Origin of the sequence: Streptomyces sp. T12 (genome assembly GCF_028736035.1) — a bacterium.
Taxonomy (GTDB): Bacteria; Actinomycetota; Actinomycetes; order Streptomycetales; family Streptomycetaceae; genus Streptomyces.
In genome coordinates this window covers 8,607,058-8,664,728 of the sequence record NZ_CP117866.1, presented here as the reverse complement: position 1 = coordinate 8,664,728, position 57,671 = coordinate 8,607,058, and the positions used below count along the sequence as shown (strand labels likewise).

44 protein-coding genes and 4 pseudogenes (2 of these 48 only partly in view) are annotated in these 57,671 nt (G+C 71.8%); 32 read left to right on the top strand and 16 right to left on the bottom strand.

Features of this window, described 5'->3' with window-relative positions; genetic code table 11:
* A protein-coding gene (locus PBV52_RS38805; RefSeq protein ID WP_274245173.1) for a fatty acyl-AMP ligase crosses the window boundary here: on the top strand, positions 1 to 1,758 show its 3' portion. It extends 81 nt beyond the left edge of the window; the window shows 1,758 of its 1,839 coding nt (coding positions 82-1,839); its start codon lies beyond the left edge, outside the window; it ends in the stop codon at positions 1,756 to 1,758.
* A 46-nt stretch (positions 1,759 to 1,804) separates the two neighbouring features.
* Here the strand turns inward: PBV52_RS38805 and PBV52_RS38800 are convergent.
* Positions 1,805 to 1,986, bottom strand: a pseudogene (locus PBV52_RS38800) (IclR family transcriptional regulator C-terminal domain-containing protein); the annotation flags it as partial.
* A gap of 21 nt (positions 1,987 to 2,007) precedes the next feature.
* A pseudogene (locus PBV52_RS51910) lies at positions 2,008 to 2,323 on the bottom strand (hypothetical protein); the annotation flags it as partial.
* A gap of 28 nt (positions 2,324 to 2,351) precedes the next feature.
* Between PBV52_RS51910 and PBV52_RS38795 the strand changes: the two are divergent.
* A pseudogene (locus tag PBV52_RS38795) lies at positions 2,352 to 2,674 on the top strand (TetR/AcrR family transcriptional regulator); the annotation flags it as partial.
* A gap of 62 nt (positions 2,675 to 2,736) precedes the next feature.
* Here the strand turns inward: PBV52_RS38795 and PBV52_RS38790 are convergent.
* Positions 2,737 to 3,417: a TetR family transcriptional regulator gene (locus PBV52_RS38790; protein ID WP_274245170.1), complete on the bottom strand. Its 681-nt coding sequence runs from the start codon at positions 3,415 to 3,417 to the stop codon at positions 2,737 to 2,739.
* A gap of 1,121 nt (positions 3,418 to 4,538) precedes the next feature.
* Here PBV52_RS38790 and PBV52_RS38785 point away from each other — a divergent pair.
* The 3 genes from PBV52_RS38785 (at position 4,539) to PBV52_RS38775 (ending at position 8,343) form a co-directional block, all read left to right on the top strand.
* Positions 4,539 to 6,128: a hypothetical protein gene (locus tag PBV52_RS38785; protein ID WP_274245168.1), complete on the top strand. Its 1,590-nt coding sequence runs from the start codon at positions 4,539 to 4,541 to the stop codon at positions 6,126 to 6,128.
* Positions 6,129 to 6,637: 509 nt separating this feature from the next.
* Positions 6,638 to 6,775, top strand: coding sequence for a hypothetical protein (locus tag PBV52_RS38780; RefSeq protein WP_274245166.1), 138 nt, complete (start codon positions 6,638 to 6,640; stop codon positions 6,773 to 6,775).
* A 278-nt stretch (positions 6,776 to 7,053) separates the two neighbouring features.
* Positions 7,054 to 8,343, top strand: a complete 1,290-nt coding sequence (locus PBV52_RS38775) for an MFS transporter (protein ID WP_274245164.1) — start codon at positions 7,054 to 7,056, stop codon at positions 8,341 to 8,343.
* 31 nt (positions 8,344 to 8,374) lie between these two features.
* Here the strand turns inward: PBV52_RS38775 and PBV52_RS38770 are convergent, their stop codons facing one another.
* Complete coding sequence (locus PBV52_RS38770) at positions 8,375 to 9,328, bottom strand: LysR family transcriptional regulator (RefSeq protein ID WP_274245162.1); 954 nt, start codon at positions 9,326 to 9,328, stop codon at positions 8,375 to 8,377.
* A gap of 120 nt (positions 9,329 to 9,448) precedes the next feature.
* Between PBV52_RS38770 and PBV52_RS38765 the strand changes: the two genes are divergently transcribed.
* From PBV52_RS38765 to PBV52_RS38715, 11 genes are all read left to right on the top strand, one after another.
* Complete coding sequence (locus tag PBV52_RS38765) at positions 9,449 to 10,429, top strand: fumarylacetoacetate hydrolase family protein (protein WP_274245160.1); 981 nt, start codon at positions 9,449 to 9,451, stop codon at positions 10,427 to 10,429.
* The gene (locus PBV52_RS38760) at positions 10,426 to 11,388 is read left to right on the top strand and encodes a cyclase family protein (protein WP_274245158.1); all 963 of its coding nucleotides are present in this window, start codon (positions 10,426 to 10,428) and stop codon (positions 11,386 to 11,388) included. Before PBV52_RS38765 ends, PBV52_RS38760 begins: the two co-directional genes overlap by 4 nt.
* A 175-nt stretch (positions 11,389 to 11,563) precedes the next feature.
* Positions 11,564 to 12,700: an FAD-dependent oxidoreductase gene (locus PBV52_RS38755; RefSeq protein ID WP_274245156.1), complete on the top strand. Its 1,137-nt coding sequence runs from the start codon at positions 11,564 to 11,566 to the stop codon at positions 12,698 to 12,700.
* Positions 12,697 to 13,725: an amidohydrolase family protein gene (locus PBV52_RS38750; protein WP_274245154.1), complete on the top strand. Its 1,029-nt coding sequence runs from the start codon at positions 12,697 to 12,699 to the stop codon at positions 13,723 to 13,725. The genes PBV52_RS38755 and PBV52_RS38750 overlap by 4 nt, the downstream gene beginning before the upstream one ends.
* 13 nt (positions 13,726 to 13,738) lie before the next feature.
* Positions 13,739 to 14,677: a VOC family protein gene (locus tag PBV52_RS38745; protein ID WP_274245152.1), complete on the top strand. Its 939-nt coding sequence runs from the start codon at positions 13,739 to 13,741 to the stop codon at positions 14,675 to 14,677.
* A gap of 13 nt (positions 14,678 to 14,690) precedes the next feature.
* Positions 14,691 to 15,617: a fumarylacetoacetate hydrolase family protein gene (locus PBV52_RS38740; protein ID WP_274245150.1), complete on the top strand. Its 927-nt coding sequence runs from the start codon at positions 14,691 to 14,693 to the stop codon at positions 15,615 to 15,617.
* A complete protein-coding gene (locus PBV52_RS38735; RefSeq protein ID WP_274245148.1) occupies positions 15,614 to 16,357 on the top strand; it encodes an SDR family NAD(P)-dependent oxidoreductase in 744 nt (247 codons plus the stop codon). Before PBV52_RS38740 ends, PBV52_RS38735 begins: the two co-directional genes overlap by 4 nt.
* A gap of 25 nt (positions 16,358 to 16,382) precedes the next feature.
* A complete protein-coding gene (locus PBV52_RS38730; RefSeq protein WP_274245146.1) occupies positions 16,383 to 17,138 on the top strand; it encodes a CoA transferase subunit A in 756 nt (251 codons plus the stop codon).
* Complete coding sequence (locus PBV52_RS38725) at positions 17,138 to 17,788, top strand: CoA transferase subunit B (RefSeq protein WP_274245143.1); 651 nt, start codon at positions 17,138 to 17,140, stop codon at positions 17,786 to 17,788. The genes PBV52_RS38730 and PBV52_RS38725 overlap by 1 nt, the downstream gene beginning before the upstream one ends.
* Positions 17,789 to 17,871: 83 nt before the next feature.
* A complete protein-coding gene (locus PBV52_RS38720; protein WP_274245142.1) occupies positions 17,872 to 18,345 on the top strand; it encodes a MarR family winged helix-turn-helix transcriptional regulator in 474 nt (157 codons plus the stop codon).
* Positions 18,346 to 18,391: 46 nt separating this feature from the next.
* Positions 18,392 to 19,984 carry an MFS transporter gene (locus PBV52_RS38715; protein ID WP_274245140.1) on the top strand — a complete coding sequence of 531 codons (1,593 nt, stop codon included), beginning with the start codon at positions 18,392 to 18,394 and terminating at the stop codon, positions 19,982 to 19,984.
* A 12-nt stretch (positions 19,985 to 19,996) separates the two neighbouring features.
* Here the strand turns inward: PBV52_RS38715 and PBV52_RS38710 are convergent, their stop codons facing one another.
* Positions 19,997 to 22,468 carry a SpoIIE family protein phosphatase gene (locus PBV52_RS38710; RefSeq protein ID WP_274245138.1) on the bottom strand — a complete coding sequence of 824 codons (2,472 nt, stop codon included), beginning with the start codon at positions 22,466 to 22,468 and terminating at the stop codon, positions 19,997 to 19,999.
* 234 nt (positions 22,469 to 22,702) lie between these two features.
* Here PBV52_RS38710 and PBV52_RS38705 point away from each other — a divergent pair, with 234 nt between their 5' ends.
* From PBV52_RS38705 to PBV52_RS38690, 4 genes are all read left to right on the top strand, one after another.
* The gene (locus PBV52_RS38705; RefSeq protein WP_274245136.1) at positions 22,703 to 24,769 is read left to right on the top strand and encodes a SpoIIE family protein phosphatase; all 2,067 of its coding nucleotides are present in this window, start codon (positions 22,703 to 22,705) and stop codon (positions 24,767 to 24,769) included.
* A gap of 68 nt (positions 24,770 to 24,837) precedes the next feature.
* Positions 24,838 to 25,596 carry an IclR family transcriptional regulator gene (locus tag PBV52_RS38700; RefSeq protein ID WP_274245134.1) on the top strand — a complete coding sequence of 253 codons (759 nt, stop codon included), beginning with the start codon at positions 24,838 to 24,840 and terminating at the stop codon, positions 25,594 to 25,596.
* Between the two features lie 102 nt (positions 25,597 to 25,698).
* Positions 25,699 to 26,835, top strand: coding sequence for a PP2C family protein-serine/threonine phosphatase (locus PBV52_RS38695; protein WP_274245133.1), 1,137 nt, complete (start codon positions 25,699 to 25,701; stop codon positions 26,833 to 26,835).
* A 68-nt stretch (positions 26,836 to 26,903) separates the two neighbouring features.
* On the top strand, positions 26,904 to 29,582 hold the full coding sequence (locus tag PBV52_RS38690) for a SpoIIE family protein phosphatase (RefSeq protein ID WP_274245132.1): 2,679 nt from the start codon (positions 26,904 to 26,906) through the stop codon (positions 29,580 to 29,582).
* A gap of 12 nt (positions 29,583 to 29,594) precedes the next feature.
* Here PBV52_RS38690 and PBV52_RS38685 read toward each other — a convergent pair.
* Positions 29,595 to 31,501: pseudogene (locus PBV52_RS38685) on the bottom strand (flavin monoamine oxidase family protein).
* Positions 31,502 to 31,739: 238 nt separating this feature from the next.
* Between PBV52_RS38685 and PBV52_RS38680 the strand changes: the two are divergent.
* The 5 genes from PBV52_RS38680 to PBV52_RS38660 all read left to right on the top strand — a co-directional run bounded on the left by PBV52_RS38680 (position 31,740) and on the right by PBV52_RS38660 (position 37,293).
* Entirely contained in the window at positions 31,740 to 33,239 is a 1,500-nt protein-coding gene (locus PBV52_RS38680; RefSeq protein ID WP_274245130.1) for a family 43 glycosylhydrolase, read from the top strand.
* Between the two features lie 74 nt (positions 33,240 to 33,313).
* A complete protein-coding gene (locus PBV52_RS38675) occupies positions 33,314 to 34,762 on the top strand; it encodes a family 43 glycosylhydrolase (protein WP_274245128.1) in 1,449 nt (482 codons plus the stop codon).
* Positions 34,763 to 34,933: 171 nt separating this feature from the next.
* A complete protein-coding gene (locus tag PBV52_RS38670) occupies positions 34,934 to 35,374 on the top strand; it encodes an SRPBCC family protein (protein WP_274245126.1) in 441 nt (146 codons plus the stop codon).
* Positions 35,371 to 35,949: a bifunctional 2-polyprenyl-6-hydroxyphenol methylase/3-demethylubiquinol 3-O-methyltransferase UbiG gene (locus PBV52_RS38665; protein ID WP_274245123.1), complete on the top strand. Its 579-nt coding sequence runs from the start codon at positions 35,371 to 35,373 to the stop codon at positions 35,947 to 35,949. The genes PBV52_RS38670 and PBV52_RS38665 overlap by 4 nt, the downstream gene beginning before the upstream one ends.
* A 57-nt stretch (positions 35,950 to 36,006) precedes the next feature.
* Positions 36,007 to 37,293: a lanthionine synthetase LanC family protein gene (locus PBV52_RS38660; protein ID WP_274245121.1), complete on the top strand. Its 1,287-nt coding sequence runs from the start codon at positions 36,007 to 36,009 to the stop codon at positions 37,291 to 37,293.
* Here PBV52_RS38660 and PBV52_RS38655 read toward each other — a convergent pair.
* The 5 genes from PBV52_RS38655 to PBV52_RS38635 all read right to left on the bottom strand — a co-directional run bounded on the left by PBV52_RS38655 (position 37,239) and on the right by PBV52_RS38635 (position 44,005).
* Positions 37,239 to 38,420, bottom strand: coding sequence for an XdhC family protein (locus tag PBV52_RS38655; protein WP_274245119.1), 1,182 nt, complete (start codon positions 38,418 to 38,420; stop codon positions 37,239 to 37,241). The two genes, PBV52_RS38660 and PBV52_RS38655, sit on opposite strands and share 55 nt — an antisense overlap.
* Before the next feature lie 49 nt (positions 38,421 to 38,469).
* On the bottom strand, positions 38,470 to 39,927 hold the full coding sequence (locus tag PBV52_RS38650) for an NCS2 family permease (protein ID WP_274245118.1): 1,458 nt from the start codon (positions 39,925 to 39,927) through the stop codon (positions 38,470 to 38,472).
* Positions 39,928 to 40,113: 186 nt separating this feature from the next.
* Complete coding sequence (locus PBV52_RS38645; RefSeq protein WP_274245116.1) at positions 40,114 to 42,498, bottom strand: xanthine dehydrogenase family protein molybdopterin-binding subunit; 2,385 nt, start codon at positions 42,496 to 42,498, stop codon at positions 40,114 to 40,116.
* A gap of 5 nt (positions 42,499 to 42,503) precedes the next feature.
* Positions 42,504 to 43,115 carry a (2Fe-2S)-binding protein gene (locus tag PBV52_RS38640; protein ID WP_274245115.1) on the bottom strand — a complete coding sequence of 204 codons (612 nt, stop codon included), beginning with the start codon at positions 43,113 to 43,115 and terminating at the stop codon, positions 42,504 to 42,506.
* Positions 43,115 to 44,005, bottom strand: coding sequence for a xanthine dehydrogenase family protein subunit M (locus PBV52_RS38635; protein ID WP_274245113.1), 891 nt, complete (start codon positions 44,003 to 44,005; stop codon positions 43,115 to 43,117). Before PBV52_RS38635 ends, PBV52_RS38640 begins: the two co-directional genes overlap by 1 nt.
* A 377-nt stretch (positions 44,006 to 44,382) precedes the next feature.
* On the opposite strand from PBV52_RS38635, the gene PBV52_RS38630 reads away from it, so the two are divergent.
* Positions 44,383 to 46,056, top strand: a complete 1,674-nt coding sequence (locus tag PBV52_RS38630; protein WP_274245111.1) for a PucR family transcriptional regulator — start codon at positions 44,383 to 44,385, stop codon at positions 46,054 to 46,056.
* Between the two features lie 163 nt (positions 46,057 to 46,219).
* Positions 46,220 to 47,008, top strand: coding sequence for a hypothetical protein (locus PBV52_RS38625; protein WP_274245109.1), 789 nt, complete (start codon positions 46,220 to 46,222; stop codon positions 47,006 to 47,008).
* 223 nt (positions 47,009 to 47,231) lie between these two features.
* Here PBV52_RS38625 and PBV52_RS38620 read toward each other — a convergent pair whose 3' ends face one another.
* On the bottom strand, positions 47,232 to 48,080 hold the full coding sequence (locus PBV52_RS38620) for a GntR family transcriptional regulator (RefSeq protein ID WP_274245107.1): 849 nt from the start codon (positions 48,078 to 48,080) through the stop codon (positions 47,232 to 47,234).
* 154 nt (positions 48,081 to 48,234) lie between these two features.
* Between PBV52_RS38620 and PBV52_RS38615 the strand changes: the two genes are divergently transcribed.
* A complete protein-coding gene (locus tag PBV52_RS38615; protein ID WP_274245105.1) occupies positions 48,235 to 49,086 on the top strand; it encodes a (2Fe-2S)-binding protein in 852 nt (283 codons plus the stop codon).
* Between the two features lie 304 nt (positions 49,087 to 49,390).
* Positions 49,391 to 50,434, top strand: a complete 1,044-nt coding sequence (locus PBV52_RS38610) for a DUF2637 domain-containing protein (protein WP_274245103.1) — start codon at positions 49,391 to 49,393, stop codon at positions 50,432 to 50,434.
* A gap of 79 nt (positions 50,435 to 50,513) precedes the next feature.
* On the opposite strand, the gene PBV52_RS38605 is transcribed toward PBV52_RS38610, so the two are convergent.
* Together PBV52_RS38605 and PBV52_RS38600 are read right to left on the bottom strand one after the other, a co-directional pair.
* The gene (locus PBV52_RS38605; protein ID WP_274245101.1) at positions 50,514 to 50,936 is read right to left on the bottom strand and encodes an ATP-binding protein; all 423 of its coding nucleotides are present in this window, start codon (positions 50,934 to 50,936) and stop codon (positions 50,514 to 50,516) included.
* Positions 50,937 to 51,620: 684 nt separating this feature from the next.
* Complete coding sequence (locus PBV52_RS38600; protein WP_274245099.1) at positions 51,621 to 52,238, bottom strand: hypothetical protein; 618 nt, start codon at positions 52,236 to 52,238, stop codon at positions 51,621 to 51,623.
* Positions 52,239 to 52,491: 253 nt separating this feature from the next.
* Between PBV52_RS38600 and PBV52_RS38595 the strand changes: the two genes are divergently transcribed.
* Entirely contained in the window at positions 52,492 to 53,790 is a 1,299-nt protein-coding gene (locus PBV52_RS38595) for a helix-turn-helix transcriptional regulator (RefSeq protein ID WP_274245098.1), read from the top strand.
* Between the two features lie 21 nt (positions 53,791 to 53,811).
* Here PBV52_RS38595 and PBV52_RS38590 read toward each other — a convergent pair whose 3' ends face one another.
* Positions 53,812 to 55,197, bottom strand: a complete 1,386-nt coding sequence (locus PBV52_RS38590; protein WP_274245096.1) for a protein phosphatase 2C domain-containing protein — start codon at positions 55,195 to 55,197, stop codon at positions 53,812 to 53,814.
* 500 nt (positions 55,198 to 55,697) lie between these two features.
* On the opposite strand from PBV52_RS38590, the gene PBV52_RS38585 reads away from it, so the two are divergent.
* Together PBV52_RS38585 and PBV52_RS38580 are read left to right on the top strand one after the other, a co-directional pair.
* Complete coding sequence (locus PBV52_RS38585) at positions 55,698 to 56,687, top strand: LuxR family transcriptional regulator (RefSeq protein ID WP_274245094.1); 990 nt, start codon at positions 55,698 to 55,700, stop codon at positions 56,685 to 56,687.
* Positions 56,688 to 56,752: 65 nt separating this feature from the next.
* The gene (locus tag PBV52_RS38580) at positions 56,753 to 57,235 is read left to right on the top strand and encodes a DUF456 domain-containing protein (protein WP_274245093.1); all 483 of its coding nucleotides are present in this window, start codon (positions 56,753 to 56,755) and stop codon (positions 57,233 to 57,235) included.
* Between the two features lie 299 nt (positions 57,236 to 57,534).
* Here PBV52_RS38580 and PBV52_RS38575 read toward each other — a convergent pair whose 3' ends face one another.
* Positions 57,535 to 57,671, bottom strand: the 3' end of a protein-coding gene (locus PBV52_RS38575) for an IS481 family transposase (protein WP_274245091.1). The gene runs 820 nt beyond the window's last position; the window shows 137 of its 957 coding nt (coding positions 821-957); its start codon lies beyond the right edge, outside the window; it ends in the stop codon at positions 57,535 to 57,537.

Genomic DNA, 57,671 nt, shown 5'->3' with positions numbered 1-57,671 from the left:
CGGGACGATCTCGTCGAGGTGGAACGTCTCGGGTACGCCCAACTCGACGCGCGGGCCCGAGCGGTGGGGGCATGGCTGGCCGACAGGACAGCGCCCGGCGCGCGTGTCCTGCTGATGTACCCGGCGGGCCTGGAGTTCTTCGCGGTCTTCCTCGGCTGCCTGTACTCCGGGCGGGTCGCCATCCCCGCCCCGCTGCCGGCCACGGACCGGCGGGCCCTGGAACGCGCCGAGGGCATCATCCGCGACGCGGACGTCGGGCTGGTCCTCAGCGATGCCGCTCACCAACCGAGGCTCGGCTCCTGGCTGGCAGGCCTGGGCCTCACCTCGCGGACGGAGTGCGTCGCGACCGACGGGACTGACAGGACCGCCGGGACCGACGGGACCGGTCTGCCGGACCCCGGCCCCTGGTCCCCCGTCGCCCTGGAGCTCTCCGCGACCGCCTACATCCAGTACACCTCCGGGTCGACGAGCGAGCCGCGCGGTGTCGTCATCACCCACCGGAACCTGCTGCACAACCTGCTGTCGATCAGGGAGAACCTCCTCCCCGGGGACGTCCTGGACGAACTGCGCCACGACCCGTCGCAGTCCGGCGCCGGATGGCTCCCGCACTACCACGACATGGGCCTGGTCGGCATGCTGCTCAGCCCGCTCGCGAGCTGCGGCAACCTCGTCTTCTGCTCCCCGGTGTCCTTCATCGCCCACCCGCTGCTCTGGCTCCAGATGATCAGCAGGTACCGGGCCTTCTACACCTTCGCCCCGAATTTCGGCTACGACTGGCTGCTGAGGAGCCTCAAGGACGGCCAACTAACCGACCTGGACCCTGACTTGAACCTGGACTGCCTGCGCTTCGCACTGAGCGGCGCCGAGCCCGTCCACGCCGACGTCCTGAACGCGGTCGCCCGCCGACTCGCCCCCATCGGCTTCCGTCCGGACATCTGGGCGCCCAGCTACGGCCTGGCCGAGGCCACTCTCATGGTGACCGGCACGTCCTGCGGCAGCGGGCCGACCGTGGGGCGTTTCGACCGGGACGCGCTGGAGGCCGGCCGGGCTGTGCCCGCCTCGCACGGCGTCGACCTGGTCGGCTGCGGCCGTCCCGCCGGCACCGATGTCCGGATCGTCGACTCCGCGACCTCATGCCCCTTGCAGGACGGGCGGGTCGGCGAGATCTGGGTACGCGGCGACAGCGTCGCCGACGGCTACCTCAACGACCCACAAGGCACCGCCGAGCACTTCGGCGCTGTCACCGCAGACGGGGACGGGGACGGCGACAGCGATGGAGACGGCCACGGGGGTGACGGCCCGTACCTGCGCACCGGAGACCTCGGCTTCCTCCAGGAGGGCGAGCTCTACGTCACCGGTCGCGCCAAGGACCTGATCATCGCCAACGGGCGCAACATCCACCCCCAGGACATCGAGCGCATCAGCGAAACAGCCGACCCCGCGACCGGCCCCTGCGCCGCCTTCACCCTGCCCGACGGCTCCGGCCGCGAGCGGATCGTGCTGGTCCAGGAAATCCGCCCGCTCCACCTCAACGGCCGCACTCCCGCGGCCCTCGCCGACCTCATCAGAAGGCGCCTGGCCCACGAACTGCGGCTGGCCGTCCAAGTCGTCATCGTCGGGCCGATGAGCGTGCCCCGGACCACCAGCGGCAAGATCCAGCGCTCACGAACCCGCGAGGAGCTCCGCTCGACGGGCCTCGACCCCTTGCACTCCGACCTCCTCACCCCGGCCGAGCCGATCCCTCGGCCGAGCTCCTGACGCGCGGCACGGACCGCCCCGGGGGCCCCGAAGGGGGGCGCCCCTGTCAGCCGCCGCCCCGCAGCACCCGCGACAGCCCCAGTGCCGCGGTGCGCACAGCGGGGCCAGTTGGGCGGGGCGGAAACGTGAGCGGGGTGCGGCCACGGAGAGGGCGGCCACCGCGGTGCCGCCGGCGAAGACGGGGGCCGCGATGCAGCTCACGCCCGGCGCGGCTTCCTGTTCCTCGGGTGAGACTCGGCAGCGGGGTACCAGCCGCCGTACGAAGTCGTCGGCGGTGCCGACCACCGTGAGTTCCACCCCGTCGGCGTCCTGGCGCAGCCGCAGGCACTCGTGCCGCAGCAGCACCTCCACGTTCGGGTAGCGGTCGGCCCCTTCGCGCAGGACCTGCTCCAGCGCCGGCTGGTAGAGGAACATCTGCGGCGGATGACCGTGCCCGCGCGAGGTGGGAAGCGCGCTGATGAAGGCACGGCCGCGGGCATCGGCGAAGTCGCAGGGCCGCTCGGCCAGCATGTCCTCCTTCAGCTGCAGCGATCACGCCGGTCGGCCCGCAGCCGATCACCGCCACGTCATAGGCGTGGTCACCCGCTCATCCGATGACCAGGCCGCAGACGACGCGCAAGAAGCGCGCGAACGGCGTGGAGTCACGGCAGCGCATCCTGGACGCCGCCGTCGAGATCGCCGGCGAGCGCGGCTACGAGGGGACGTCCATCGCGGCGGTCAGCGCCAAGTGGAGCGGGTCACGGCCATGGCCGCCGACGTGGCCAGGTCACTGGTCGACGCCCCGGACTTCCTGCACCTCGGCCTCATGCTCGCCCTGGAGCGGCCCCCCACCGAGCCCCGGGGCCGCACGGTGTTCCTCCAGGTCCGCGACATCGCCCGGCAGAAGGTCGCCGAAGTGGTCGAAACCCTCCTGCCGGACTCCACGCCGACCTGGTCTACGCTGCGGCCACTCGCATGGCAGCGAAGCACTGACCCCACTCAGTCGTCGGCTGCGGCCTCCGCGGCCTCCGCCGCCGTGGTCACCATGGTCACCGTCGAGGCGACGGCATCGACCGCGGCGCGCGCCTTCTGCTCCGGTACACCGGCCGCGATGAGCGTGGCGACGGCGGTGTGGGTGCCGTCGTCCTCCAGTGCCCCGGTGTTGACCTCCTCCAGCAGGGCGACCGTCATCGCCTCCAGACCGGCGCTCAGCACGGCCGGCGGCAGGTGCGAGTGGAAGACGCCGTCGCGCTGTCCTCGTTCGAGGATGGCCGTGCCCTCGGCGCGGGCCGGTGCCAGGACCTCGGCCACGCGTTCGGCGCCCAGGTCGCGGCGGGCCAGCGCCAGCAGGAGCCGGTAGCGGTCCCCCACGGGCCAGATCGAGAACACGAAGTACGCGAGCGCCCGCTCGGCCGGCTCACCCGGCCCGAAGTGCACGGCCCCGGCCGCCAGCATGCTCCGAAGAGATTCGGAAGCCTCCTCGGCGAGCGCCTCCAGCAGCGCCGCGCGCCCGGGGAAGTGACCGAAGAGGGTGCGCCGTACGACACCGGAGGCCCGCGCCAGTTCCTCCAGCGTGATGTCCGGGTTGCGGCCGAGCTCCTTGCGCGCCGTGGCCAGGATGCGCGCCCGGTTGGAGCGCGCGTTGCGCCGTTGGGGAACGCGGGCCATCGGCTTGGTCACGGAAAAACCTCGAACATCGGGGGTCGGATACGACGGGCGGGCCTGCGCAGACTGTACCGCCACCGAGATCCCCGAGGTCACAGCCATCTACTCCGAGCTCGGCACCCGCTCACGCGCCGGCGGCACCAGCCGGAAGGCGCGGGACGGGTGGTGGCGGTCGGCACGATGGCGTTGAGCCACAAGAGCTTGTCGGCCGCGCCGTCCACTGCGTCCAGGGGCAGCGCGACGACGTACGACGTCCTGTCCGGTCCCGGCTTCTCCTGGATCCGCCGGCTCCTGTCCCCGGAGACGGCCGGGACGGTGGCCGTCCGCCCGTCCGCCCGTCCGCTTGCGGCAACCGGCTTACGGTAGCGGGGAGTCGCGGCCCCGGGGCCTTGTCGTCGCCGAACCGACCCAGCTCGTGGCCTGCCGCGTCGTAGAAGGTGAGGCGGAAGTCGGAGGGGAGGGTCACCGAGCCGGGGTCGGGGTCGGGGTCGGGGGGTTGGAACGCGCGACGGGGGTCGGAGTCACGTGCGAAGGTCTGCGCAGCCTCGCCGACCACCGGCGATCACGACCGACCGGCCCGCGTGAAGGGCTGACCGCCGCGGCCTCCCGTCTTTCCCGCACCTCTCGCCTCCCCTTGTCCGCTTTGGCCACTGAGGTCCGCCGCCACCCGAGGCTTCCTGCTCGCGGGCGGTGCCCTCCTCGCCGTGTGCACGTGGTGGCAGACCCGTTCGCCCCACCCGCTGCTGCCGCTGGCGGCAAGGGCGGCGGCCTCGCCACCCGTCGTCGTGGCGGGCCTCGGCACGGCGCTGCTCAACACCCTCTCCACCAGCGCCGCCACCGGCTACCTGGTCGTTCTTCGTCGCCGGGCTGGTCGCGAGCGCCCTCCTCTGCCAGGTCCTGGCCCCTGGTCGGACGCGCCGACCCATCGGACACCGGTGGGTCGTTTCGGGCAGTTGTCGTCTCACGGCAGTTGGCCCACCGCACGGGCCAACTGGTGTGCCGCGCTACACCATCCGGTGGCTAATGACCGTCGAGGCGTTATTCATATCTACCCATTTCCTATCCATCCACTGTCCGGCTCTTGGTGCTGACCAACCGTCACGAGGCCCTGAACCAAGTCGAGGAGAGTGGAGAAGATGACGACATCGCCGAGATGGCGATCCGTTCTGGCGTCGGCCGCCACGGCTGCCGTGCTCGCCGCAGCCGCGCTGACGAGCGCGGGAACCGCCTACGCCAACGACGACCACAAGACCCCGCATCCGCCGTACCCGGCGAAGCCCGCCCACCCGGCACACGGGAGCAAGCCGGTCCACCCGGTACACCCGGTCAAGCCCGAGCACCCGGTCAAACCCGAGCACCCGGTACACCCGGTCAAGCCCGAGCACCCGGTATACCCGGTCAAGCCCGAGCACCCGGTATACCCGGTGAAGCCCGAGCACCCGGTCAAGCCCGAGCTCCCGGTACACCCGGTCAAGCCCGTACTGCCGGCCAAGCCCGCCCACCCGGTGCACCCCGTCCACCCGGTCAAGCCCGAGCTCCCGGCCAAGCCCGTCCACCCGGTCAAGCCGAAGCTTCCGACCAAGCCCGCGCTCCCGACCAAGCCCGCGCTCCCGGCCAAGCCCGCGCTCCCCGCGAAGCCAGCCCTTCCGGCCAAGCCCAAGCTCCCGGCCAAGCCAGCCCTTCCGGTGAAGCCCGCGCTCCCGGCCAAGCCCGCGCTCCCCGCGAAGCCAGCCCTTCCGGCCAAGCCCAAGCTCCCGGCCAAGCCAGCCCTTCCGGTGAAGCCCGCACTCCCGGCCAAGCCCGCACTCCCCGCCAAGCCCGCACTCCCCGCGAAGCCAGCCCTTCCGGCCAAGCCCAAGCTCCCGGCCAAGCCCGCACTCCCGGCCAAGCCAGCGCTCCCGGCCAAGCCCAAGCTCCCGGCCAAGCCAGCCCTTCCCGCCAAGCCCGCCCTTCCGGTGAAGCCAGCACTCCCGGCCAAGCCAGCACTCCCGGCCAAGCCCGCACTCCCCGCGAAGCCCGCACTCCCCGCGAAGCCCGCGCTCCCCGCGAAGCCAGCCCTTCCGGCCAAGCCCAAGCTCCCGGCCAAGCCCGCACTCCCGGCCAAGCCAGCGCTCCCGGCCAAGCCCAAGCTCCCGGCCAAGCCAGCCCTTCCCGCCAAGCCCGCACTCCCGGCGAAGCCAGCCCTTCCGGCCAAGCCCGCACTCCCGGCCAAGCCAGCACTCCCGGCCAAGCCAGCCCTTCCCGCCAAGCCCGCCCTTCCGGTGAAGCCCGCACTCCCGGCCAAGCCCGCACTCCCCGCCAAGCCCGCACTCCCCGCGAAGCCAGCCCTTCCGGCCAAGCCCGCACTCCCGGCCAAGCCAGCACTCCCGGCCAAGCCCGCACTCCCCGCCAAGCCCGCACTCCCCGCGAAGCCAGCCCTTCCGGCCAAGCCCGCACTCCCGGCCAAGCCCGCACTCCCGGCCAAGCCAGCACTCCCCGCCAAGCCCGCACTCCCCGCGAAGCCAGCCCTTCCGGCCAAGCCCGCACTCCCCGCGAAGCCAGCCCTTCCGGCCAAGCCCAAGCTCCCGGCCAAGCCGGCCTACCCGGCCAAGCCCAAGCTCCCGAGCAAGCCCGCCTACCCCGCACACCCCAAGAAGCCGGACCACCCCAAGAAGCCGGACCCCAAGAAGCCCGACCACTCCAAGAAGACCGACCACTCCAAGCACCCGAAGAAGGATCACGGGTGACCAGGAAAAGGAGGAGCTGACCCCGAGGGGCAGCCACAATGCCGGGCCCGGTGAAGCACCCGGGCCCGGCGTACCCGTGCGGTCAGTCGCGCAGCCGGGCGTCGCGGAGGGCCCGGATCGCGGGATGCCCGCCTCGGCCGCGGCGTACGACGGTGAAGACGCGGCGTGTGCGCTCGCCGCGTGGAAGTCGCCGCCGAGGGACCGTCGGGGACTGTCCGTTCCAGACGAGGTCGAGGAGAAAGGCCGCGGCGTGCTTCTGCTCTACGAGGCGGAGGTGGAGCAGGAGGTCGGTGGTCTCGAACCGGACGTCGGGTTCGAAGCCCGCCTTGCGGCATGGCCGGGCCCGGCGACGCGCTGCGTACCGTGGGCCGGATCGCGACCGGGCTGATCGTCTGGGGTGCGACGGCCGTGGCCGGACTCGCGGCCGTGCCGGCAGCCTCACCCAGGGCATGCCTGGCGTTCAAGCTCCTGGGCGCCGACCATCTCGTACTCCTCGGCGCGCAGGCACTGTGGCAGAACCGCCCCGCCGCACCGCCCGCACCCTCACCTGGCTGGGCAGCTACGTCCTCCTGCTGTCCAAGGCCGGCCCCTCCTCCACCAGCCACGGGTCCACCGTGCGCTCGGGCGGACCACGGGCGTCGTACTGATCGGCTTCGGCATCGCCGCGGCGACCACCTCCGGCTGATCCGCGCTCCGACTGCCTGCCGGGCGAGCAGCTCCATCCACCGCGTGGATGAGCGGGATACGGGATTCGGATCGCTCGGAGGATGGCGGCGGGGAGCCCGGCGGCTCATAGTCGTCCTACCCGCACGCCGCCGTCCGCCGTCCGGACCCGCAACCACGTGCGGCCCTGCATCGCATGCCGTGCGCCGTAGGCGCCCGTGACAGGCATGCCCGCTCTCGTACCCCGTCCCCTGGAGTCGCCATGCCCGGTTCCGTCCCGTCTCCCACCGCGGTCGATGTCGATGACGCCGCCGCGTCGCCCGTGCCCGTTTCCGGCCCGGCCCATCTGTTGCGGGTGACTCTGCTGATGGCAGGCAGCTGTCTGCCGATCCTGGGGGCCGTGCTGATCGCCCCGGTGCTGCCGAAGATGCAGGACCACTTCGCCTCGACCCCGGGCGCCAAGGCGCTCGTCCCGCTCGCGCTGACCGTTCCGGCGCTGTCGCTGGCGCTGCTGGCGCCGTTCGCCGGGGTGATCGTGGACCGGCTGGGCCGCAAGCGCCTGCTGATCATCACGACCGTGCTGTACGCCGTGTTCGGCACGGCACCGCTCTGTCTGGACTCGCTGGGCGCCGTCATCGCGAGCCGCGCCCTGGTCGGTGTCGCCGAGGCCGCGATCATGACCTGCTGCACCACCCTGATCGGCGACTACTACAGCGGACACCGGCGGGTGAAATACCTCGCCCTGCAGACCATGTGCGCCTCCGCCTCGGCCACCGTCTTCTTCGTGATCGGCGGGGCCGCCGGGTCGGCAGGCTGGCGCGTGCCCTTCTGGATCTACGCCGTGAGCCTGGCCCTCGCTCCCCTGATGGCCTCCGCCCTGCCCGGCCCGGCGGCCCGACCGGCCCACGCGGCCGGCGACGAGACCCCGGCCGAGGCAGCGGGCCCCAAGGTCCACCGGCCCTTCCCCTGGCGGCAGTTGGCGGGCATCTGTGCCCTCACCTTCTTCGGGGCGATGGTCTTCTACACCGTCCCGGTGGAGATGGCGTACCTGCTCGACGACCTCGGCGTGGCGAGCTCCGGTGTGATCGGCCTGGCCACCGCGATCGCGAGTGCCGCGACCGTGGGCGGCGCGATCACCTTCGCCCGGCTGAAGCGCGCCCCGGACCCCATGCTGCCCGCCGTCTTCGCGGTCTGCGCCGCCGGTTTCGGGGTGATGTTCCTGGCGGGCAACACGCCGCTGCTGGTGGTCGGAGCGGTGATCAACTGCCTGGGTACGGGGATGCTGCTGCCCGCGTTGCTGACGAGTGCCATGTCCCGGCTGGCGTTCGAGGACCGCGGCCGCGGGACGGGGCTGTGGATGGCCGCCTTCTTCGGGGGTGAGTTCGTCTGCCCGCTGGTCCTGCTCGCCGGTGAGTCGGCGGTCGGGAGCCTCGCGGGGGCGGTGGGGATGCTGGGGGTGGCTGCGGCGCTGGTCGCTGCGGGGTTGTGGGCGGCCGCACCGGCACGACGTAGCCCGCAGCCGAACGACAACCCGTCGTGGCACGCGCAGTAGGTCACCTCGGCCTCCCATCAGTTCTCTTCCATCAGTTCTCTTCCATCAGCTCTCCTCCATCAGGTCTCCTCCATCCGTTCTCCTCCAGCAACGACGCCCCCACCTCCGCCGCCTTCTGCCGCAGCCAGATGTGTGCCGCGTCCTGCGCGTGCAGCGGGTGCCACCACAGCGCCACCTGCACCGGCACGGCCTCGAAAGGGCAGGGCAGAACACGCACCGCCGCCGACCGCACCGCCCCGCGGGCGAGCCGCTCCTGGATCATCGCGACCCGACGGGTGCCCTCGATCATGAACGGCAGCAGTTGGAAGGTCTGGACGGAGACCTCCACATGAGGGCTGATGCCGAGCATGCTCAACTGGCGGGCGGCCGGGGCGTCGTAGGGCCGCTGGTAGACGGCCCAGGGCAGGCGGGCCAGGTGGTCGAGGGTGAGTGCGTCGCCCACCTCGGGGTGGTCGTCGGCGATCATGCACAGCCAGCGGTCCTGGTAGAGGTCGACGGCGGGGAATCCGTCGATGACGCCGTGCGGCATCAGCAGTCCGTCGACGGTGCTCAGCAGGGCGGCGGTGTTCTCCTCGACGGAGGGCGCCGGGTGCTGGAAGGTGAGCCGGATGCCGGGCGCCTCGTGGTGCACGGCGCGGGCGAGCGCGGCGCCGAACACGGCCGCGCCGTAGTCCGAGGCGAGCAGGGTGAACTCGCGGGCCTCGGCGGTCGGGTCGAACTCGGCCTGGCTGGCGAAGACGCGCTCCAGCAGGTCGCACGCGGTGGCGCTGCGGTCCCGCAACGCGACGCCGAGCGGGGTCAGTTCGTAGGCGTTCCCGGTCCGGGCGAGCAATTCGTCGTCGAAATGCCGGCGTAGGCGGGACAGCGCCGCGCTCATGGCGGGCTGGCTGAGGCCGATGCGCTCGCCGGCCCGGGTGACGTTGCGCTCCTCCAGCAGCGCGCGCAGAGCAACGACCAGGTTGAGGTCGAGTCGGGACAGGTTCACCGGGCACCACCTAGCAAGCGAAAGCCATCCATGTCGTGGATTCGGCGCATCCACAAGATTGATTTCCGTGATTCGCCGATCGAGGTCAGAGTAGACCGCAACCCAGCAGGAGGAAATCTGATGGCAACGCTCGCGCAACCTGCCGGCCCGTTCGCGCTCGGCACGTTCTCCACCCCGGACGGGGAGCCGTTCCCCGGTCTCCTGGCCGAGGACCGGGTGCTCGACCTGGGCAGCGCCCTGGACTCGGCACCGTCCGACGTACGTGCCGTACTGGAACGGTGGGAGGACACGCTCCCCCTGCTGCGCGCCCTGGCGGACGACGACGCCCGGGAGTGGCAGCCGCTGGCGGGCCTGCGGGTGCACGCCCCGGTCGAGCCCCGGCAGATCTTCCAGTCCGGCGCCAACTACCGGCAGCACGTGATCGACCTGGAGGTCGCCCACCGCTCCCCCGACGACCCGCGCACGGTCGAGGAGGCGCGGGCCGAGATCGCCGCCGTCATGGACCGGCGGGCCGCCGAGGACCTGCCGTACGTCTTCATCGGCCTGCCGAGCACCATCGCCGGACCGTACGACGACGTCGTACTCCCCTCCTGGGCCGAACAGCCGGACTGGGAGCTGGAGTTGGCCGCCGTCATCGCCAAGCCCGCGCACCGGGTCTCCGTCGAGGAGGCCATGGAGTACGTCGCCGGGTACACGATCGCCAACGACCTCACCGATCGCGCCACCGTCTTCCGCCGGGACATGAAGGCCATCGGCACCGACTGGCTGCGCTGCAAGAACGCCCCGGGCTTCACCCCGCTCGGCCCGTGGCTCGTGCCGGCCGAGTCGATCGCCGATCCCGGTGATCTGCGGGTCACCCTCAAGCTCAACGGCGAGACCATGCAGGACGAGTCCACCAAGGACATGCTCTTCGGCATCGCGCGGCTGGTGTCGTACATCTCGCAGACCTCCCGACTCCTGCCCGGAGACCTCGTGTTGACCGGCAGCCCCGCCGGCAACGGCATCCACTGGGGACGGCTGCTGCGCGACGGCGACGTCATGGAGGGGTCGGTCACCGGGCTGGGCGTGCAGCGCACGCGCTGTGTGGAGGAGACCTCATGAGCCTGGACCGGCAGGACCCGGAGGGCGCGATCGCCGAGGCCGCCAAGGCGTACTCCAACTGGGGGCGCTGGGGCGAGGACGACGTGCTCGGCACGCTGAACTTCCTCGACGAGGCCAAGCGCCGGGAGGGCGCCGCCCTCGTACGGCGGGGCGTCAGCTTCTCGCTGTCGCAGCGGTTCGACATGAACGGGCCGCAGAAGGGCTGGCGCCGGCGCACCAACCCCGTGCACACGATGCTCGACACCGGCACCGACGCGGCCCTGGGCAACCAGGGCTTCCCGCACGGCATCGGCGGCGCCGACGACGTGATCGCGATGCCGTTGCAGTGCTCCACGCAGTGGGACGGGCTCGGGCACATCTTCGACCACGGCAACGCCTGGAACGGGCGGCCGGCCGAGAAGGTCGTCACCTCCGACGGCGACCTCGTCACCGGCATCGAGCACATGGCGCCGTACGTCGCCGGGCGTGGCGTGCTGCTGGACGTGGGCCGGGTCGTCGGGGAGGGCGGTGAGTTGCCCGACGGGTTCGCCGTCACCGAGGAGCATCTGGCCGCGACCGCCGAAGCCCACGGGGTGTCCGTCGGACGCGGCGACATCGTCGTCGTACGGACCGGGCAGCTGGCCCGGGTCCGCCGCGACGGCTGGGGCGAGTACGCCGGCGGGGCCGCGCCGGGGCTGTCGTTCACCACGGCGGGCTGGCTGCACCGTACCGAGATCGCCGCGGTCGCCACCGACACGTGGGGGTTCGAGGTGCGGCCCAACGAGTTCGAAAACGCCTTCCAGCCGTTGCACCAGGTCGTCATCCCCAACATGGGGCTGCTGATCGGCGAGATGTGGGACCCGGAGTCGCTCGCCGAGGACTGCGCGGCGGACGGCGTGTACGAGTTCTGGCTGACCGCCGCGCCCTTGCCCATCACCGGAGCCGTCGGCTCCCCCGTCAACCCCGTCGCCGTCAAATAGCCCACACAGCTGCCGGATGCGCCCTTCCCCGGACAGCAGCGGCGCATCCGGCCCGCGCCCCGTCCCACCCCGTCCCCACCACCCCCGTCCCCACCTCTGGCCCGCGCTCCCAGCGGGCGAGCCGCACCCCCGCCGCCCGAAGCCGCGCGGCCCGAAATCGGGAGGTATCCCCGACATGGCTGACCGCCCCACCCGTTCCGTCCTCGTCATAGGCGGGGGCGCATCCGGCAACGCCGTCACCATCCTGCTGCGCCGCGCCGGCATCGCCGTCGACCTGATCGAGGCCCGGCCCGACTGGAACGCCACCACCGGCTCCGGCATCACCCTCCAGGGCAATGCCCTGCGGGTCCTGCGCGAACTGGGCGTGTGGGAACAGGTGGAAGCCTCCGGGTACGCCTTCGGCTCGCTGGGAGTGACCGCCCCGGACGGCACCGTCCTGTTCGTCGCCGAGGACATCCAGACCGGTGGGGAGGACCTGCCCGCCACCCTCGGCATGCAGCGCCCCCAGCTCCAGCAGATCCTCATCGACACCGTCCGCGCCTCCGGCGCCGGTGTGCGTCTCGGCACCACCGCCGAGACCCTGGAGCAGGACGCCGACGGCGTCTCGGTGCGCTTCAGCGACGGCAGCGAAGGCCGCTACGACCTCGTGATCGGCGCCGACGGCCTCAACTCCGCCACCCGCGCCGCGATCGGCATCACCGACAAACCCGAGCCCACCGGCATGGCCATCTGGCGCATCGCCGCCCCACGGCCCGCGAGCGTGACGCGCACCGACCTCGCCTACGGCGGCCCCGCCTACATCGCCGGCTACTGCCCCACCAGCGAGAACACCATCTACGCGTACGTCGTCGAAGCCTGCCGCGACCGCGCCTCCATCGACCCGGCCGCCTACGCCGACGAGATGCGCCGCCTGACACAGGGCTACGGCGGCGTCTGGCCGGAGATCACCGAGCACATCACCGACCCGAAGAAGGTCAACTACACCTGGTTCGACCGTCTGCTGGTCGAGGACTCCTGGCACCGGGGCCGGGTCGTGCTCGTCGGCGACGCCGCCCACTGCTGCCCGCCCACCCTGGCCCAGGGCGCGGCCATGTCCCTGGAGGACGCCTCCGTCCTCGCCGAGCTGCTGACCGGCGGACGGGACTGGGACGACGAGCTGTTGCAGGCCTACCACGACCGCCGCATCCCCCGGGTGCGCACCGTCGTGGAGGCGTCCGTGCAGATCGGCCGGTGGCAGCTGGACGGCGTGCGCGACGCCGACATCGCCGGGCTGGTCGGCCGCACCATGAACCTCCTCAAGGAGCGCCCGTGACCGCCACCGCATCCTCCGCGCCGACCATCGACGTCCACGCCCACCTCCTGCTCCCGGAGATCGAGGAAGCCGTCGCCGGTCACCCCGGCCTCGCCGAGGCCCGTAACCTCGACGCCCGCCGCAACGGCTCCGCGGCCCTCGCGGTGAACGGGCCCATGGTGGGCGCGCGGGTGCCGAAGCTGACGGACGCCGACGTGCGCCTGGCGACGATGGACGAGGCCGATGTCGACGTGCAGCTGGTAAGCCCCTCGCCGGGCCACTACCACTACTGGGCCGATGCCCAACTGGCCGACAGGATCTGCCGGTTGGCCAACGAGGGCACCGCCGCGCACTGCGCCAAGGCCCCCGACCGGCTGTATGGCCTGGGCATGGTTCCCCTCCAGCACCCCGACCTCGCCGTCACCCTGCTCGACCACGCGCTGGACCAGGGGCTGAGGGGCGTGGAGATCTCCTCCCACGCCCCGGGGCCGGGCGGCGCACGGGAAGTGGAGCTGTCCGACCCGCGGCTCGCGCCCTTCTGGGCACGCGCGGAGGCGACCGGCGCCGTCGTCTTCCTGCACCCGTTCGGCTGCACCCTCGACCAGCGCCTGGACCAGTGGTACCTGTCCAACACCGTCGGCCAGCCCACCGAGAACGCCGTCGCCCTCTCCCACCTGATCTTCTCCGGCGCCCTGGACCGCCATCCGGGCCTGAAGCTGCTCGCCGCGCACGGCGGCGGCTACCTCCCCACCCACATCGGCCGCTCCGACCACGCCTGGCGGGCCCGCCCCGACGCCCGGGCCTGCTCACGGGAGCCGAGCAGCTACCTGAAGCAGCTGTACTTCGACTCGCTCGTCCACGACCCGCACGTCCTGCGGGAGCTGATCCGCGTCGTCGGCGCCGACCGCGTCCTGCTCGGCTCCGACTTCCCCTTCGACATGGGCACCGACGACCCGCTGGCCGCCCTGCGCGCAGCGGGCCTGCCCGACCACGACTTCCACGCGGTGCGGGGCGGCAACGCCGCCGCCCTGCTCAACCTCGCCTGAAAAGGAACCCCCCATGAGCAACCGCCTGCTCACCCACCTGCGCCACGTCGACCTCGCCGTACCCGACTACGACAAGCAGCTCGACTTCTACGCCGGCGTCTGGGGCCTGACCAAGGTCGCCGAGGACTCCGGCATCTCCTTCCTGGCCGCCGAGGGCAGCCCCGAGCAGTACGTCGTCCGGCTGCGCAAGGCCGACGAGAAGCGCCTCGACCTGGTCTCCTACGGCGCCGGGAGCGCGGCGGACGTGGACACCCTCGCCGAGCAACTCCTCTCCCAGGGCGTGCAGTTGATCTCCCAGCCGGGGAAGGTCGACACCCCCGGAGGCGGGTACGGCTTCCGCTTCTTCGACGTCGACGGCCGCACCATCGAGGTCTCCGCGGACGTCGAGGTGCGCCGGCACCGCAAGATCGAGGAGAAGGAGTCGATCCCGGTCAAGCTGTCGCACGTCGTCCTCAACTCGCCGGACCTGGACAAGACCCGCGAGTGGTACGAGACCCACCTCGGCTTCCGCCTCTCCGACACGCTCGGCCATCCGCACATCGGCGACGTCATGCACTTCATGCGGATCAGCAACCAGCACCACTCGATGGCCATCGCCAAGGGCCCGCACACCTCCTTGCACCACATCTCCTTCGAGATGCGCGGCATCGACGAGTACATGCGCGGCTCCGGCCGGGTGATGCGCGCCGGCGCCAAGAAGATCTGGGGGCCGGGCCGGCACATGGCGGGCGACAACACCTTCACCTACTTCCTCGACCCGCACGGCAACACCGTCGAGTACACCACCGAGCTGGAACTCCTCGACGAGGACACCTGGCACCCCCACGTCTACGACTTCTCCAAGCCCGAGGTCACCGACCAGTGGGGCACCGCCAACCCCATGAACGAACTGGTCACCAAGGAGTCGTTCAACGACGTCGACCGCGGCGTCTTCGTCGCCCCGCCGGTGTAAGGGGCGCCGACCATTGCGCATCGCCACTTACCTGTACGAGGGACGCCGTCGGTGCGGAGTCGTGGAGGGCACCGCCGTCCGGGCTCTGCCGGACGGCACCTCCCCCCTGAACGCCGCCGGCACCCGCCCTGTAGGGGACGCCGTCCCGCTGTCCGACGTACGCCTGCTGCCGCCGCTGGAGCCGCCGACCGTCCGGGACTTCGTCACCTTCGAGGAGCACGTCGAAGGCGTCCGGCGCTCCGTGGACGGGGCCGCCGGGGTGCCGGAGCGGTGGTACGCCGCCCCGACCTTCTACTTCACCAACCCCTACGCGGTGTACGGCCCGCACGACGACATCCCGATGCCGCCGGGGTCGGCCGTGCTCGACTTCGAGCTGGAGGTCGCCGCCGTGATCGGCCGAGAAGGCCGCGACCTCACCCCGGAGCAGGCCCGCGACCACATCGTCGGCTACACGATCTTCAACGACTGGTCCGCCCGCGACCTGCAGTCGGCGGAGATGAAGGTGGGCCTGGGCCCCTGCAAGGGCAAGGACACCGCCACCACCCTCGGCCCCTACCTCGTCACCGCCGACGAGCTGGAGCCCTACCGGGACACCGACGGTTTCCTGCGGCTGGCGCTGACCGCCGAGATCAACGGCGAGGTGGTCGGCAAGGACCTGCTGTCCAACATGAGCTGGACCTTCGAGGAGATGGTCGCCTACGCCTCGCGCGGCACGTGGGTACGTCCCGGAGACGTGCTCGGCTCCGGGACCTGCGGCAACGGCGGCTGCCTCGCCGAGCTGTGGGGCGTGCGCGGCCGGCGGGACCCGGCGCCGCTGAAGCCCGGCGACACCGTCACGCTCACCGTCGAGGGCATCGGCTCCGTGTCCAACACCGTGGTGGCGGGCCCTGATCCGGTGCCGGTGCCGGTCGCTCGACGTCGGCCCCGGGAGCGGCCGTGAGCGACCTGCGTCCCAAAAGGCTCCTCGGCAAGGTCGTCGTGGTCACGGGCGCGGCACGCGGCCAGGGCGCCGCCGAGGCCGAGGCACTGACCCGCGAGGGCGCCCGGGTGATCGCCACCGACGTGACGGACGCACCCGGCTGTCGCCGCCTCGACGTCACCAGCGACAAGGAGTGGTCCGAACTCGCCGCCGAGCTACGGGAGTCGTACGGCGGTGTCCACGGCCTGGTCAACAACGCGGGCATCACCTGGCGCGCCCGCCTCGGCGACGTACGCCCGGAGGACTTCGACCGTGTCCACGCCGTCAACGTCACCGGGCCGCTGCTCGGCATCCAGCACCTCGCCCCGTTGATGGCGCCGGGCTCGTCCATCGTCAACGTCGGCTCGACGGCCGCACTCACCGGCCACTACCCGATCGCCTACACGGCCAGCAAGTGGGCGCTGCGGGGCCTGTCGAAGGCGGCGGCGACCGAACTCGGCCCGCGCGGCATCCGCGTCAACACCATCCACCCCGGCTACATCGAGACCGAGATGACCGCCTCCGCGGCCCCCGCCTTCCGCGAGGCGAACATCCGCGAGACGCCGCTCGGCCGCACCGGCACCGTGGACGAGATCACCCCGCTCGTGGTGTTCCTGCTCTGCGCCGAGGCGTCCTTCATCACCGGCGCCGAGATCCCCGTAGACGGAGGTCTCACCGCACACGGCGGCGTCAAGTCCCTCTCGGACGCGCTGCGTTCGTGAGCCGTCACCCCAGAAAGGCACCTGTGTGAACAAGGTCTGTGAGAGCGCCGCCGAGGCGGTCGCCGACATCCCGGACGGCGCGTCGCTGGCCGTCGGCGGCTTCGGCCTCAGCGGCATCCCGGCGGTCCTCGTCGAGGCGTTGCACGCACAGGGCGCGAGCGGCCTGAGGGTCGTGTCGAACAACTGCGGCGTGGACGGTCGGGGTCTGGGCGTGCTGCTCGCGGCGGGCCGGATCGCCCGGGTCACCGGCTCCTATGTGGGCGAGAACAAGGAGTTCGCCCGCCAGTACCTGTCCGGGGAACTGGAGGTGGAGCTCGTGCCGCAGGGCACGCTGGCCGAGCGGCTGCGCGCGGGCGGCGCGGGCATCCCGGCGTTCTTCACGCCGGCCGGGGTCGGCACCCAGGTCGCGAACGGGGGGCTGCCGTGGCGGTACGCGTCCGACGGCTCGGTGGCGGTGGCGTCCCCGGCCAAGGAGATCCGCGCCTTCGACGGCCGCCCGCACGTCCTGGAGCACGCCATCACCGCGGACTTCGCGCTCGTACGGGCCTGGCGCGGCGACCGCCACGGCAACCTGGTCTTCCGCAAGGCGTCGGCCAACTTCAACCCCCTCGCGGCGATGGCCGGGCGGGTCACCGTCGCCGAGGTGGAGGAGCTGGTGGAGCCGGGCGAACTCGGCCCCGACGAGGTTCATCTGCCCGGAATCTTCGTCCAGCGGGTGGTGCGGCTGACGCGCGAAGAGGCAGCCGACAAGCACATCGAGAAAGTATCGGTACGTTCCTGATGACCTGGACCCGCGACCAGATGGCCGCCCGCGCGGCCGCCGAACTCACCGACGGCTCCTACGTGAACCTCGGCATCGGCCTGCCCACCCTCATCCCGGACCACCTGCCACCCGGCGTCCATGTCGTCCTGCACTCCGAGAACGGCATCCTCGGCACCGGCCCCTACCCGACCGCCCGCCAGGTCGACCCGGACCTCATCAACGCCGGCAAGGAGACCGTCACCGTCCTGCCGGGCGCCTCCTTCTTCGACTCGGCCCTGTCCTTCGGCATGATCCGCGGCGGGCACATCGACACCGCCGTGCTCGGGGCCATGCAGGTGTCGGCACGCGGTGACCTGGCCAACTGGATGATCCCCGGGAAGATGGTCAAAGGCATGGGCGGGGCGATGGACCTGGTCCACGGCGCCCGTCGCGTCGTCGTGCTGATGGAGCACACCGCCAAGGACGGCTCCCCCAAGCTGGTCGCGGAGTGCACCCTGCCGCTCACCGGCGAACGCTGCGTGCACCGCGTCATCACCGACCTCGGCGTCCTCGACGTCACGCCCGACGGCCTCGCCCTCGTCGAGACCGCCCCCGGAGTCACCGTGGACGACGTCGCGGCGCGTACGGGTGCCCCGCTGCTGCTGGACTCGGCCACTTCGGCCTGCTGATGGGTCTTTGCCAAAGGTCTTGGTCATAGGTCTTGGTCATAGGTCTTTTGACATAGGTATCTCTGCATACCTAAAGTTGTGGCATGCCCCAGCACAGCGCGTCCGCCCAGGACCTCGACCACGTGGCCGAGGTCCTCGTGGCGTGCCTGCCCGCGCTGCACCGGGCCCTCGACCGGCAGGTCGGTCAGGAGTTCCCGCACCCCAAGCCCCCCGAGGCCCAGCTCGCGCTGCTGCGGCATGTCGAGGCCCATGACGGGGTCACCGTGCGGGAAGCGGCCGAGGCATTGCTGATGAAGCCCAACAACGTCAGCACGCTGGTCACGCAGATGACCGAGCAGGGGCTGCTGGAACGCCGACCGGACCCCGCCGACAAGCGGGTCGCGCACCTGCACCTCACCGCGACCTCACGGCAGCGGCTCGCCGAGGTCTCGGACCTGATGAGTGCCCATCTCGCGCGGGCGCTGCGCGCCCTGACCGACGGCGAACTGGACGCCCTCGGTTCCGCGCTCAGTGCGCTCAACGCGCTCACCGAGCGCCTTCACCGCCCCGCGCGCTGATCCGCGCACCTCGGTATCCAAGACTTGACGAAGGACAGGCACACCCATGCCCTCCGTGACCACCGGCTCCTCCACCCTGCCCGCCTCCGCCCCGCCCGCCGACCAGCCGCGCGGCCCGCGCGCCAACCCCTGGCTGACGCTGATCGCCGTCGCCTTCGGCCTGTTCATGGTCGGCCTCGACGGCTCGGTCGTCTCGATCGCCAACCCCGAGATCGGCCGGGACCTGAACGCCTCCACGGCCGACCTCCAGTGGGTCACCAACTCCTACCTGCTGGCCCTCGCCGCCGCCCTGATCCTCGGCGGCAAGCTCGGCGACCGGTTCGGGCGCCGTACCTTCTACCTGGTCGGCGTCGCGGGGTTCACCGCCGCGTCCGTCGCCATCGGCCTTTCCGGGTCCATCACGGGCGTCATCGTCTTCCGCGCGCTCCAGGGCTTCTTCGGTGCCCTGCTGATGCCCAACACGCTCGGCATGCTGCGTGCGGTGTTCCCGCCGCGGAAGTTCGGCATGGCGGTCGGCATCTGGGCCATGGTCTCCTCGGTCTCCACCGCCCTCGGCCCCATCGTGGGCGGCCTGCTCGTGCAGCACGTCAGCTGGGAGTCCGTCTTCTACATCAACGCCCCCATCGGCGTCGTCGCGCTCGTCTTCAGCGCCGTCGTCCTGCCGCAGAGCAAGAACACCGCCGCCGCGGACGAGAAGTTCGACATCGTCGGCGTCGTCCTGCTGGCGGTCGGTCTGCTCGCCGTCGTGTTCGGCGTGGTCAAGGGCGAGACGTGGGGCTGGACTTCGGGCGGCACGCTGGGCGCGATGGCGGCGGGCGTGGCGATCCTGCTGCTCTTCGGCTGGTACGAGACCCGGGTCGCCGCTCCTCTGCTGCCCATGCGCCTGTTCCGCAACCCGGCGCTGGCCATCGGCACGGTCATCACCGCGCTGAACTTCTTCGTGCTGCTCGGCGTGATCTTCTTCGTCATGCTGTACCTGCAGAACGTGCGCGGCTTCAGTCCCGTCGAGGCCGGGGTGCGCACCCTGCCGCTGAGCCTCGCCTCGGTCGTGGCGTCCCCGCTGGGCGCGGCGCTCACGGACCGGTTCGGGCCGCGCCTCACCATGCCGCTGGGCATGGCGCTCCAGGCCGTCGCCTGCTTCACGATGCTCAGCTGGAGCGCGGACTCGTCGTACGCCACCATGTGGCCGCCGTTCATCGCGCTCGGCCTGGGTGTCGGCATGGTGATGTCCTCCTCGTCCGACGCGATCGTGGGCAACGCTCCGGTGAAGGACGGCGGCGTGGCGGGCGGCCTGCAGGCGACCGCGCTGCAGATCGGCGGCGCGCTCGGCACCTCCGTGCTGGTGTCCCTCATCAGCAGCCGGGTCGGCGCCACCCTGACCGGCGAACTGACCTCTGCCGGCGTGCCCGCACAGACGGCGCAGGGCCTGAGCGAGGCGAAGGACGCGGTGGCCATGGGCGTCGCTCCGGTCTCCGGTGACATGCCCGGCCGGCTCGAGTCCGCCGTCGTCGAGGGAAGCCACCAGGCCTTCATGAACGGCGTGCACACCTCCGCGCTGGTCGCCGGTGTGCTGTGCGTCGTCGGCGCCGTGGTGGCCGTGGCCGGCGTACGGAGGACTCCCGCGGCGGCCCGCCACTGAGGACCGGTGCGCTCACGGGATCTCCTGTTCGGCCCAGATGATCTTTCCGTCGGCCGTATAGCGGGCGCCCCAGCGATGGGCGAGCTGGGCCACCAGGAACAGGCCGCGGCCGCCCTCGTCCATGCTCCGGGCGTGCCGCAGCCGCGGGGCGGTGCTGCTCGCGTCGGAGACCTCGCAGGTCAGGCGGGAGTCCCGGAGCAGTCGTAGGCGGATGGGGGGTTCGGCGTAGCGGATCGCGTTGGTGACCAGCTCGCTCACGACCAGCTCCGTCGTCATGGCCAGTTCCCCGAAGCCCCAGGCCTCCACCTGGCGGGTCGCCCGGGCCCGGATGTCGGCGACGGCGGCCGGGTCCACGGGCACGCCCCAGGAGACGACGTGCTCGGCGCCCAGGGCGTGGGTGCGCGTCAGGAGCAGGGCGATGTCGTCGGGTTGCGGCACGGGCACGAGCCGGCGCACCACGGACGAGCACAGGGCGTCGAGGTCGAGGTCGTGCCGGGACAGCAGGTCGCCGAGCCGGACCATGCCCCGTTCCATGTCGTGGTCGGCAGCCTCGACGAGGCCGTCGGTGTAGAGACCGAACAGGCTGTTCTCGGCGAGCTCGATCTCGCAGGACTCGAACGCGATCCCGCCCAGCCCGAGCGGCGGCCCGGCCGGGGGCTCCGGGAAGGAGACCTGCCCGTCGGGTGCGACGACGACCGGGGGCGGATGTCCGGCGCGGGCCATCGTGCAGCGCCTGGTGACCGGGTCGTAGACGGCGTACAGACAGGTCGCGCCGAGGAAGGCGGTCCTGCTCTGACGGGTCGCCTCGGCCGCCTCGCCGTCGGGATGCTCCTCGCTCAGGCGCAGCACGAGGTCGTCGAGGTGGGCCAGCAGTTCGTCGGGCGGCATCTCCATGTCGGCGAGGGTCTGTACGGCGGTGCGCAGTCGGCCCATGGTCGCCGCGGCGGTGATGCCGTGGCCGACCACGTCGCCGACGACCAGGCCCACCCGGGCGCCGGACAGCTGGATCACGTCGAACCAGTCGCCGCCGACTCCGCCCGACGGGTCCGCCGGCAGATAGGTGGAGGCCACCTCCAGCGCCGTACCGCCCGTCAGGGCCTGCGGCAGCAGACTGCGCTGCAGGGTGACCGCCGCCGTGTGTTCGCGGGTGTAGCGGCGGGCGTTGTCGACGCACAGCGCCGCTCGCGCCACCAGCTCCCGGGCGACCAGGACGTCGTCGGGCTGGAAGGAGACGGGATTGAGGGAGCGGATGAACGTGGTGAGGCCCAGGGCGGTGTTGCGCGCCCGCATCGGCACGGAGATGAGGGAGTGCAGGCCGAACTCGCGCATGCTGGCCGCCCGCTCGGGCTGTTCGGTGGCCCACAGCTCGTCGGACGGGTCGAGGGCCGGGATGAGGATCGGATCGCCGTCGATGAGCAGATGCGCGTCGTGCGGCGGGGGCACGAAGTCGACCCGGTCCCCGACCTGCGCCACCGCCTCGGGGCAGCCCTCGCGCACCGAGTTCATTCCGGCCCGGCGCATGATCGGCTTGGCGGGTGCCGGTCCCGCGTCGGTGAGCCACGCCCCGTGCCCCTCGGTGCTGAGCACGGGCTCCAGCAGGTCCACGACGACGAAGTCCGCGAACCGGGGCACGGCGAAGTCGGCGAGTTCCTGAGCCGTCCGCAGCACGTCCAGGGTCGTACCGATGCGCGTCCCGGCCTCGTTGACCAGCGACAACAGCTGGCGGGCGGTCCACCGCTCGGTGACGTCGGAGACCATGTAGCAGACGCCGGTGATCGAGTCGGCGGCGTCCACGAGGGGGAAGAAGGAGGTGGAGTAGGCGTGCCGGCGGTGCGGATCGGCCCAGCTCCAGCCCACGTACTCGTAGTCGGTGACCGGGACGCCGGTGTCGAGGACCTTGCGCATCAGCCCCTCGATGGCCTCCGCCTGCAGCCCGGGCAGCAGTTCGCTCAGCCGACGGCCGAGCCGCTGCTCACGGGGCACTCCGCCGAAGCGCTCCAGGGTGTCGTTCAGCCAGACGTAGCGCAGCTGTGTGTCCATCACGGCCATGCCGACCGGCGAGCGGGTCAGGAACCCGTCGAGGACGGACTGGCCCACCTCCCACTGCTGCCGCCGCTCCCGCGCCGAGAGCAGAAAGCACTCGTCGGCGCCGATCCGGAAGGACGCGGAGACGCGCAGGTCCACGTCGATACGGCGGCCGTCGCGCCGCCGTACGGGGATGAGGCCGCTCCATCCCATGCCGGCCCGGCAGCGTTCCACGACACCGGCCACCCGCACCGGATCACCGGGCATCGCCAGCAGCCGTGCGGCCGAGCCGCCGACGATCTCTGCCGCCGGGTGGCCGAGGAGTTCCTCCGCGGCCCGGGTCCAGCCGAGCACGACACCGCGCCCGGACACCACCGCCGCCGCGTCGGAGGACGCGTCGAGGAGAGCACGCGCGCCCGTGGACGTGCGCGCGTCCGGGTCATCTCGCGGAGCATCCATGGGTCCTCACGCAGCGTCCATGGGTCCCGTCCTCACACGACCATGTTCCTGCTTGTCCGCCCGATGTGCACGGGCCGGGCGGCACCCGGCCCGTGCACGAGAGCTCGCCAGGCCGGCCCGGGCTGGGCAAGGCGGCGGGGTGGAGGGAGCATGGAGGTGCCGGTCGTCTCAGCCGTGGTACCCGGCTGTGACGGAGGCCGGCAGTCTCTGCCGGCCGGTGGCGCAGGAGCTGGGATGAGAGCCGAATCCTTCGAGTCCGACGGTGGCGGGTACGAGCGCGAGCCGCCCCGGCCGACCGGCCTGCTGGATGTCCTGAGCGTGGCCGCGGTGGTCGTCGACGCCGACGGCCGCATCGTGTTCTGGACCCCGCAGGCCGAGGACCTCTTCGGCTACACCTCCGAGGAGGCTCTCGGCACATACGCGGCGCGGCTGTTCATCCACCCCGAGCACCTGCCGGCCGTCGCGAAGCTGTTCGCCGAGGTGCTGGAGACCGGCCGGAGCTGGGCGGGCGCCTTCCCCGTGCGGCACAAGGACGGCAGCACCGTCCTGACGGAGTTCCGCAACATGCGGCTGCTGGACGATCTCGGGGACGTGTACGCCCTGGGCATCGCGGCCGACCACTCGCTGCTCCAGCGCGTGGAGACCGACCTGGCGCTGTGCGAGCGGCTGATCAACCAGTCCCCGATCGGGATCGCCCTCCTCGACCCCGACCTGCACTATCTGCTGGTCAACCCGGCACTGGAGCGCATCGACGCCACACCGGCCGAGGACCACGTCGGCCGTCGGCTGCGGGAGACCCTGCCCCTGCCCGACATCGACACCATCGAGTCCGCCCTGCGTCAGGTGCTCACCACGGGCACCCCGCTGCTCGACCAGTACCACGTGGGCCGACCACCGGCCGACCCCGACCACGAGCACGCCTGGTCCCTGTCCTTCTACCGGCTGGACGACTCCAGCGGGCGGGTCCTGGGCGCGGCCATCTCGTTCGTCGACGTCACCGAGCGGCACCGTGCGGCCGCCGAGGCCGACCGGGCCCGGCGGCGCCTGGCCCTGGTCGCCGACGCCTCCACCCGGGTCGGCACCACGCTGGAGGTCGAACAGACCGCCCGCGAGCTGGCCGACATCGCCGCGCCCGAGCTGGCCGACGTGGTCGCCGTGGACGTCCTGGACTCGGCCCTGGCCTGCCGCCGGATGCGCAAACCGGACAACGGCCCCGAGCTCTTCCGCGCCCTCGCCCTGAAAGCGTCCTACCCCAGCGTGGCCCTGCGTGCCGCCGACCCGCCCGGTGATCTCGCCGCCTACGACGGAGACCGCCTCGTCACCCTGTGCGTCCACACCGCCCGGCCGGTGCTGGTGCGCCATGTCGGCGAGCACGACCTGCGGCGCATCGCCCGGGACGACGAGGCCACCTCCCTGCTGGCCCGCGCCGGCGTCCACTCCTATCTCGCCGTGCCGTTGATCGCGCACGGCGAGGTGCTGGGCGCCCTCGACCTCAAGCGCACCCGCAATCCGGTGCCGTTCGACCAGGACGACGTCGTCCTCGCCGGTGAGCTGGCCAGCCGGGCCGCCGTGGCCATCGACAACGCCCGCTGGTTCCAGAGCGTGCGCAACACCGCCCTCACCCTCCAGCGCAGCCTGCTGCCCGACCATGCGCCGCACCAGACCGGCCTGGAGCTCGCCTCCCGCTACCAGCCCGCCCAGGCCACCAGCGAGGTCGGCGGCGACTGGTACGACGTCATCCCGCTGACCGACGACAAGACCGCCCTGGTCGTCGGCGACGTCATGGGCAACGGCATCGACGCCGCCGCCACCATGGGCCGGCTGCGCACCGCCACCTGCGCCTACGCGGACCTCGACCTCGATCCCGGCGCCGTGCTCCAGCACCTGGACAAGATCACCTGCGATCTGGAGCACTACATCGTCACCTGCCTCTACGCGGTGTACGACCCCCGCACGAGGCAGTGCCGTATCGCCAACGCGGGACACATGCCGCCCGCGCTGGCCCGCCCCGGGTGCGCCCCCGAACTGCTCGAACTGCCCACGGGCGCCCCGCTCGGCGTCGGCGGCATCCCCTTCGGGACCACCACGGTCGGCCTCGGCCCCGGCGATCTGCTGGTCCTGTACACCGACGGCCTCGTCGAGACCCGGCTCCACCCCATCGACGAGCGCCTTGACGTCCTGCTCGGCTTCCTCGACGAACCTCTCCGTCCCCTTGAGGAGACCTGCGACCTGCTGCTGTACGGCCTGCGCCATCCCGACGACCACGACGACGTCGCCCTTCTCGTCGCGCGGGTGCTGTAGACCCGGCAGCCCGCTCCGTCGCTCACGTCCGCCTTGCCCGCGCGGCACGCCCGGCGCACGCTGTTGGTATGGGTGCTCGTGACGGCCCGACGCTGATCAGCTCTGTCCAGCGGGCCTTCCGCCTGCTGGAGGCAGTCAGCGCGCACGAGAACGGCGCGCCGGCGAAGCAGCTGGCACGCGAGACGGGCCTGCCCCTGGCCACCGCGTACCACCTGCTGCGGACGCTGGTCCACGACGGGTACGTCCGCAAGCTCGACGACGGCGGGTTCATCCTGGGCGAACGGCTCCAGATGCTGCACACGACGGGCCGGGCGCAGGCGCTGCTCAGCCGGATCCGCCCCACGCTCGCCGCGCTGCGGGACGAACTGTCGACCGCCGCCTACCTCACCTTCTACGAGGAGGGGGAGATCCGGGTCGCCGAGATCGTCGACGGTCCCCGCACTCCCCGCGTCGACCTGTGGGTGGGGTTCGAGGACGCCGGACACGCCACGGCGCTGGGCAAGTCCGTCCTGCGCGAGCTGGACGACGAGGCGCGCAAGGACTACCTGTCCCGGCATGCGCTCGCCGACCTCACCCCCAGGACGATCACCGACACACCGGAACTGCTCCGGCGGCTCGACTCCTCGCCGATGGCCCCGGCCGTCACGGACCTGGAGGAGTACGCCCTCGGCACGGTCTGTGTCGCGGTGCCGGTGTACAGCGGGAACACCCTCGGCTCGCTCGGTGTCTCGCTGCGGGCCGACCGGCGCTCCCGGCTGGAGGAGATCACGGCGCGGCTGCTCCCGGCCGCGAGCCGCGTGACGAGAGGCCTCTCGCTCACTATCTGAAAATGCTGTCCTTGTCCCACCCTCGTCGAACCTATTTCCTAGACGAAACGGACATTTCATGGGCGCATGCCCGCGCGCACAGGTGAGGACAGCCGACAAGACATGAGCAAGGCCCCGCACCACGGTCGTGACCACATGCCGAGGCGACTGGTCGCCGCTACACCCGTACTGCCGATCCTGATCGTCTTCGCCATCGTGGTCGTCGACCTCATCTGCGGGTCGGGGATGACCTCGGTGCCGCTGCTCGCCGTGGGTCCCGCGCTCGCCGCGACCACGAACGGGCCGCGCGGGGTCCTGTGCGTGGGACTGCTCGCCGCCGCCCTGGGCGCGACCCTCGGGATCCGGGACGGCGGACAGGGCCGCGAGCTGGCGGTCGTGCTGGCCGCCCTGCTGGCCGTCACCCTGGCGAGTGTCCTGGCCAGCGCGCTGCGCGGGCGGCGCGAGCGGGTGCTGGCGGCCGTCCGCTCCGTCGCCGAGGCCGCTCAGCACGCGCTGCTGCAGCCCGTACCGGCGACGGTGGGGCCGTTCCAGGTGGCCGTCCGCTACAGCGCGGCCGCGGCGGAGGCCCGGATCGGCGGTGACCTCTACGCGCTCGTGTCCACGCCCTACGGCGTCAGGCTGATCGTCGGCGATGTGCGCGGCAAGGGACTGCCGGCCGTGGGGACGGCCGCTCTGGTGCTCGGTGTCTTCCGCGAGGCCGCCTACGACGAGCCCGATCTCCTCGCCGTCGTCGCGCGGATCGAGCGGAGCCTGGCCCGCAACCTGGGCAGCGACGACTTCGTCACCGCCGTGGTCGCCGGGTACCCGCGGGCGGGCCAGCTGGAAGTGGTCAACTGCGGTCACGCGCCGCCGCTGCTGGTGCGCGAGTCCGTCGTCGTGCCGGTCGAGCCGGACCTTCCGGCACCGCCCCTCGGGCTGCGCACCCTCTCCGGCGAGACCCCCGCTCTGCAGGTGCTGCCCTTCACCGACGGGGACCAGCTGCTGCTCTACACCGACGGCGTCACCGAGGCCCGCAACCACGGCCGTGAGTTCTACCCGCTCGCCGAGGGGCTGGCGCGGCACGCGTCCGAGGAGCCGGCCCGCACGGTCACCGCACTCCACGACGAACTGCTGGCCCACGTGGGCGGCCGACTGCACGACGACGCGGCCCTGCTGCTGCTCCGCATCCCGGTCGCCCCCGAGCCGCCCGCGGCCCCGGCAGCGTCCGACGCCGGGCGCATCGGCTCGTGCTCGCCGTAGCGCCCGGCCATTCCCGCGGAGCGCACCGGCACCGTGCCCGCCCCACCGAACGGTGCTAGAAAAGAGGCATGGCCGGAATCCTCGGCCGCCTGCGCTCCCTGTTGAGCGCGCGCACCGTCGCCCGGCAGGTCTTCGTGCTGCAGGCGGCGATCGTGCTGCTCCTCGTCGCCGCCGCGGTGGCGGCCCTGGTGCTGCAGGTCCGCAACGACACCGAGCGGGAGGCCCGCAACAGGTCCCTCGCCGTCGCCGAGTCCTTCGCGAACGCGCCGGGCGTCGTCGAGGCCCTGGCCGATCCGGATCCGACCACGCTGCTCCAGCCGCGTGCCGAGGCGGCGCGCGAGGCGACCGGCGTGGACTTCATCGTCGTGATGACCAGGGACGGGATCCGCTACACGCATCCCAACCCCGACCGGATCGGCAAGCACTTCGTCGGCACCATCGCACCGGCCGCGGCGGGCGGGGTCGTACGGGAGACGTACACCGGAACCCTGGGGCCGTCCGTGCGGGCCGTGGTCCCCGTGACCGACGGCGACGGCGAGGTCGTCGGTCTGGTGGCCGCCGGGGTGACGCTGGCCAGCGTGGGCGGGGTCGTGGATCACCAGCTGCCGGTGCTGCTCGGCTCGGCGGCGGCCGCGTTCGCCCTCGCCACCGGCGGGACCGCGCTGGTCAGCCGGCGGCTGCTGCGGCAGACGCACGGGCTGGGGCCCGCCGAGATGACGCGGATGTACGAGCATCACGACGCCGTTCTGCACTCCGTACGGGAGGGGGTGCTGATCCTGGACGGGCGGCGGCGGCTGGCGCTGGCGAACGACGAGGCGCGCCGACTGCTCGGGCTGGCCGCCGACGCGGAAGGGCGGCTCTGCCTCGACCTCGGCATCGGAAGCGACCTGGCCGCACTGTTCGCCTCCGGGCGGGACGCCACCGACGAGGTGCACCTGGCGCGGGGCCGGCTGCTGGCCGTCAGCCAGCGCTCGACCGACCGGGCCGGCGGGCCGCCCGGCAGCGTGGCCACGCTGCGGGACACCACCGAGCTGCGGACGATGACCGGCAGGGCGGACGTGGCGCAGGAGCGGCTGAAGCTGCTGTACGACGCGGGGCTGGAGATCGGCACCACCCTCGATGTCACGCGCACCTCGCAGGAGCTGGCCGACTTCGCGGTGCCGCGGTTCGCCGACTTCGTCAGCATCGACCTGGCGGATCCGGTGCTGCGCGGCGGGGAGCCGAAGCTGGGCCGCACGGACATGCGCCGGGTCGCGTTCCGGGGTGTGCGGGAGGGCAGCCCGCTCTATCCGATCGGGAAGCTGATCCACTTCGCCCCGGCCACCCCGCAGGCCTTCGGCTTCGGCACCGGCCAGACCGTGCTGGAGGCGGACATGCCCGCCTTCTCCGGCTGGCAGGAGCAGGATCCCGACAACGCCCGCAGGCTCGTGGATTTCGGGATCCACGCGATGCTCACGGTCCCGTTGCGCGCCCGCGGCGTCATCATGGGCATGGCCACCTTCTGGCGCGCCGACCGGCCCGAGCCCTTCGAGCAGGACGACGTCTCGATGGCCGAGGAGCTGGTGGCCCGGGCCGCCGTCAGCATCGACAACGCCCGCCGCTACACCCGCGAGCACACCCTGTCGGTCACGCTCCAGCGCAGCCTGCTGCCCCGGGCCCTGCCCGCCCAGAGCGGCCTCGACGTCGCCTACCGCTATCTGCCCGCGCACGCGGCGCAGGGCGGGGTCGGCGGGGACTGGTTCGACGTCATCCCGCTGCCGGGCGCGAGGGTGGCGCTGGTCGTCGGGGACGTCGTCGGGCACGGGCTGCACGCGGCGGCCACGATGGGACGGCTCCGTACGGCGGTCCACAACTTCTCCACCCTGGACCTGCCGCCCGACGAACTCCTCGGCCATCTGGACGAGCTGGTGGTCCGCATCGACCAGGACGAGGGCGACGGCGAGGCCGCGCCGGTCACCGGGGCCACCTGCCTGTACGCCGTGTACGACCCGACCTCCGGGCTGTGCGCCCTCTCCCGCGCCGGCCACCTCGAACCGGCCCTCGTCCACCCCGACGGCCGCGTCGAGTTCCCCGCCGTCCCCGGCGGGCCCCCGCTGGGCCTGGGCGGCAGCCTGCCCTTCGAGGCGACCGAGCTGCACCTGTCCGAGGGCAGCGGTCTCGTGCTGTACACGGACGGGCTGGTCGAGGACCAGCGGCGGGACATCGACGAGGGGCTGGAGCTGCTGCGCGGGGCGCTCGCCGCGGCGCCGCCGACACACGGCCGGACGCCGGAGGAGACGTGCAAGGCGGTACTGGAGACCCTGCTGCCCGAGCGGCCGCGCGACGACGTCGCCCTCGTCGTCGCGCGGACGCGGATGCTCCCCGCCGACCGCACGGCGTCCTGGGACGTCCCGGACGACCCCGCGGCCGTGGCCCGGGTCCGGGCGGCGGCCACCAGGACGCTGGACGAGTGGGGGCTGGCGGAGGAGGCGTTCACGACCGAGCTGATCCTCAGCGAGCTGGTCACGAACGCCCTCCGCCACGCCACCGGCCCCATCCACGTCCGCCTGATCCGCGACCGCGCCCTGATCTGCGAGGTCGCCGACGGCAGCAGCACCGCCCCGCATCTGCGCAGCGCGGCCACGACGGACGAGGGTGGACGGGGCCTGTTCCTGGTGGCGCAGTTCGCCGAGCGGTGGGGCACGCGGTACACCGCGGACGGCAAGGTGATCTGGACGGAGCAGCCCCTCGCCGACGGCCCTGCCTGACCCCGCGGCGGGTCAGCCCCCGTGCGCCTCCAGTGCCGCCCGCACCCCCGATTCAAGGGCGCCCTCGATCCACGACGGCTTGACCGAGGTGTGGTCCCCGGCGAAGTACAGCGGGCCCTCGGACGCGCGGATGGCGGCGAGGAGCTCGGCGTGCTGACCGGGAAGGAGGACGGACGCCTCCCCGTACGCGTACGGATCGCGCAACCAGCTCTGGGTCCGCCCGGCCCCCGTGTTGAAGACCTCGACGCGCTGGCCGTAGACCTGTTGCAGTCCCCGCAGCGCGTGCGGGTAGCGGGCGTCCTCGTCGAGGGAGTCCCAGCGGGAGGCGTCGTCGGCCCAGCTGTAGGAGGCGAGGACGACGCCGCCCTTGCTGCCGTCGATCGGGTGGGAGGGGTTGATCATGAAGCGGTTGGAGTTGTCGGAGACGGACCCGCCGCCGATGATGTGCGCCGCCTCGGGCTGGTCGCGGGTGGCCCAGCGGTTGGCGGCGATGGGGGTGCCCCGCGCGAGCCGAGCGAAGCCGGTTCGAGCGTGGGGGAGGGCGCGCTGGGCGTCGCTGATGTGGCCTTCGGGGACGGAGGGATGGCTGCCGAGGAGGCTGCCGTCGGCGGGCGCCTTGCCCTTGCGGTAGTCGTCGTAGAGCCCGGGCCGTACGGCGTCGAGCTCCCGCTTCCAGTCGGCCTCGGTGAACTCCCACCAGCGCAGGCCGAATTCGAGCAGCACCTTGGTCGCGCTGTCGTAGTGCAGCTCGGCGACCGCGCGCCGCTTCTTGTCCGACATCAGCGGGCTGACCTGCACCTGCCTGAGCCCCGAGAACGGCACGGTGACGATCGCGAGGTCACCGGTGAACTGCTCGCGCACGACCATTCCGTCGCGGCCCTCGGAGACGGTCTCGATCCAGACGTGCGGGCCCTTGGCGTCGACGTGGGAGGTGTCGTCGGCGCCGGGCCGGCCGGGGGCCCAGTACTCGATGTGCGTCGCGCGCCGGTCGAGGCGCAGGACGTCGGCGACCTGCTTCAGCAGCGCGTCCGGCAGGGTCGCGGTGCCGCCCACCAGCTCCCAGAACTCGGTGTCGGGGCTGATCAGGGACTGGCTGATGAAGCTGTGGATGAACGACAGCGGCAGCCGTGAGGTGAGGTTCTCCAGAGTGCCGATCAGGTCGATGGTCCGCTCGTCGAAGCCGGCGGGCGCAGGATGGTCGAGGAGGGGGTGTCCCGGTACTCGCGGGGGACGCCGAAGGACTCGTTGATCCTGCGGGGCGCCTTCGCGTACTCGGAGCGGCGCACGCGGACGCCGTTGACGTGGAGCCAGGCGTTGTTGACGGGTTTGCCGTCGCCGTCGACGTCGACGAGGTGGAACCGGCGGCGTTTGACGCCGAGTTGGTCGATCAGGCTCATCACCAGCGGATGGCTGCCGGGGATGCGCATGGCGCCCGCCTCCGCGCACTGCGCCGGGTCGGCGAAGGCCTGCGCCGCCTGCTCGTGCCCGCCGGTACGGAAGGTCTTGATCCGGCCGCCGACGCGATTGCCGTTGGCCTCGACGAGCGTGACATGGTGCCCGGCCCGCTTCAGCAGCCAGGCGGCGAGCAGACCGGCGGGACCGGCGCCGACGACGAGGATTCTCTTCGCGGTCTTCGTCTTCGCACACGGCAGCCCGGAGTCGAGGATCTTCCGGTACGTCGGTACGAGCGGCTGGTCGTGCTCGTCGACCACCAGCAGGGCGCGGGCGACCGTCAGGCACGTGTCCCAGTCGGCGGTGGAGCGTGCTCGCTGCGGGGCCCGTCGGGGGACGGCGGGTGCGGCGGCAGCGGCCGCCGACGCGGGAGTCAACGCGGCCAGCGCGGCTGTGGTGGCGGAGGCTGTCGTGAACTGCCGCCGGGAGAGGGAGGTCGGACCGACAGGGGCACGGTGGCTGTCCATGTGCCCGGGATACGGGGGAAGTTGAGAGTGCGGCGCCCATCGGCCAGTTCATCACCTGAACGGGCAAGCGCATCATCACGCACCTGCGCCGGGTGTGCGTCCGCACGCGGGTTTGCAAAGCGCGTGTGACGAAACCGTTGACGCGAGGATGGCCCACTTTTATGTTGCTGTCCCCATCACGATCGGAATCACGAACTCCGTTCGAAATTACGAACAGGGACGGTCTCGTATGCCCCGGATGTCTCACCCGCCGCTCAGGAAGCGCCGCAGATCGCTGATCCTCTGCGTACTCGCGGCCCTCCTTGCCCTGGTGGCGACCACACAGCCGGCGTCCGCGGCGGACGGCCGCCCGTATACCAACCCGCTGAAGTCGTTCAAGGGCGCCGACCCCTGGCTGCAGTACCACGACGGCAACTACTACCTGATCACCACGACGTTCACCGGCATCCTCGGCATCCGCAAGTCGCCGACTCTTGCGGGCCTCGCCACCGCGCCCAACGTGCAGGTCTACGCGGACACCACGTCGACGCGCAACACCAACTTCTGGGCGCCGGAGATGCACCTGTTCAACGGCCACTGGTACGTCTACTACTCGGCCGGGCAGAGCGGTGTCGCCTGCTGTGACTCGCAGCGGACCCATGTCCTGGAGAGCGCCGGCACCGATCCCATGGGGCCGTACACCTACAAGGGTTCGCTCACCGGCTCCAATCTCACCCCGGGCGGCTGGCTGATCGACGCGAGTGTGCTGCAGGCCAACAACAAGCTGTACCTGATGGGCAGCGGGTTCATCAACGGCAGCACGCAGAGCCTGGTCATCGCGCCGCTGAGCAATCCCTACACCCTCGCAAGCAACACCTTCACCATCATCTCCAGCCCGACCCTGGACTGGGAGCGCTCCGGCAACCCCGTCAACGAGGGCCCCGAGCCGCTCTACCACAACGGCCGCACCTTCCTGACGTACTCCGCGAGCTCCTGCCAGACCGCCGACTACAAGCTCGGCCAGCTGGAGCTGACCGGCTCCGACCCGCTGAACCCGGCGTCCTGGACGAAGAAGCAGACCCCCGTCTTCCAGCGCAGTGATGCCAACAGCGTCTACGGCCCCGGTCACAACGGCTTCTTCACCTCGCCCGACGGCACCGAGAACTGGATCGTCTACCACGCCAACTCCGCGTCCAACGGCGGCTGCGGCAACGGACGCACCACCCGCGCCCAGGAGTTCACCTGGAACGCCGACGGCACCCCCAACTTCGGCACCCCCGTCGCCCTCGGCACCACGCTCCCCGGCCCGTCCGGCGAGACGGCGGCGACGCCGACGTCGTACACCCTCGTCAACCGCAACAGCGGCAAGTGCCTCGACGTGAACGGCGGCAACACGGCCGACGGCACCAACATCTTCCAGTGGAGCTGCACCGGCGGCGCCAACCAGAAGTGGAAGCTGGAGGACCTCGGTGACGACACCAACCGGCTGGTCAACGTCGCCACCGGCAAGGTGATGGACACCGCCGAGTGCTCCGCCTCCGACGGCGCCGACATCCGGCAGTGGTCCTGGCTGAACAACAAGTGCCAGCGCTACCGCCTCGTCTTCACCGCGAGCGGCGACTACGTGCGGATCGTCAACGAGTCCACCGGCAAGGTCGCCGACGTCGCCGACTGCTCCACCGCGAACGGCGCCGACGTACGGCAGTGGGCGTGGCTGAACAACAACTGCCAGCAGTGGAAGCTCGTCCCCACCACCTGATCACCCCCCCGCTGATCCCCCACTGATCCCCCACTGATCCCCCTCTGATCACCTCTCTGATCCGGAGAACTCCCTTGAGACGCATAGCCGTACGGCTGCTCATGGCCGTCCTCGTCGCCCTGGCGGCCTGCCTCACCGGGCCGGCCCCCGCCGCCCAGGCCGCCGTCCCCGACTCCCCCGCCGTGACCTACACCAACCCGATCGCGGAGAAGCGGGCCGACCCGCACATCTTCAAACACACCGACGGCTACTACTACTTCACCGCGACCGTCCCCGAGTACGACCGCATCGTGCTGCGCCGGGCGACCACCATCCAGGGTCTGTCGACCGCGCCCGAGACCACGATCTGGACCAAGCACGCCAGCGGCGTGATGGGCGCGCACATCTGGGCGCCGGAGATCCACTTCATCGACGGCAAGTGGTACGTGTACTTCGCCGCCGGCTCCACCAGTGACGTGTGGGCGATCCGGATGTACGTCCTGGAGGGCACGGGCGCCAACCCGCTGACCGCCACCTGGGCGGAGAAGGGGCAGATCAAGACGACGTGGGAGAGCTTCTCGCTCGACGCCACGACCTTCGTCGTGAACGGTGTCCGCTACCTGTCCTGGGCCCAGCGCAACCCGTCCGAGAACAACAACACCAGCCTGTTCATCGCCAAGATGGCCAACCCCTGGACGATCACCGGTACCCCGGCGGAGATCTCGCAGCCCACACTGTCCTGGGAGACGGTCGGCTACAAGGTCAACGAGGGCCCGGCGGTGATCCAGCACGGCGGCAAGGTCTTCATGACCTACTCGGCGAGCGCGACCGACGCCAACTACTGCCTGGGCATGCTGACCGCGTCGGCGAGCGCCGATCTGACCAACCCGGCGTCCTGGACGAAGGGTACGCAGCCGGTCTTCAAGTCCAGCGACGCGACCTCGCAGTACGGCCCGGGCCACAACTCCTTCACCGTCTCCGAGGACGGCAAGTCCGACATCCTCGTCTACCACGACCGCAGCTACAAGAACATCACCGGCGACCCGCTCAACGACCCCAACCGCCGCACCCGCGTGCAGAAGGTGTACTGGAAGGCCGACGGCACCCCCGACTTCGGCATCCCGGTGGCCGACGGAGTCACGCCGCAGCGCTTCTCGTCGTACAACTTCGCGGACCGGTTCATCCGGCACTGGGAGTACCGCGCCAAGATCGAGGCCAACGTCTCCCCGCTCGCGGACTCCCAGTTCCGCGTCGTGACCGGCCTGGCCGGCAGCGGGACGGTCTCGCTGGAGTCGGCCAACTTCCCCGGCTACTACCTGCGGCACAAGAACTTCGAGGTGTGGGTGGAGAAGAACGACGGCACGGCGTCGTTCGCGTCCGACGCCAGCTTCTACAAGCGGGCCGGGCTCGCCGACTCCGCCGGGGTCTCCTACGAGTCGTACAACTACGCCGGGCGCTACATCAGGCACTACGAGTACCTGCTGCAGGTGCAGGCACTCAGCACGGCGACGGACCGGGCGGACGCCACGTTCTACGCCCAGTGAGGCGGTGAGGCGTCTCACCAGGTGAGGCGCAGCCGGCACGGGGGGGCGGTGGGCATCGGCGGTCACATAGCGACCGCCGATGCCCACCGCCGACCCCGGTCCCGCTGGGCCACATGCGTGACCCGTATACGACCACGCCGATGACCAGCTCCGATTCCCTAAGATCGCTCCGTGGTCACGATCCTCCTCGAACGCACGGTTCCGCTCCCCCTCGACGAGGCGTGGCGCCGCCTGACGGAGTGGCCCCGGCACGGCGAGGTGGTCCCGCTGACCCGGGTCACGGTCACCACGCCCCCGCCGACCCGCTTGGGCTCCCGTTTCGTGGCCCGCTCCGGAATCGGCCCGCTCGCCTTCGACGACCCGATGGAGGTCATGGTGTGGCAGCCGCCGGATGCGGGCAACCCTGGTCTGTGCCGACTGGAGAAACGGGGCAGGGTGGTGACGGGCTGGGCCGAGATCGAGGTACGGCCGGGGCCGGGCGGACGGGCACGGGTGCTGTGGCGCGAGGAGCTACGGGTGCGCCTGCTGCCGGGGCTGTTCGACGGCGTACTGGAGCGGGCGGCGCGGTATGTGTTCGGGCGCGCGGTGAACCGGCTCCTGAGACAGGCATGACACAGGTCGCGCGGGCTCGCTGGGAGGAGCACTTCGCGCGGGGACGAGGCTTTCGGGGCGTCGGGGAGCGGGAACTGCGGCTGCTCCGCGAGGCCGTGCGGCCACGCGCCGGCGCCCGGGCCCTGGACATCGGCTGCGGGCTCGGTACCCACGCCGCCGCACTCGCGGGCCTCGGCTACAGCACGCTCGCCGTCGACTGGGCGGAGGCGGCAGTGGCGGCGACCCGTGACCGGTACGCGGATCTGGAGCCTCGCCTGCGCGTGTGCCGCCTGGACTTCGAGGACGCCACCGAGGTCGCGACGCGCCTGCCCCGGGCCGGCTTCGACCTCGTGACGATGCGGCTGGTCCTCGCCTTCATGGCGGACAAGAGGGCGGTCGCGGAACGGGTGCGGGGGCTGCTGGCGCCGGGCGGGACGTGGGTGGTGACGACGCCGCTCGCGGACCGGCTCCCGCGGGAGCGGCGGTACATCGGGGTGACGGCCGAGGACGTGGCGGTCGTGACGGAGGGGTGGGGTCGGGGTGAGTGGTACGACCTCGATGCGGGCGGGGTGCGGTGTTTCGCGCTGCGCGTCTGAGCCCTGCACAGCGAACATGCCGGAGTGGGTCACACGGCGGAGACGGGGGCAACGGGCATGGCACCGGACGAAGTCGAGGCGCTGGCGGTGGACGGGCTGCGGTGGATGCTCTCGGCCGCGCGGGAGACCGGGAGCGGGGGACTCGGCTGGCCCGTCAGGGAGTCGGACGACGATGTCGACCCGAGGTTCTACAACGGTACGGCCGGGGTCGTGCCCGTGCTGTTGGAGGCGTGGCGGCACTTCGGGGACGACGCGTATGCCGACCGGGCGCTGCGCGCGGCCCGCTCCCTCGTGGACGTGGTCGACGCGTACCCGGACGACTCGCTCTACTTCGGCCTCACCGGGATCGCGCTCGTGCTGCGGACCGTCCATCGTGAACTCGGATACGCCGACGCCGACTTGGCGGCAGATCGGGCCCTGGACCGCGTGCGGTCGCGGTTCGACGGGACACGCTGGGGTGACCTGTTCGAGCTGATGGGCGGCAACGCTGGTATCGGGCTGGGCGCGTTGACGGCGGGCGACGCCGATCTGGCCGTACTCGCGCTGGAGCCGTACGTGCGGACGGCGGAGGCGACCGCGGCGGGTGTCACCTGGGAGTGGCGGCGGGGTGTGGAGGAGCGGCTGCATCACATGTCGCACGGCACGCTCGGGATCGCCTACGCGTTGGCCGCAGTGGGCGCGGCGACCGGCCGCACGGAGTTCGTCGAGCTGGGGCAGGCCGGGGTCGCGGACGTCGTGGCCCGCGACGAGGGCGGTCCGGACGGTTTCCTCGCGCCGCACTCCGATCCGCAGCGCCGCCCCGACCTGATCGAGCGCCACAGCTACGGCTGGTGCCACGGACCGGCCGGCGACGCCCACGTCTTCCGGCTGCTGCGGGACCTCACCGCCGACCCCGCCTGGGCTGCCCTGGCCGACCGCTGCTGGCACACCGTGACCCACTGCGGACTGCCGCGCCGGCTGCGCCCCGGCTTCTGGGACAACAACGCCCGCTGCTGCGGCACGGCGGGTGTGCTGGCGCTGGCCTGCGACCGGATCGCCGAGCAGGGCGACTCCCCCGACTTCGCCCGGGTGCTCGTCGCCGACATCGCCGCCCACTCCATCCGGGACGCCGACGGCGCGCGCTGGTCCAACGTCGAGTACCGCAACACCCCGAGCGATCTCGAACCGGAGCCCGGCTGGGCCCAGGGCAACGCGGGGATCGTCCGCGAACTCCTGCGCTACGTCAGGATCGGCCGGGGCGGTGACCCCGCCTACGCCTTCGCCTGGCCCGACCAGCCGGCACCCCGGGCTCAGGCCACCGAGCCGATCCGCCCGGCAGGCGTGGACGTGGACGCCGCGTCGTGATGGATCGGCGTGTGCGCGCCCGTCAGTGAGACCCCGCTCCCGCCACGCCGGCCCGCGACGATCTCCGAGGCGATCGACAGGGCCGTCTCCTCGGGCGTACGGGCGCCGAGGTCCAGCCCGATGGGAGAGCGCAGCCGCGCCAACTCCAGCTCGGTGACGCCGACTTCGCGCAGCCGCTCATTGCGGTCCAGGTGGGTGCGGCGGGAGCCCATCGCGCCGACGTACGCCACCGGCAGGCGCAGCGCCAGCTGCAGCAGCGGTACGTCGAACTTGGCGTCGTGGGTGAGGACGCACAGGACGGTACGGGCGTCCACGGAGGTCCGTTCCAGGTACGTGTGCGGCCACTCCACGACGATCTCGTCGGCATCCGGGAAGCGGGCCTTCGTCGCGAAGACGGGGCGGGCATCGCACACCGTCACGTGGTAGTTCAGGAACTTGCCGATCCGCACCAGCGCCGACGCGAAGTCGATCGCGCCGAAGACGATCATCCGGGGCGGCGGGACCGAGGACTCGACCAGCACCGTGAGCGGGGCTCCGCAGCGCGAGCCCTGTTCGCCGATCTCCAGGGTGCCGGTGCGGCCCGCGTCCAGGAACGCGCCGGCCTCCGCCGCGACCGTGCGGTCCAGCTCGGGGTGGGCGCCGAAGCCGCCGGCGTGTCCGAGGCCTGCGTCGTATCCGGCACCGCCGTCCGGCTGGATCAGCAGCGCCCGGCCCATCAGCTCCCGCGGCCCCGACACGATCCGCGCCACCGCCGCCGCCTCCCCGGCCGCGGCCGCCCGCAGCGCGGCCGCGAGCACCGGGCGGGCCGGGTCCCCGGCCCGTACCGGCGTGACGAGGATGTCGATGACGCCCCCGCACGTCAGGCCGACCGCGAAGGCGTCCTCGTCGCTGTAGCCGAAGCGCTCCAGGACCGTCTCGCCGTCCTGCAGCGCCTGTTGGCACAGCTCGTACACCGCGCCCTCCACACATCCGCCGGAGACCGAGCCGATCGCCGTGCCGTCGGCGTCCACCGCGAGCGCGGCGCCGGGCTGGCGGGGTGCGCTGCCGCCGACCGCCACCACGGTGGCCACGGCGAAGTCACGTCCCTGCTCGACCCACCGGTGCAGCTCTTCGGCGATGTCCAGCATCTGTCGGTCTCCTTAAAGCGGTTGTGTGGAGGGCGGATCACTGCACCGGCTAGTGCACGCCCATCCAGCTCTCAATGGGATTGAGGGCGAAATAGACCACGAAGATGCCTGTCAGGGCCCACATGAACGCCCCGATCTCCCGTACCTTGCCCTGCGCGACCTTGATCGCGACGTACGAGATGACACCGGCGGCGACACCCGCCGTGATCGAGTACGTGAACGGCATGATCACGACCGTGAGGAACACCGGGATCGCGGTGGCCCGGTCGGCCCAGTCCACATGCCGCGCGTTCATCATCATCATGGCACCGATCACCACCAGAGCGGCCGCCGCGACCTCGCCCGGCACGATCGCCGTCAGCGGGGTGAAGAAGAGGCAGGCCGCGAAGAACAGGCCGGTGACGACCGAGGAGAGGCCCGTGCGGGCACCCTCGCCCACGCCGGTCGCCGACTCGACGAACACCGTCTGACCCGAGGCGCCGGCCACACCGCCGATCGCACCGCCCGCACCGTCGATGAACAGCGCCTTGGACAGGCCCGGCATCCGGCCCTTGTCGTCGGCGAGCTTGGCCTCGGTGCCGACGCCGATGATCGTCGCCATCGCGTCGAAGAACCCGGCGAGCACGAGCGTGAACACGATCATGCCGACCGTCATGGCGCCGACCTCGCCCCAGCCGCCGAACTCGACGTTGCCGAAGATCGAGAAGTCCGGCATGGAGACGGCGCTGCCGTGCAGTTCGGGGGCGCCGCTGGCCCACTGCTTGGGGTCGATGACGTCGAGCGCGTTGAGGGTGACGGCGAGCACGGTGCCGCCGACGATGCCGATCAGGATCGCGCCGGGGATGCCGCGCGCCTGGAGCATGAAGATCGCGAGCAGGGTGACGGCGAAGAGCAGGACGGGCCAGCCGGCCAGTTCACCGGCCGGGCCCAGGGTGACCGGGGTCGCCTCGCCCTGGTGCACGAAGCCGGCCTTCACCAGGCCGATCAGGGCGACGAACAGGCCGATGCCCATGGTGATCGCGTGCTTCAGCGCGAGCGGGATCGCGTTCATGATCATCTCGCGCAGGCCGGTGACGACCAGCAGCATGATGACCACGCCGTACATCACGCACATGCCCATGGCCTGCGGCCAGGTCATCTGCGGGGCGACCTGCGAGGCGAGGACGCCGGAGACGGAGAGGCCGGCGGCGAGGGCCAGCGGCACCTTGCCGAAGAAGCCCATCAGCAGCGTGGTGAAGGCCGCCGCGAACGCGGTCGCGGTGATCAGGGCCTTCTGGGCGAGGGTGTCCCCCGCCGCGTCCTTGCCGGACAGGATCAGCGGGTTGAGCAGGAGGATGTACGCCATCGCCATGAAGGTGGTGATGCCGCCGCGCACCTCGCGCGCGATCGTGGATTCTCTCTTGGTTATGTGGAAGTACCGGTCGAGCCAGGACCTGCCGGCCGGGACGCGGGTGCCTTCTCCCGCGTCTTCGGCTGTGGTCGCCGGCTCCAGTGACTGCTGGGTCATGTGGGCCTACTCCCAAGGTTCATAGGGACACCCGTATGGGGAACCGCCGGCGGCGGCTACGGGTTTTGGGAAGGTGCTTCGGCCGCACGACCCGGGGGACGGCCCGAGACGAACGATCTGGTTACTCCGGGCGGCGCGGAGTGTGTGACGTTCCGTGCGCCGCCCGGAGGGACTTGCGGGATTTCCTTACGCCGTGCCGGTGAGGTGTTCCGGCCGTACCGGCGTCCGGTTCAGCTCCAGCCCCGTCGCGTTCCGGATCGCCGCGAGGACGGCCGGGGTCGACGACAGGGTGGGGGCCTCGCCGATGCCGCGCAGCCCGTAGGGGGCGTGGTCGTCGGCGAGTTCGAGCACGTCGACGGGGATGGTCGGCGTGTCGAGGATCGTGGGGATGAGGTAGTCCGTGAAGGAGGGGTTGCGCACCTTCGCGGTCTTGGGGTCGACGATGATCTCCTCCATGACCGCCACGCCGAGCCCCTGGGTCGTACCGCCCTGGATCTGGCCGATGACGGACAGCGGGTTGAGCGCCTTGCCGACGTCCTGGGCGCAGGCCAGCTCGATCACCTTCACCAGGCCGAGCTCGGTGTCCACCTCGACGACGGCGCGGTGCGCGGCGAAGGAGTACTGGACGTGGCCGAAGCCCTGGCCGGTGCGCAGGTCGAAAGCCTCGGTCGGACGGTGCCGCCACTCGGCCTCGATCTCGACGGTCTCGCCTTCGAGGACGTCCACCAGGTCGGCGAGCACTTCGCCGCCGTCGGTGACGACCTTGCCGCCCTCGAGCAACAGCTCCGCCGTCGCCCAAGCCGGGTGGTAGGAGCCGAACTTGCGGCGCCCGATCTCCAGGACCTTCTCGCGGACCAGCTCGCAGGAGTTCTTGACGGCGCCGCCGGTGACGTACGTCTGCCGCGACGCGGACGTCGAACCGGCGCTGCCCACCTGCGTGTCCGCCGGGTGGATCGTCACCTGCGCGACGCCCAGCTCGGTGCGGGCGATCTGCGCGTGGACGGTGACACCGCCCTGGCCGACCTCCGCCATGGCCGTGTGCACGGTCGCGACGGGCTCGCCGCCGACGACCTCCATGCGCACCTTGGCGGTGGAGTAGTCGTCGAAGCCCTCGGAGAAGCCGACGTTCTTGATGCCGACCGCGTAGCCGATGCCACGTACGACGCCTTCACCGTGCGTGGTGTTGGACAGACCGCCCGGCAGCTGCCGTACGTCCGCGCCCTCGCTGCTCTCCCACTGGCGCTCCGGCGGGAGCGGCATCGCCTTGACGCGGCGCAGGAGTTCGGCGACCGGCGCCGGGGAGTCGACCGGCTGCCCGGTCGGCATGATGGTCCCCTGCTCCATGGCGTTCAGCTGCCGGAACCTGATCGGGTCCATGCCGAGCTGCTGGGCCACCTTGTCCATCTGCGCCTCGTAGGCGAAGCACGCCTGGACCGCGCCGAAGCCGCGCATCGCGCCGCAGGGCGGGTTGTTGGTGTAGAGGGCGATGGCCTCGATGTCGACGTCCTCGACGACGTACGGGCCGATGCTGAGCGAGGAGGCGTTGCCGACGACCGCGGGGGACGCGGAGGCGTACGCTCCGCCGTCCAGCACGATTCGGCACTTGACGTGGGTGAGCTTGCCGTCCTTCGTGGCGCCGTGCTCGTAGTAGAGCTTGGCGGGGTGGCGGTGGACGTGCCCGAAGAAGGACTCGAACCGGTTGTAAACGATCTTTACGGGCTTCCCGGTCCGCAGCGCCAGCAGGCAGGCGTGGATCTGCATCGACAGGTCCTCGCGGCCGCCGAAGGCCCCGCCCACGCCGGACAGCGTCATCCGGACCTTGCTCTCGGGCAGGCCGAGGACGGGCGCGATCTGGCGCAGGTCGGAGTGCAGCCACTGGGTGGCGATGTAGAGGTGGACGCCGCCGTCCTCGTCCGGCACGGCGAGGCCGGACTCCGGGCCGAGGAAGGCCTGGTCCTGCATGCCGAAGGTGTACTCGCCCTTGACGATCACGTCGGCCCGCTTGGCGGCCTGTGCCGCGTCGCCGCGGAAGATCGGCTGGCGGTGCACGATGTTCGGGTGCGGGACGTGGCCGCTGTGGTGGTCGTCGCGGCCCTCGTGGATGAGGATCGCGTCCGGGGCGGTCGCGGAGGCCTCGTCGGTGATGACGGGCAGTTCGCGGTACTCGACCTTGATCTTGGCGGCGGCGCGGCGCGCGGTCTCCGGGTGGTCGGCGGCGACGATCGCGACCGGCTCACCGTGGTGGCGTACCTTGCCGTGCGCGAGGACCGGGGTGTCCTGGATCTCCAGGCCGTAGTTCTTCACGTCGGTCGGCAGGTCGTCGTACGTCATGACGGCGTAGACGCCCGCCATGGCGAGGGCCTCGCTCGTGTCGATGGACACGATCTCGGCGTGCGCGACGGTGGAGCGCAGGATCTGGCCCCAGAGCATGTCCTCGTGCCACATGTCGGACGAGTACGCGAACTCGCCGGTGACCTTGAGGGTGCCGTCCGGGCGGAGCGTCGACTCACCGATGCCGCCCTTGGTCTGGGACCCCTGGGTGATCTTCGTGGGAGCGCCATTGGTAGGCATGTTCTTCAGACCGCCTCTCCCTGCCGGGCGGCCGCGAGGCGGACCGCATCCATGATCTTCTCGTAGCCGGTGCAGCGGCACAGGTTGCCCGACAGCGCCTCGCGGATGTCCGCGTCGGTCGGGTTCGGGTTGCGCTCCAGCATCTCGTCGGCGGCGACCAGCAGACCCGGGGTGCAGAAGCCGCACTGGACGGCGCCGGCGTCGATGAACGCCTGCTGGATCGGGGAGAGTTCGGTGCCCTCGCCGGTCTGGGAGTCCTGCCCCTTGGCGGCCCTCCCCCAGGCATCGCCCGGGGGGACTCCCAGCTGGGCGTTCTGCAGCGAAGTGCCGCAGGCACCGGTCGCACAACCACCGTGCTCGGCACGCTGCTTGGCGAAGTCGGCGAGCCCCTCGACGGTCACGACCTCACGGCCCTCGACCTGACCGGCGGCCACCAGGCACGAACACACCGGCACGCCGTCGAGTCTGACCGTGCAGGACCCGCACTCACCCTGCTCACAGGCGTTCTTCGACCCCGGCAGACCGAGCCGCTCACGCAGCACGTACAGCAGGGACTCGCCCTCCCACACGTCGTCGGCTTCCTGCGGACGTCCATTGACAGTGAAGTTGACGCGCATCAGGCGACTCCCTCCGTGCGGGCGGCGGTGCCGCGGTACGACTCCCAGGTCCAGGTCAGCGTGCGGCGGGCCATGATGCCGACCGCGTGGCGGCGGTAGCTCGCCGTGCCCCGGACGTCGTCGATCGGGTTGCAGGCGCCGGAGCACAGCTCCGCGAACTGCTTGGCGACCGACGGGGTGATGATCTTGCCGTTGTCCCAGAAGCCGCCCTCTTCGAGCGCCGCGTTCAGGAACTCCTCGGCGGCCTTGGCCCGCACGGGCGTGGGAGCGGCAGAACCGATCCCCGTACGAACGGTCCGCGACTCGGGATGCAGGGCCAGCCCGAAGGCGCACACGGCGATGACCATCGCGTTGCGCGTGCCGACCTTGGAGTACTGCTGGGGCCCGTCGGCCTTCTTGATGTGCACGGCCCGGATGAGCTCATCCGCTGCCAGCGCGTTGCGCTTCACGCCGGTGTAGAACTCGTCGATCGGGATACGGCGGCTGCCGCGCACCGACTCGACCTCGACCTCGGCGCCTGCCGCGAGCAGGGCGGGGTGGGCGTCGCCGGCCGGGGAGGCGGTGCCGAGGTTGCCGCCGACGCCGCCGCGGTTGCGGATCTGCGGGGAGGCGACCGTGTGCGAGGCGAGGGCGAGGCCCGGCAGCTCGGCGCGCAGGTTCTCCATGATGTGGGTGTACGGGACGGAGGCGCCGAGCCGCACGCTGTCCTCGCCGACCTCCCACTCGTAGAGGTCGCCGATGCGGTTCAGGTCGAGGAGGTACTCGGGCCGGCGGTGGTCGAAGTTGATCTCGACCATCACATCGGTGCCACCCGCAATCGGCACAGCGGTGGGGTGCTCTGCCTTAGCGGCGAGCGCCTCCTCCCAGCTGGCGGGGCGAAGGAAGTCCATGACCGGCTCTCTTCTTCGTCTCGTGGGTCGTACGGTTTGAGCCAGATCAGGTGCGGCAGGTCCGGCTCGTTCATGTGCTGTTAACGCGCATTGACGTCAGTACACAGCGCCGTGCTCCACCGCGGTCAGTCACGGAAACCATGAAGGAGTTGGCTGGCCAGGGCGGGCATCTTGTAGATTCGTATGAACGGAGGTCACCAGTAACCTCCTGGTTTTCCCGTGGAAACGTGAGACACAGCCCTTGTGACCAGGGACACAGCCGGGACACAGCTCGGGAGACGCCGGTCACCATGGACCGGCCCGCCGGACGGGCCGCTCACCACACGACCCTCCTGGATCCATCGTAGATTTCGAGACAAAGAACGGCGGCGACGAGAATGCGGCTGCGCGCACTGCTGGACACCGACGCGCTGGGCCTCAAGCTGCTCGGCGGCGAGGAAGAGCTGGACCGCACCGTGCGCGGTGTGATGACCACCGACCTCAGGGACCCCAGCCGCTATCTCTCGGGCGGTGAGCTGGTGCTCACCGGGCTGGCCTGGCGCAGGAACGCCGCGGACTCCGAGCCTTTCGTCCGCCTGCTGGTGCAGGCCGGCGTGGCCGCGCTGGCGGCGGGTGAGGCCGAGATGGGCGACATCCCCGACGACCTGGTGCTGGCCTGCACCCGGCACCGTCTGCCGCTCTTCGCGGTGCACGAGTCGGTGGCGTTCGCGACGATCACCGAGCATGTCGTACGGCAGGTCAGCGGCGAGCGGGCCGGGGACCTCGCGGCCGTCGTCGACCGCCACCGCCGGATGATGACGTCGGGCCCGGCGGGCGGCGGTCCGGACGTCGTCCTCGACCTCCTGGGCTCGGACCTGGACCTGCGGGCGTGGGTGCTGTCACCGACCGGGCGGCTCATCGCGGGCTCGAAGGAGGGTGGCCCGGCGCTGCCCGCGGACATGTGCGCGAAGCTGGCGGCGGAGCACCTGTCGGCCGCCCGCACGGGCCGTCGCGGCCCCCACCGCATGGCCATAGGCAGCACGCCGTACTCCCTCTTCCCGATCCGCAGCAGCGGCCGCTCCCCGCGGGCCTCGCGGGACGTGCGCGAGACGGTGCTGTCGGACTGGCTGCTGGCCGTGGAGGCGGACGCGAGCGACTGGCCCGAGGAGCGGCTCGACCTGCTCCAGGGCGTCACACAGCTGATCGCGGTGGAACGGGACCGCAGGGACGCAGCCCGCACGGTCCGCCGCCGCCTCGCCCAGGAGGTCCTGGAGCTGGTCCAGACGGGCGCGGCGCCGGCCGAGATCGCCGCGCGCCTGCGGGTGGCGGCGCCGGTGCTGCTGCCCGGCCTGGGCGCGGCCCCCCACTGGCAGGTGGTGGTGGCCCGCGTCGAGTGGGAGGGCGGGGACACCGAGCCCGGCCCGATCGCCCAGTCCCTCCTGGAGGAGATCCTGGTCGACCCGCTCGCGACCGGCCCCGAGCCGTCCGACCGCATCGCCGTGGCCCACACCGGCGACGAGGCCATCGCGCTCGTCCCCCTCCCGGCGGTGCCGTCGGAGCACGACGGCTCCGAAGCGGGGATCCACGCGGACGCCCTCCTCGACTCGATCCGGGAGGCGCTGTCGGCGGGCCTGGACGGCGACGGCCGGGTCACCCTCGGCGTGAGCGCGGCGGTGCACTCGGCGGAGGGCCTGCGCGGCGCCCTGGAGGAGGCCCGGCATGCCCGCCGGGTGGCGGCGGCCCGCACGGGCCGTGTCTGCGCCGCAGGCCACCAGGAGCTGGCCTCCCACGTCCTCCTGCTCCCCTTCGTGCCGGACGACGTACGCCGAGCCTTCACGGCCCGCCTCCTGGACCCCCTGCGCGACTACGACCGCCGCCACCGCGCCGAACTGATCCCCACCCTGGAAGCCTTCCTCGACTGCGACGGCTCCTGGACCCGCTGCGCGACCCGGCTGCACCTGCACGTCAACACACTGCGCTACCGGGTAGGGCGGATCGAGCAGTTGACGAGCCGGGACCTCTCCCGCCTGGAGGACAAGCTGGATTTCTTCTTGGCATTGCGGATGAGTTGAGCCCGCGCGAGCCCTCCCGAGCCCTCGTGCGGATGGCACCAAGTGCCGCCGCTGTCCCACGACTTTGTGAAATCCTTCACCCACCCCCTTGGCCGGGCGAGCGGATTCGTGCTGAGATGCCGCCACCACTCAACAGCTCGATGGCGTGCTCGGGGAGGGCGAGGTGGCGTATACCGCCATGTCTGGTAACGGAACGACCGCCGGTGACGATCCACTCCAGACCGCGGTATGGCGGCTGCGCTCACGCGCTTGCTGGGCGGACGCGGCGGCCCTGCTACAGCCGGTGACCGCGCAGACCGCGCTGCAGCGGGCGTCGCTGCTGGTGGAGCGCTGTCTCTACACCGAGCAGGGCTGGGAGGAGGCCGAGGACGCGCTCCGCACGGCCGAGGCGCTCGCGCACGGTGACGACGAGCGGGGCGCGGCCGCTTGTGAACGCGGGCAACTTGCCTACGCGTCGACACTGCACGGAGTGCGCGACCGGGCCGACGAGGCGCGGGCCGCGCTGGGGCGGGCGGCGGCGCTGATCCCTCCGGGGGCGGCGGGCAGGGCTCTGCTCGACTTCCGCCGGGGGCTCCTGGCGGAGAACCTGACGCGCTCCCCGCAGGCGGCGCGGGCGGCCTACCGCCGCGCACACGCGGGCGCGACAGCACACGGCGACCCGCTCCTGCTCTCCTTCACCTGGCGCCACTTGGCCGGACTCGCCCTGCGGGACGGCGAGTTGGCGGAGGCCCGGCACGGCTTCGCCGAATCCCTCCGCATCCGCGAGGAGTTGGGCTACCTCGTGGGCACGGCCCCCGCCCTGGCGTCTCTCGCCGACGCGGAGACCGAACCGGAGGCCGCACGGCTGCGCGAGGAGGCCCGCCGCCTGTTCCGCCTCCTGGGCGGCGTACCGACCTGGCTGGCCCGCCAGTTGGCCCCCACCCCGCCGACGACGGGAGCGGCCACGGCGTGACTGCGTCGGCTGGGCCGAGTCACAGGTGCCGTTCGCTTTGCGGGTTGGACTGGGTGCCGCCCGCGCCCACCCGTGCCGCCCCAGCGGCACGACTGCCCGCGGCTGGGGCGGACGCACCCACAGCCGCGCACGGCCCCGACCCACAACACACCCGCCCGCGCTACGCGCACCCCCACTCCACCCGCACAGGCCGCCGCAGGTACCCCGGCCCAACCGGCGGACGCTACCCCGCGAAGTGCTCCCCCACCAGCGACCGCACCCCATCCAGATCCCCGGCGATCAACGCGTCCAGCAGTGCCATGTGTTCGGCCGCGTCGGCGATGAGGTCGGCGTGACCCCGGCCGGACGAGAGGACGGCGCTGACCAGGGGCCACTGGGCGCGCCGGTGGAGGTCGTCGGCGATCTGGACGAGTTGTTCGTTGCCGCAGAGGGAGAGCACGGCGCGGTGGAAGGTGCGATCGGTCTCCGCGTACGTGGCCCGGCAGCCGGTCGAGGCCGCCCGGACCGTCGCCTCCGCCAACGGGCGTAGTTCCGCCCAGCGTTCGACAGGGACGGTGCGAGCGAGCCGGAGCATCACCGGGACCTCGATCAGCGCCCGGACCTCGGCCAGCTCGGCCAGTTCCCGGGCGCCGCGTTCGACCACCCGGAACCCCCGGTTGGGGACGACCTCGACGGCGCCCTCCAGCGCGAGCTGCTGCATGGCCTCGCGCACCGGCGTGGCGGAGACACCGAAGCGTTCGCCGAGTGCGGGGGCCGAGTAGACCGCGCCGGGAGTCAGCTCACCGGCGACGAGCGCGGTACGCAGGGCGTCGAGGATCTGCCCCCGCACCGAGGCCCGCTGGACGACCGGACGCGGCCGCGGGATCGGCTGCTCACTGTGGGTGTGCTCACCCCGAGCCGTCGGCGCCGAGGCACCGGCACCCCGCTCCCGATCCAGGTCCACGCCCAGGTCCACGCCCGGGGCCCGGCCCTGCGGCGGCACCCGCGGCACCTGCGGCGCCCCTGAGCCCCCCGGCACCTGAGAGACCGGCGGAATCCCCGTAGCCGCGGAGCCCTGCGCGCCCTGCTTCACGGGTCCTCCTCCGGACGTGTCAGTACTTGGGGTCATTACGGCGGGTTGTTACTCGCCCGTCAAGCACCATAGGCGCAGAACTCGACAGTTCAAACCGCAGCGATCTTGGGTAAGGTAAGCCTTACCTTCAAAGTCTCACGGATCGGCGGCCTCCATGTCCGTGCCCCCCATAGCCCTCGCAGACGCCTACACCCGTCTCACCGAGGTCTTCCCGGGGCTCGACATCACCCAGCCGTCCACCGACGAACAGCTCCCCAGCCGCGGCGGCTGGATCACCGCCGCCTCGCTCGCGGACGGCGGCACCGGCCTCGACGCGTTCCTGGCCTGGGACGACGCGCAGGTACTGCGCGACTACGGACAGCCCGCCCGCCCCGATGTCGTCGCCGGCTTCGGTCTGCACCGGTACGCCTGGCCCGTCTGCCTGCTGATCACCGTGCCGTGGTTCCTGCTCCGCCGCGTCCCCCGCTTCCCCGTGACGCAAGTCTCGTACGACCGTACGGCCCCCGGCCTCGCCCTAGGCCGCCTGGCCGCCCGCCCCACCACCTTCGCCTGCCTGCCCGGCGACCCGGCGGCCACCCTGCCCGGCGCCCGGGTCGTCCCCGACGAGGAGGCGTTGCGCGCGGAGGTACGGGCCGCCGTCGCCGAGCACCTGGAACCCGTGCTCACCGGCTTCGGGCCGCGCATGCGGCGGCGCGGACGCGCACTGTGGGGCATGGCGACCGACGAACTGGTCGAGGGCCTGTGGTACGTCGCCCACCTGTTCGGCGACGGCGAGCAGGACCGGGCGCGGCACGAGCTGGAGCTGCTGCTGCCGGGCGCGACGCAGCCGTACGTCGGCTCGGCCGCCTTCCGCGAACTCACCGGACCGGACGGCGCGCCACTGCCCACCCGGGACCGGGCGAGCTGCTGCATGTTCTACACGCTGCGCCCCGAGGACACCTGCACCACCTGCCCGCGCACCTGCGACGCGGACCGGGTCACCAAGCTTCTGGCCACCGCCAGTTGAGGCACCCTCAGACACGGGCGTAAGCCGCCGTGCCGTAAGATCACCCGCGAGCAGGACACCCGTTACGGTTACAGGCGTTTCACAAATTCCTCACTTCGCGCAGGAACTTTCCGTGGAACCACCCGCACGGGTAGTGTTGTTCGAACTCAACTCCCGCCCCTCAAGCGGCAGTTCGAGCAGAACGCCGCCCTGGGCATCCCCTTGCACTTCCTTGGCGGCCTCTTGCCCCGAAACCCCCTGAGGGCCGTTGGGATTGGGCCACTATGGCGGGCGTTACGCCCTATCCCAATGCAAGGGACCCCAGATGAGATTGACCGACATATCGCTGAACTGGTTGCTTCCGGGCGCCGTCCTGCTCCTGGGCCTGCTGGCGGCGATAGCGGTGCTCCGGCGCGGGAAGACCCCGGGGAAGGACGCAGTCGCGGACGACTCGTGGGAGCGCAGCGAAGAGCGCCGTAGGCGCAAGGAGGCCATATACGGCACCGCCTCCTATGTGCTGCTGTTCTGCTGCGCGGCCGTGGCCGCCGCCCTCTCCTTCCACGGCCTGGTCGGCTTCGGCGAACAGAACCTCGGCCTCCACAACGGCTGGCAGTACCTCGTGCCGTTCGGCCTGGACGGCGCCGCGATGTTCTGTTCCGTCCTCGCGGTGCGCGAGGCCAGCCACGGTGACGCGGCGCTCGGCTCCCGGATACTCGTATGGACGTTCGCGGCCGCCGCAGCCTGGTTCAACTGGGTGCACGCGCCCAGGGGCATCGGCCACGACGGCGCCCCGCACTTCTTCGCCGGCATGTCCCTGTCCGCGGCGGTGCTGTTCGACCGGGCGCTGAAGCAGACCCGCCGGGCCGCCCTGCGCGAGCAGGGTCTGGTGCCGAGGCCTCTCCCGCAGATCCGGATCGTCCGCTGGCTGCGGGCTCCCCGCGAGACGTACAAGGCCTGGTCGCTGATGCTCCTGGAGGGCGTGCGCAGCCTGGACGAGGCGGTCGACGAGGTTCGCGAGGACATGCGGCAGAAGGAGTCGGCCCGCCTGCGCCGACGCGAACAGCAGCGCATGGAGCGTGCCCAGCTGAAGGCCATCAGCCGGGGCCACCGCGGCTTCGTCGGCCGTGGCGGCGGACGGCAGGTGGAGCCGCAGGCGGCCCTGGAGCGTGCCTCGGCCCAAGTCTCCGCGGAGCCTGCCATATCCGCGCCGGAGCAACTGCCCGTACGCTCACGTCCCTCCCTGCAGCCCGTACGCACCGGTTCTGACCCGGTCGCGGTCGACCTCACCGCGGAGGACGACACAATGGCGCTGCCACGGCTCGACTCCCTGGAGCGCAAGCTCAAGGATCTTGAGCAGCAGTTCGGCTGAGAACGCCTCTCATCGACGGGAAGGGGCGCGACCCGAAGCTCGGGTCGCGCCCCTTCCCGTTGTCATACGGCAGCCGTCGTCACACGGCGCCCGCGTCGAGTTCGAACCACACCGCCTTCCCCACGCCATGTGACCGCACACCCCAGGCGTCCGCGAGGGACTGCACCAGGATCAGACCTCTGCCGTTCGTACCGTTGTCGGCGTTCGGTACGCGCAGTCTGGGCCTGCGGGCCACGAAGTCCCGCACCTCCACTCTGAGTCCGCCCGGTCCGACGGTCGCCGTCAGGACCGCTTCACGGTCGGTGTGGACGAGCGCGTTGGTCACGAGCTCGCTGGTGAGCAGTTCGGCTATGTCCGATCGTCCGGGCCTGCCCCAGTGCCGTAACAGCTCGCGCAGAGCCCTGCGTGCCTCCGGTACGGCCCGCAGGTCCGCCCTGCCGAGTCTGCGCCTGAGCTGAGGCGTCTGCGCGTGTTCCCCGGCGCTCGCGGCCCTGTCCTCCACTGCCTCCGCCGAGGAGGCCCCTACCGTGATGGGACCGCCTCCCCGTGCCTGCCTCTTCATGACCCCCGCCCGCGTGCCGATGTCGGTTCCCCTCCTGGCTCGAACACGTTCACGGGAACCATTTCCCAGTCGGACCGGCGGCAGTCATGTCGAATCGTCAACGACCAGGTGTTCGGCCAACGTTGCGGCAGCCCGTGCCGGTGCAGGAAACCCGGAACGTCACCCGTCGGCCGCCCGGAAGCCACCCTGCGCGAGGACCGAACCGTGTCGGCCACCGGCGGCGGGCCCGGCTTCCGGGCCGGAGGCAGGCTTCGGGAGGGAGGAGGCGAGGCGGTTCGATCCGCTCCTGGAGGGGCGGCCGACCAGGGCAGTCCTGCACGACTGGGTGCCGACTGCCCCAGGGGCGTGCGGACCGCAAGAGGTCGGCCCATCCACCGATTGCGCCCTGCGGATCCGGACGTACCCGAGGCAGACGCGTGGCTGTCGGGGCTTGACGTCGGGGCGCTGTCGGAGCCGATGCCCGCAGCCGGCGAAACTGGCCGGAATTCGCTGCCTCAGCTGCCGTCCACGCCTTTGGTTCCGACGTAGTTCACGGTGCGGGGCCGCCCGCCCGACCCCCGTCCGGGAGGGCGGCCCCGCTGATGTGGTGGTCCGGTGGTTCGGTGGTGCGTCGGTCGGCGTCGGTCAGTAGAGCTTGTTGACCGCCGTGGTGGTCGTCTTCTTGAAGGCCTTCACCGGCGCGCTCGTGAAGTCGCCCATCTGCCCCCACTGCACGACGGTGACGGTGCCGCCGTCGCGGCCGACGGAGAGGAGGTGGATGTCCATGGCGCCCCACGAGGCGCGGGTGTGCACGCCGTGGACGCGGGCGCCCTCCTCGACCGGCAGGCTGCCGTAGCTCCTGTACTCGGCCTCGATCTCCGGGTCGGCGTCGCTGCGCAGGGCGCAGGTCCGGATCTCCTTGTTGAGGCGGGTGGCGAGGGCCTTGGCCTTGGCGTTGTCGCCGACGACGACGTTGAGCTGCTGGGCACTGGTCTCGAGCTCGGTGCGGAAGGTGCGGTGGCGGGAGTCGTAGGCGAGCAGGGCGTCGCCGAGGCAGCCCTGCATCTCCTCCGGGATGCCGTCGGTGACCTTGTCCGCGGTCCAGGCGGAGGAGGGGTGCGGCGGGAGTTCGGACGCCGACAGGAACTTCGGTGCGGGCGCCTTCGTCGCGGCGCCGGCCGGTGCGGCGTTGAGTGCGGCGCCTGCGGTGAGGCCCGCGACGGCGAGTGCGGCGAGCACGCCGGCTCGGGTGCGCTTGGGCATGGGTGTCCCCCGTGAGTGAGATGAGTGCGTGAACGATCAGAAGTCGGTCGTCACCGACGCCGGATGGTCCGTCCGGCCCCCCTGGGCCCTGTCGGCCTGGTCGGTGCGACACCAAGAGCATCAGCCGTCACAGTCGTCGGGCGCAACCGCCGCCGCCCGATCCGCGACGGTGGAACCATCCCAGCCCTTCTGACGTGCAGGTATATGGAGTGCCTGGGATGCCGTCCCGGGACGGGGAGCACGCGGGGGAACAATGTCGGAAGTACAGGGCGACGACGTCCGGGAGTTCGCGGCGTTACTCAGACGTCTGAAGGAGCGCACCGACCGCAGCTACGGTCAGCTGGCCCGCCGCCTGAACATGAACACCTCCACGCTGCACCGCTACTGCGCCGGCGACGCGGTCCCCCTCGACTTCGCGCCCGTGGAGCGCTTCGCCGCCCTGTGCCAGGCGACGCCGGAGGAGCGGCTGGAGCTGCACCGGCGGTGGATCCTGGCGGTGGCGGCACGACAGCGGGCACGGACGGCGAGTCCCCCGGCGGCGCCGAACGCCCCCTCCTCTGCGGACAGTTCCCCGGCCCACTCCGCCTCGGAGGTGCCCGAAGAGCCGGCACCGGCCAAGCCTGCCCACCGCCCCTGGTACCGCCGCCGACGCCTCCTGGTCTCCGCGGCTGTGGCGACGGCACTCCTCGCCACGCTCGGCAGCCTCTCCGCCCTGCCGGACGACGACCACCCGCGGGCGAGCGACTCCGTCCAGGGCGCCGATCCGACCCGTACGACCGACGCGGGCACTCCGCGCCCGAAGTCGACCAGGTCGACGAGCCCCACCCCGACCGCCGCGTCATCCTCGGCCGACGCGTCGAAGAAGTCCTCCGCCAAGCCCACCGAATCCGCCGCCAAGCCCCCCAAGGAAGCCGGCCGGCAGGAACCGCCGGCCGGCGTCCCCCTCACCTGGAGCGCCAACTCCCACGTCTGGCAGGCCGGCTGCGGCCACGACTACGTCATCGCCAAGTCCCCGGAGCAGGTGCCCCCGCCTCCGGCCCCGCAGGACGCCAGGACCTGGGCGGCGACCCAGAACGCGGTGCACGGGCGGCAGACCATGGTGGAGATCGCCGTGCAGGGGCGGACGTCGACGGCCGTCGTCCTGGACGCGCTCCGCGTGCGGGTCGTCGGCCGCTCGGCACCCGTCGAGGGCATCTCGTACGCCATGGACCACGGCTGCGGCGGTGCGCTGACGCCCCGCTACTTCGATGTCGACCTGGACAAGGACCGGCCCATCGCCCGCCCGGTCGACGGCAACGACACGGGCACCCCGATCCCGGCGATGAAGCTGCCGTACCGGGTGTCGGCCGAGGACCCGGAGGTGCTGCTGGTCGACGCGCAGACGGAGAGCTGCGACTGCAGCTGGTACCTCGAACTGGACTGGTCCTCCCAGGGCCGCACCGGCACGATCCGCATCGATGACCACGGCCGCCCGTTCCGTACGACGAGCGTCAAGGGACTGCCGAACTACGCGTACGACACCTCGGCCCGCACGTGGGTGCCGTACACCTGAGACGCACCGCCGGGGGCAGGGCTACGCCTCCCATACACCGGCGGCCGTACGGTCGTCGGCGTACCCCTTGACCCGGACCTGGGTGTCGGCGAGGAAGGCGGCGAGGCCGGGCGGCTCGGGGCCGGACCAGCGTGCGGTCAGGTGGGCGGCGAGTTCGGGTTCGCCGCGCAGCGGGTCGGCGAGGCCGCCGGTGCACATCAGGAGCGTGTCTCCCGGGCGGGCCACCGAGGCGCGGAAGCGGAAGGGTTCGCGGGGCGTCTCGGGGGCCGGGTCGTAGGGGCTCGGGGGTGTGGTGATGCCGAGGTCCATGGTGAGGCGGTCGCCCTCGGGCGTCTCGGCCGGCAACGAGCCGAAGCCGACGACGGGTTCGCCGGCGGCGTCGGTGACGCGGGGCTCTATGTCCTGCCATTCGCCGTCCCGCAGCCGGAAGAGCCCGCCCCCGCCGACGCCGAAGAAGACACGTGTACGGCACTCGGGGTCGGCGGGCAGGAGGAGGCAGCGCAGCGTCGCCGCGTACTCCTCCGGTTCGATGCCCTGTTCGGCGGCGCTGGCGCGGAGTTTGCCGAGGCTGCGGTCGGTGAGGCGGTGCAGGCCGGACTTCAGGTCGCCGCGCCGTGCGGCCCTGATGTCCTCCGCGAGCCTCGGATGGCTGCGGCCGACGGCCCGGCCGATCCAGTGACAGGCCTCGGCGGCGGCGCGGTGGGCATTGGGGGTGGCCCGGGCGCCGGTCGCCATCGCCACGAGGACCAGGGCGTGGTCGCCGCTGCCGAAGCGGGCGGTGAGGAGGGAGTCGCGGCGCGGTTCACCCCGGTAGCGGGCGGAGTCCCCGCGCAGGGAGACGGCCCGGAGGGTGCAGGCGCCGTAGTGGGCGCCGTCGAGGACGGTGTCGGCGACCAGGTCGTCGAGGTCGTCGGGGTCCGCGGGTGGGAGGGCGGTGGGGTCGGGGGCGTAGGTCGGAGGGCCGTTGCCCACGTAGTCGAGGGGGTCCGGGGGGAGGGTGGGGAGGTCCACCTGGGTCGCCGTCCGGGGCTCGTCGTCACTCGCCGGCGTCGCGCGCTCCTTGGGTGCCTCCTCGGGTGCCTCTTCGGGTGCCTCTTCGGGTGCCTCCACGGTGAATCCCGGCGGCTTCGGCAGACCCGCCGGGAAGGTCGACGGGCCCGGGGCGGCATCCGTGTCGTGCGCGCCGTCCCTCGGCGGCAGAACCGTGGCGCCCGCCCCGGACACCCCGGTCCCTGACGCCCCCGCCCCCGAGCCCGACCGCTGGTTCACCGTCCCCGATGCCGAGGCGAACCGGTCGTCCAGTGAGTCGGGCGCCGCTGTGGGGCCCGTGTCCTCGGTGGCGTCACCGTACAGCTGCCCCCACCAGTCGTCCTCGTGACCGGTGGGCCTTCCCCCCTGCTGGCTCATGCCCTCAATTGTCCACCGCACGGGCCGGATGAAAACGGGGCATCCGGAAAATCCGACCCGGTGAGGCGGCTCGAAAAGGCGTTGTGGAGTGAGGTGTTGAACAGTCTTGCGATACACCAGGCGCGACAAGCGCCGAAACACGTCGCCGGGCGGTCCCACCCCCCACGGGAGAACCGCCCGGCGACTGCCGAGTGACCCGGGCCCGGGTCACGATCTGGGTGACCGAGGCGACGTTCGCGGCGGGAGCGTCTTCGGTCTGTCCTCCGGCGACGTGTACCGCAGGAACGCCATTGGTATGCCCTGCCGCCTGCCCTCGGGCGCGAAAGCGCAGGCCAAGACGGTCCAAGTAGGGCAAAGCGGGCCATGGTTGATGCTGCGGTGGCGACACCTTGGCAGAGTGACGGGTGGTGCGGCGATGATGTGCCGAGGCGGATTTGCGCCGTGGCCGTTTTCCGCCACGGACCGAACACCGGTGTTCATTTGGGGAGGGGCACGGCCCGATGCTGGGAGTGATTGGTCTCGACGAGACGCACGAGTCGGCGTACCGGGCCCTGGTGTCCGTGGGCGCGGCCGACGTACCCGATCTCGCTCGGCGGCTCACGCTCGGCGAGTACGACACCGAGCGCGCCCTGCGCCGTCTGGAGCGGCACGGGCTCGCGGCGCAGTCCTCGGCCCGGCCCGGCCGCTGGGTCGCCGCGCCGCCCGGGGTGGCGCTGGGCGCGCTGCTCACCCAGCAGCGCCACGAGCTGGAGAAGGCCGAGCTGGCGGCCGCGATGCTCGCCGAGGAGTACCGGGCGGGGATCGCCGAGCCCGCCGTGCACGACCTGGTCGAGGTGGTGATCGGCGCGGCTGCGGTCTCGCAGCGCTTCCTGCAGCTCCAGCTCGGGGCGAGCAAGGAGGTGTGCGCCCTGGTCACCGGCAGTCCCGTCGCCGTCACCGGCGTGGAGAACGACGCGGAGGAGCAGGCCGCCGACCGAGGCGTCCGCTACCGCGTGGTCCTGGAGCGCTCGGTCCTCGACCAGCCGCACGGCATCACCGAGCTGTCCGCCGCTCTCGGCCGCGAGGAGCAGGTGCGGATCGTGGACCGGGTCCCGACCAAGCTGGTGATCGCCGACGGGTCCCTCGCCCTGGTGCCGCTCACCTCGCGCACGTCGGAGCCGGCCGCCCTGGTCGTCCACGCGAGCGGGCTCCTGGAGCTGCTCTCCGGCCTGTTCGAGTCGGTGTGGCGGGAGGCGCTGCCGGTACGCCTCGGGCCGTCCGGCGTCACCGAGCAGCAGCCGGACGGGCCCGACGACACCGACCTGGAGGTGCTCTCCCTGCTGCTGGCCGGGCTGACCGACGCGAGCGTGGCCAAGCACCTGGACCTGGGGCTGCGGACCGTGCAGCGCCGGGTGAAGCGGCTGATGGAGCTGACCGGGGTGACGACACGGCTGCAGCTGGGGTGGCACGCGTATGAGCGGGGGTGGGTGGCGCGGGAGCGGCACGGGTGACCGGGGCGCACCTGCGGCGACAAGGCTGATCTGCGCGTTCTCGCGAGCTCCGGCACTCTGGTCAGATGGGAGTGTGGGACCTAGTGCTGGTCGGCCTGGTCCTCCTGCTCGGCCTCTGCGGAGTGCTGGTGCCCGGGGTGCCTGGGTCCTGGCTGGTGTGGGCCGCGGTCATGTGGTGGGCGCTGAAGGACCCCCAGCCGGTCGCGTGGTGGGTGCTCGTCGGGGCCACCGTCGCGCTGTTCCTCTCCCAGGTGGTGCGCTGGGCACTCCCACCCCGCCGGCTGCGCCCGAACTGGGCGAGCCGACGCATGACGGTGTACGCCGGCGTGGGCTCGTTCCTGGGCTTCTTCCTGATCCCCGTGCTCGGCTCGATCCCCGGCTTCATGGCAGGCGTGTACCTGGAGGCACGGCTGCGGCTCGGCCGCCACGGCGAGGCGAGGGTCGCGCTGCGGACGGCGATGCGGGCGGGAGGGTCGAGCGTGCTGACGGAGCTGTTCACGTGCCAGCTGATCGCGGGGGCGTGGCTGGGGGCAGTGATCTGGGGCTGATACATCCGGCCGCCGGGAGACCCCGCGCTGGGGGCTCCCGGCGGAGCGGGGACAGGGCGACCGCTAGGCCCTGTCGTCAAATTCCCGTCGTCCGCCCGGAGGACGGGCTGCGCGGCGTCATGGGGGTCCCCCCGCGCGAGGTTGTTCGAGCGTGGGGGAGCGTGCGATCGCAAGGCGCCGGAGCCGCCCTCGATGGGGGTGCCCCCACGCGAGCCGGGCGAAGCTCGGTTCGAGCGTGGGGGAGGAGCCACGTGGGCGGTTCAGGCGCCGCGCAGCAGGCGGGAAATTGACGACAGGGCCTAGGTGTATTGACCCGCAGGGTTGTTGACGCGGGTGATGGGTGGCTGGCCGCCGAGTGCGGTGTGGCAGCGGTGGTGGTTGTAGGTGTGCAGGAAGTTGTCGAGGGCTGCGGTGCGGTCGTCGTTGCTGGTGTAGG

What these genes read in the sequence shown, in the direction of transcription:
- PBV52_RS38765 (WP_274245160.1), top strand. Translation starts at nt 9,449, where the DNA reads ATGGCAACGCTCGCGCAACCTGCCGGCCCGTTCGCGCTCGGCACGTTC.
- PBV52_RS38635 (WP_274245113.1), bottom strand. Translation starts at nt 44,005, where the DNA reads ATGGACTTCCTTCGCCCCGCCAGCTGGGAGGAGGCGCTCGCCGCTAAG.
- PBV52_RS38590 (WP_274245096.1), bottom strand. Translation starts at nt 55,197, where the DNA reads ATGAGCCAGCAGGGGGGAAGGCCCACCGGTCACGAGGACGACTGGTGG.
- PBV52_RS38720 (WP_274245142.1), top strand. Translation starts at nt 17,872, where the DNA reads ATGCCCCAGCACAGCGCGTCCGCCCAGGACCTCGACCACGTGGCCGAG.
- PBV52_RS38705 (WP_274245136.1), top strand. Translation starts at nt 22,703, where the DNA reads ATGAGAGCCGAATCCTTCGAGTCCGACGGTGGCGGGTACGAGCGCGAG.
- PBV52_RS38680 (WP_274245130.1), top strand. Translation starts at nt 31,740, where the DNA reads ATGTCTCACCCGCCGCTCAGGAAGCGCCGCAGATCGCTGATCCTCTGC.
- PBV52_RS38615 (WP_274245105.1), top strand. Translation starts at nt 48,235, where the DNA reads ATGTCCGTGCCCCCCATAGCCCTCGCAGACGCCTACACCCGTCTCACC.
- PBV52_RS38610 (WP_274245103.1), top strand. Translation starts at nt 49,391, where the DNA reads ATGAGATTGACCGACATATCGCTGAACTGGTTGCTTCCGGGCGCCGTC.
- PBV52_RS38785 (WP_274245168.1), top strand. Translation starts at nt 4,539, where the DNA reads ATGACGACATCGCCGAGATGGCGATCCGTTCTGGCGTCGGCCGCCACG.
- PBV52_RS38710 (WP_274245138.1), bottom strand. Translation starts at nt 22,468, where the DNA reads ATGGATGCTCCGCGAGATGACCCGGACGCGCGCACGTCCACGGGCGCG.
- PBV52_RS38650 (WP_274245118.1), bottom strand. Translation starts at nt 39,927, where the DNA reads ATGACCCAGCAGTCACTGGAGCCGGCGACCACAGCCGAAGACGCGGGA.
- PBV52_RS38715 (WP_274245140.1), top strand. Translation starts at nt 18,392, where the DNA reads ATGCCCTCCGTGACCACCGGCTCCTCCACCCTGCCCGCCTCCGCCCCG.
- PBV52_RS38725 (WP_274245143.1), top strand. Translation starts at nt 17,138, where the DNA reads ATGACCTGGACCCGCGACCAGATGGCCGCCCGCGCGGCCGCCGAACTC.
- PBV52_RS38695 (WP_274245133.1), top strand. Translation starts at nt 25,699, where the DNA reads ATGAGCAAGGCCCCGCACCACGGTCGTGACCACATGCCGAGGCGACTG.
- PBV52_RS38600 (WP_274245099.1), bottom strand. Translation starts at nt 52,238, where the DNA reads ATGCCCAAGCGCACCCGAGCCGGCGTGCTCGCCGCACTCGCCGTCGCG.
- PBV52_RS38775 (WP_274245164.1), top strand. Translation starts at nt 7,054, where the DNA reads ATGCCCGGTTCCGTCCCGTCTCCCACCGCGGTCGATGTCGATGACGCC.
- PBV52_RS38595 (WP_274245098.1), top strand. Translation starts at nt 52,492, where the DNA reads ATGTCGGAAGTACAGGGCGACGACGTCCGGGAGTTCGCGGCGTTACTC.
- PBV52_RS38700 (WP_274245134.1), top strand. Translation starts at nt 24,838, where the DNA reads ATGGGTGCTCGTGACGGCCCGACGCTGATCAGCTCTGTCCAGCGGGCC.
- PBV52_RS38745 (WP_274245152.1), top strand. Translation starts at nt 13,739, where the DNA reads ATGAGCAACCGCCTGCTCACCCACCTGCGCCACGTCGACCTCGCCGTA.
- PBV52_RS38580 (WP_274245093.1), top strand. Translation starts at nt 56,753, where the DNA reads ATGGGAGTGTGGGACCTAGTGCTGGTCGGCCTGGTCCTCCTGCTCGGC.
- PBV52_RS38645 (WP_274245116.1), bottom strand. Translation starts at nt 42,498, where the DNA reads ATGCCTACCAATGGCGCTCCCACGAAGATCACCCAGGGGTCCCAGACC.
- PBV52_RS38655 (WP_274245119.1), bottom strand. Translation starts at nt 38,420, where the DNA reads ATGCTGGACATCGCCGAAGAGCTGCACCGGTGGGTCGAGCAGGGACGT.
- PBV52_RS38755 (WP_274245156.1), top strand. Translation starts at nt 11,564, where the DNA reads ATGGCTGACCGCCCCACCCGTTCCGTCCTCGTCATAGGCGGGGGCGCA.
- PBV52_RS38640 (WP_274245115.1), bottom strand. Translation starts at nt 43,115, where the DNA reads ATGCGCGTCAACTTCACTGTCAATGGACGTCCGCAGGAAGCCGACGAC.
- PBV52_RS38660 (WP_274245121.1), top strand. Translation starts at nt 36,007, where the DNA reads ATGGCACCGGACGAAGTCGAGGCGCTGGCGGTGGACGGGCTGCGGTGG.
- PBV52_RS38630 (WP_274245111.1), top strand. Translation starts at nt 44,383, where the DNA reads ATGCGGCTGCGCGCACTGCTGGACACCGACGCGCTGGGCCTCAAGCTG.
- PBV52_RS38760 (WP_274245158.1), top strand. Translation starts at nt 10,426, where the DNA reads ATGAGCCTGGACCGGCAGGACCCGGAGGGCGCGATCGCCGAGGCCGCC.
- PBV52_RS38690 (WP_274245132.1), top strand. Translation starts at nt 26,904, where the DNA reads ATGGCCGGAATCCTCGGCCGCCTGCGCTCCCTGTTGAGCGCGCGCACC.
- PBV52_RS38665 (WP_274245123.1), top strand. Translation starts at nt 35,371, where the DNA reads ATGACACAGGTCGCGCGGGCTCGCTGGGAGGAGCACTTCGCGCGGGGA.
- PBV52_RS38585 (WP_274245094.1), top strand. Translation starts at nt 55,698, where the DNA reads ATGCTGGGAGTGATTGGTCTCGACGAGACGCACGAGTCGGCGTACCGG.